This is a genomic window from Sphingobium salicis subsp. salicis (genome assembly GCF_049472635.1).
GTDB lineage: Bacteria > Pseudomonadota > Alphaproteobacteria > Sphingomonadales > Sphingomonadaceae > Sphingobium > Sphingobium yanoikuyae_A.
Genome location: NZ_JAYRCS010000001.1, coordinates 1 through 55,634 on the forward strand (window position 1 = coordinate 1; position 55,634 = coordinate 55,634).

At 65.3% G+C, this 55,634-nt stretch carries 56 protein-coding genes, 1 other RNA gene and 1 pseudogene (1 of these 58 running past the window's edge); 35 read left to right on the forward strand and 23 right to left on the reverse strand.

The window, feature by feature from the left end; genetic code table 11:
* Together dnaA and VHN57_RS00010 are read left to right on the forward strand one after the other, a co-directional pair.
* On the forward strand, positions 1–1,419 hold a 1,419-nt coding region (gene dnaA, locus VHN57_RS00005; protein ID WP_004210320.1), incomplete at its 5' end, for a chromosomal replication initiator protein DnaA.
* 68 nt (positions 1,420–1,487) lie between these two features.
* Positions 1,488–2,093, forward strand: a complete 606-nt coding sequence (locus VHN57_RS00010) for a peptidylprolyl isomerase (protein ID WP_278987041.1) — start codon at positions 1,488–1,490, stop codon at positions 2,091–2,093.
* Between the two features lie 10 nt (positions 2,094–2,103).
* Here VHN57_RS00010 and VHN57_RS00015 read toward each other — a convergent pair whose 3' ends face one another.
* The 4 genes from VHN57_RS00015 to VHN57_RS00030 all read right to left on the reverse strand — a co-directional run bounded on the left by VHN57_RS00015 (position 2,104) and on the right by VHN57_RS00030 (position 6,362).
* The gene (locus tag VHN57_RS00015) at positions 2,104–3,798 is read right to left on the reverse strand and encodes a putative bifunctional diguanylate cyclase/phosphodiesterase (protein ID WP_423282250.1); all 1,695 of its coding nucleotides are present in this window, start codon (positions 3,796–3,798) and stop codon (positions 2,104–2,106) included.
* 102 nt (positions 3,799–3,900) lie between these two features.
* Entirely contained in the window at positions 3,901–4,434 is a 534-nt protein-coding gene (locus tag VHN57_RS00020) for a Smr/MutS family protein (protein WP_048936409.1), read from the reverse strand.
* 9 nt (positions 4,435–4,443) lie between these two features.
* Complete coding sequence (gene mltA, locus VHN57_RS00025; RefSeq protein WP_037506193.1) at positions 4,444–5,709, reverse strand: murein transglycosylase A; 1,266 nt, start codon at positions 5,707–5,709, stop codon at positions 4,444–4,446.
* Positions 5,706–6,362 (reverse strand): Tim44/TimA family putative adaptor protein, encoded by a 657-nt coding sequence (locus tag VHN57_RS00030; RefSeq protein WP_278987276.1) that lies wholly within the window; start codon positions 6,360–6,362, stop codon positions 5,706–5,708. Before VHN57_RS00030 ends, mltA begins: the two co-directional genes overlap by 4 nt.
* 221 nt (positions 6,363–6,583) lie before the next feature.
* On the opposite strand from VHN57_RS00030, the gene secB reads away from it, so the two are divergent.
* The 5 genes from secB (at position 6,584) to VHN57_RS00055 (ending at position 12,009) form a co-directional block, all read left to right on the forward strand.
* Positions 6,584–7,087 carry a protein-export chaperone SecB gene (secB, locus tag VHN57_RS00035; RefSeq protein ID WP_048936411.1) on the forward strand — a complete coding sequence of 168 codons (504 nt, stop codon included), beginning with the start codon at positions 6,584–6,586 and terminating at the stop codon, positions 7,085–7,087.
* Positions 7,088–7,156: 69 nt separating this feature from the next.
* On the forward strand, positions 7,157–8,731 hold the full coding sequence (gene murJ, locus VHN57_RS00040; RefSeq protein ID WP_278987274.1) for a murein biosynthesis integral membrane protein MurJ: 1,575 nt from the start codon (positions 7,157–7,159) through the stop codon (positions 8,729–8,731).
* Positions 8,732–8,751: 20 nt separating this feature from the next.
* Complete coding sequence (trpS, locus tag VHN57_RS00045) at positions 8,752–9,756, forward strand: tryptophan--tRNA ligase (RefSeq protein ID WP_097382177.1); 1,005 nt, start codon at positions 8,752–8,754, stop codon at positions 9,754–9,756.
* 210 nt (positions 9,757–9,966) lie between these two features.
* Positions 9,967–10,614: a DUF4136 domain-containing protein gene (locus tag VHN57_RS00050; protein ID WP_004210337.1), complete on the forward strand. Its 648-nt coding sequence runs from the start codon at positions 9,967–9,969 to the stop codon at positions 10,612–10,614.
* 138 nt (positions 10,615–10,752) lie between these two features.
* Positions 10,753–12,009, forward strand: a complete 1,257-nt coding sequence (locus VHN57_RS00055) for a dicarboxylate/amino acid:cation symporter (RefSeq protein WP_423282254.1) — start codon at positions 10,753–10,755, stop codon at positions 12,007–12,009.
* A gap of 493 nt (positions 12,010–12,502) precedes the next feature.
* On the opposite strand, the gene dapE is transcribed toward VHN57_RS00055, so the two are convergent.
* Positions 12,503–13,645: a succinyl-diaminopimelate desuccinylase gene (dapE, locus tag VHN57_RS00060; RefSeq protein ID WP_278986816.1), complete on the reverse strand. Its 1,143-nt coding sequence runs from the start codon at positions 13,643–13,645 to the stop codon at positions 12,503–12,505.
* Between the two features lie 53 nt (positions 13,646–13,698).
* Here dapE and VHN57_RS00065 point away from each other — a divergent pair, with 53 nt between their 5' ends.
* Positions 13,699–14,145: a cupin domain-containing protein gene (locus tag VHN57_RS00065; protein WP_278986814.1), complete on the forward strand. Its 447-nt coding sequence runs from the start codon at positions 13,699–13,701 to the stop codon at positions 14,143–14,145.
* Complete coding sequence (locus tag VHN57_RS00070) at positions 14,142–15,179, forward strand: S66 peptidase family protein (RefSeq protein WP_206434111.1); 1,038 nt, start codon at positions 14,142–14,144, stop codon at positions 15,177–15,179. The genes VHN57_RS00065 and VHN57_RS00070 overlap by 4 nt, the downstream gene beginning before the upstream one ends.
* 58 nt (positions 15,180–15,237) lie before the next feature.
* On the opposite strand, the gene VHN57_RS00075 is transcribed toward VHN57_RS00070, so the two are convergent.
* The gene (locus VHN57_RS00075; RefSeq protein ID WP_125985626.1) at positions 15,238–16,539 is read right to left on the reverse strand and encodes a dipeptidase; all 1,302 of its coding nucleotides are present in this window, start codon (positions 16,537–16,539) and stop codon (positions 15,238–15,240) included.
* 81 nt (positions 16,540–16,620) lie between these two features.
* Here VHN57_RS00075 and aat point away from each other — a divergent pair, with 81 nt between their 5' ends.
* Entirely contained in the window at positions 16,621–17,373 is a 753-nt protein-coding gene (gene aat, locus VHN57_RS00080) for a leucyl/phenylalanyl-tRNA--protein transferase (RefSeq protein ID WP_125985625.1), read from the forward strand.
* Positions 17,374–17,408: 35 nt separating this feature from the next.
* On the opposite strand, the pseudogene VHN57_RS00085 reads toward aat, so the two are convergent.
* The 4 genes and pseudogenes from VHN57_RS00085 to VHN57_RS00100 form a co-directional block, all read right to left on the reverse strand.
* A pseudogene (locus tag VHN57_RS00085) lies at positions 17,409–17,843 on the reverse strand (DUF2155 domain-containing protein); the annotation flags it as partial.
* Positions 17,822–18,220, reverse strand: coding sequence for an NADH:ubiquinone oxidoreductase subunit NDUFA12 (locus tag VHN57_RS00090; protein ID WP_004210347.1), 399 nt, complete (start codon positions 18,218–18,220; stop codon positions 17,822–17,824). The pseudogene VHN57_RS00085 and the gene VHN57_RS00090, both read right to left, overlap by 22 nt.
* Before the next feature lie 50 nt (positions 18,221–18,270).
* Positions 18,271–18,828 carry a DUF192 domain-containing protein gene (locus VHN57_RS00095; protein WP_125985624.1) on the reverse strand — a complete coding sequence of 186 codons (558 nt, stop codon included), beginning with the start codon at positions 18,826–18,828 and terminating at the stop codon, positions 18,271–18,273.
* A 48-nt stretch (positions 18,829–18,876) separates the two neighbouring features.
* A complete protein-coding gene (locus VHN57_RS00100; RefSeq protein ID WP_278986809.1) occupies positions 18,877–19,401 on the reverse strand; it encodes a regulatory protein RecX in 525 nt (174 codons plus the stop codon).
* Between the two features lie 163 nt (positions 19,402–19,564).
* Here VHN57_RS00100 and VHN57_RS00105 point away from each other — a divergent pair, with 163 nt between their 5' ends.
* Both VHN57_RS00105 and VHN57_RS00110 read left to right on the forward strand, forming a co-directional pair.
* The gene (locus VHN57_RS00105) at positions 19,565–21,325 is read left to right on the forward strand and encodes a fatty acyl-AMP ligase (protein ID WP_278986808.1); all 1,761 of its coding nucleotides are present in this window, start codon (positions 19,565–19,567) and stop codon (positions 21,323–21,325) included.
* A 108-nt stretch (positions 21,326–21,433) separates the two neighbouring features.
* Entirely contained in the window at positions 21,434–23,737 is a 2,304-nt protein-coding gene (locus tag VHN57_RS00110; protein WP_423282260.1) for a putative bifunctional diguanylate cyclase/phosphodiesterase, read from the forward strand.
* A gap of 9 nt (positions 23,738–23,746) precedes the next feature.
* Here the strand turns inward: VHN57_RS00110 and VHN57_RS00115 are convergent, their stop codons facing one another.
* From VHN57_RS00115 to aroQ, 5 genes are all read right to left on the reverse strand, one after another.
* On the reverse strand, positions 23,747–24,496 hold the full coding sequence (locus VHN57_RS00115; protein ID WP_069335956.1) for a ParA family protein: 750 nt from the start codon (positions 24,494–24,496) through the stop codon (positions 23,747–23,749).
* A gap of 84 nt (positions 24,497–24,580) precedes the next feature.
* Complete coding sequence (locus VHN57_RS00120; RefSeq protein WP_037506175.1) at positions 24,581–24,925, reverse strand: arsenate reductase family protein; 345 nt, start codon at positions 24,923–24,925, stop codon at positions 24,581–24,583.
* Positions 24,922–26,274: an acetyl-CoA carboxylase biotin carboxylase subunit gene (gene accC, locus VHN57_RS00125; protein ID WP_004210354.1), complete on the reverse strand. Its 1,353-nt coding sequence runs from the start codon at positions 26,272–26,274 to the stop codon at positions 24,922–24,924. The genes VHN57_RS00120 and accC overlap by 4 nt, the downstream gene beginning before the upstream one ends.
* A 12-nt stretch (positions 26,275–26,286) precedes the next feature.
* Positions 26,287–26,775, reverse strand: a complete 489-nt coding sequence (gene accB / locus VHN57_RS00130) for an acetyl-CoA carboxylase biotin carboxyl carrier protein (protein WP_004210355.1) — start codon at positions 26,773–26,775, stop codon at positions 26,287–26,289.
* 83 nt (positions 26,776–26,858) lie between these two features.
* Positions 26,859–27,299: a type II 3-dehydroquinate dehydratase gene (gene aroQ, locus VHN57_RS00135; RefSeq protein WP_125985618.1), complete on the reverse strand. Its 441-nt coding sequence runs from the start codon at positions 27,297–27,299 to the stop codon at positions 26,859–26,861.
* A gap of 131 nt (positions 27,300–27,430) precedes the next feature.
* On the opposite strand from aroQ, the gene thiS reads away from it, so the two are divergent.
* Positions 27,431–28,432 carry a sulfur carrier protein ThiS gene (gene thiS, locus VHN57_RS00140; protein WP_423282264.1) on the forward strand — a complete coding sequence of 334 codons (1,002 nt, stop codon included), beginning with the start codon at positions 27,431–27,433 and terminating at the stop codon, positions 28,430–28,432.
* Between the two features lie 365 nt (positions 28,433–28,797).
* Here thiS and VHN57_RS00145 read toward each other — a convergent pair whose 3' ends face one another.
* Entirely contained in the window at positions 28,798–29,688 is an 891-nt protein-coding gene (locus VHN57_RS00145) for a LysR family transcriptional regulator (protein WP_278987316.1), read from the reverse strand.
* 88 nt (positions 29,689–29,776) lie between these two features.
* Here VHN57_RS00145 and VHN57_RS00150 point away from each other — a divergent pair, with 88 nt between their 5' ends.
* The 9 genes from VHN57_RS00150 (at position 29,777) to VHN57_RS00190 (ending at position 38,235) form a co-directional block, all read left to right on the forward strand.
* Positions 29,777–30,487 carry a CoA transferase subunit A gene (locus VHN57_RS00150; RefSeq protein ID WP_048936425.1) on the forward strand — a complete coding sequence of 237 codons (711 nt, stop codon included), beginning with the start codon at positions 29,777–29,779 and terminating at the stop codon, positions 30,485–30,487.
* Positions 30,487–31,383, forward strand: coding sequence for an HAD family acid phosphatase (locus VHN57_RS00155; RefSeq protein ID WP_278987313.1), 897 nt, complete (start codon positions 30,487–30,489; stop codon positions 31,381–31,383). The genes VHN57_RS00150 and VHN57_RS00155 overlap by 1 nt, the downstream gene beginning before the upstream one ends.
* 2 nt (positions 31,384–31,385) lie before the next feature.
* Positions 31,386–32,021, forward strand: a complete 636-nt coding sequence (locus VHN57_RS00160; protein ID WP_026108971.1) for a CoA transferase subunit B — start codon at positions 31,386–31,388, stop codon at positions 32,019–32,021.
* 9 nt (positions 32,022–32,030) lie between these two features.
* On the forward strand, positions 32,031–32,471 hold the full coding sequence (locus tag VHN57_RS00165; protein ID WP_278987311.1) for an HIT family protein: 441 nt from the start codon (positions 32,031–32,033) through the stop codon (positions 32,469–32,471).
* A 1-nt stretch (position 32,472) separates the two neighbouring features.
* Positions 32,473–33,768: a glycosyltransferase family 4 protein gene (locus VHN57_RS00170; protein ID WP_423282268.1), complete on the forward strand. Its 1,296-nt coding sequence runs from the start codon at positions 32,473–32,475 to the stop codon at positions 33,766–33,768.
* 93 nt (positions 33,769–33,861) lie between these two features.
* The gene (locus VHN57_RS00175; protein ID WP_278987795.1) at positions 33,862–35,547 is read left to right on the forward strand and encodes a capsular polysaccharide export protein, LipB/KpsS family; all 1,686 of its coding nucleotides are present in this window, start codon (positions 33,862–33,864) and stop codon (positions 35,545–35,547) included.
* Positions 35,540–36,826 carry a capsule biosynthesis protein gene (locus tag VHN57_RS00180; RefSeq protein ID WP_278987791.1) on the forward strand — a complete coding sequence of 429 codons (1,287 nt, stop codon included), beginning with the start codon at positions 35,540–35,542 and terminating at the stop codon, positions 36,824–36,826. The genes VHN57_RS00175 and VHN57_RS00180 overlap by 8 nt, the downstream gene beginning before the upstream one ends.
* Positions 36,827–36,896: 70 nt before the next feature.
* Complete coding sequence (gene modB / locus VHN57_RS00185) at positions 36,897–37,598, forward strand: molybdate ABC transporter permease subunit (protein ID WP_278987789.1); 702 nt, start codon at positions 36,897–36,899, stop codon at positions 37,596–37,598.
* Positions 37,588–38,235: an ATP-binding cassette domain-containing protein gene (locus VHN57_RS00190; RefSeq protein ID WP_099233297.1), complete on the forward strand. Its 648-nt coding sequence runs from the start codon at positions 37,588–37,590 to the stop codon at positions 38,233–38,235. The genes modB and VHN57_RS00190 overlap by 11 nt, the downstream gene beginning before the upstream one ends.
* Before the next feature lie 39 nt (positions 38,236–38,274).
* Here VHN57_RS00190 and modA read toward each other — a convergent pair whose 3' ends face one another.
* Positions 38,275–39,060 (reverse strand): molybdate ABC transporter substrate-binding protein, encoded by a 786-nt coding sequence (modA, locus tag VHN57_RS00195; RefSeq protein ID WP_423282271.1) that lies wholly within the window; start codon positions 39,058–39,060, stop codon positions 38,275–38,277.
* Between the two features lie 143 nt (positions 39,061–39,203).
* Between modA and VHN57_RS00200 the strand changes: the two genes are divergently transcribed.
* Together VHN57_RS00200 and VHN57_RS00205 are read left to right on the forward strand one after the other, a co-directional pair.
* Positions 39,204–40,841 carry a molybdopterin oxidoreductase family protein gene (locus VHN57_RS00200; RefSeq protein ID WP_423282273.1) on the forward strand — a complete coding sequence of 546 codons (1,638 nt, stop codon included), beginning with the start codon at positions 39,204–39,206 and terminating at the stop codon, positions 40,839–40,841.
* Positions 40,842–41,302: 461 nt separating this feature from the next.
* A complete protein-coding gene (locus tag VHN57_RS00205) occupies positions 41,303–42,106 on the forward strand; it encodes a hypothetical protein (RefSeq protein ID WP_125997181.1) in 804 nt (267 codons plus the stop codon).
* Between the two features lie 138 nt (positions 42,107–42,244).
* Here the strand turns inward: VHN57_RS00205 and VHN57_RS00210 are convergent, their stop codons facing one another.
* Together VHN57_RS00210 and VHN57_RS00215 are read right to left on the reverse strand one after the other, a co-directional pair.
* Entirely contained in the window at positions 42,245–43,414 is a 1,170-nt protein-coding gene (locus VHN57_RS00210; protein WP_278984828.1) for a glycosyltransferase, read from the reverse strand.
* Between the two features lie 57 nt (positions 43,415–43,471).
* Positions 43,472–44,035, reverse strand: coding sequence for a helix-turn-helix domain-containing protein (locus VHN57_RS00215; RefSeq protein ID WP_004210404.1), 564 nt, complete (start codon positions 44,033–44,035; stop codon positions 43,472–43,474).
* A 100-nt stretch (positions 44,036–44,135) separates the two neighbouring features.
* On the opposite strand from VHN57_RS00215, the gene VHN57_RS00220 reads away from it, so the two are divergent.
* On the forward strand, positions 44,136–44,594 hold the full coding sequence (locus VHN57_RS00220; protein ID WP_278984826.1) for a DUF6456 domain-containing protein: 459 nt from the start codon (positions 44,136–44,138) through the stop codon (positions 44,592–44,594).
* Positions 44,595–44,706: 112 nt separating this feature from the next.
* On the opposite strand, the gene VHN57_RS00225 is transcribed toward VHN57_RS00220, so the two are convergent.
* Genes VHN57_RS00225 through VHN57_RS00240 form a run of 4 tightly spaced genes read right to left on the reverse strand, consistent with a single transcriptional unit; the run spans position 44,707 to position 47,336 of the window.
* Positions 44,707–45,249: an NUDIX hydrolase gene (locus VHN57_RS00225; protein ID WP_278984824.1), complete on the reverse strand. Its 543-nt coding sequence runs from the start codon at positions 45,247–45,249 to the stop codon at positions 44,707–44,709.
* Positions 45,246–45,872 (reverse strand): TPM domain-containing protein, encoded by a 627-nt coding sequence (locus tag VHN57_RS00230; RefSeq protein WP_048938408.1) that lies wholly within the window; start codon positions 45,870–45,872, stop codon positions 45,246–45,248. Before VHN57_RS00230 ends, VHN57_RS00225 begins: the two co-directional genes overlap by 4 nt.
* Positions 45,873–45,922: 50 nt before the next feature.
* A complete protein-coding gene (locus VHN57_RS00235; RefSeq protein WP_029547562.1) occupies positions 45,923–46,723 on the reverse strand; it encodes a TPM domain-containing protein in 801 nt (266 codons plus the stop codon).
* Positions 46,724–46,733: 10 nt separating this feature from the next.
* Positions 46,734–47,336 (reverse strand): LemA family protein, encoded by a 603-nt coding sequence (locus VHN57_RS00240; protein WP_278984820.1) that lies wholly within the window; start codon positions 47,334–47,336, stop codon positions 46,734–46,736.
* A gap of 101 nt (positions 47,337–47,437) precedes the next feature.
* Between VHN57_RS00240 and mscL the strand changes: the two genes are divergently transcribed.
* The 10 genes from mscL to VHN57_RS00290 all read left to right on the forward strand — a co-directional run.
* Complete coding sequence (gene mscL, locus VHN57_RS00245; protein ID WP_004210412.1) at positions 47,438–47,872, forward strand: large conductance mechanosensitive channel protein MscL; 435 nt, start codon at positions 47,438–47,440, stop codon at positions 47,870–47,872.
* A 144-nt stretch (positions 47,873–48,016) separates the two neighbouring features.
* The gene (locus VHN57_RS00250) at positions 48,017–48,289 is read left to right on the forward strand and encodes a hypothetical protein (protein WP_004210413.1); all 273 of its coding nucleotides are present in this window, start codon (positions 48,017–48,019) and stop codon (positions 48,287–48,289) included.
* 136 nt (positions 48,290–48,425) lie between these two features.
* On the forward strand, positions 48,426–50,795 hold the full coding sequence (locus tag VHN57_RS00255) for a chemotaxis protein CheA (protein WP_278984817.1): 2,370 nt from the start codon (positions 48,426–48,428) through the stop codon (positions 50,793–50,795).
* Between the two features lie 11 nt (positions 50,796–50,806).
* Positions 50,807–51,244 carry a chemotaxis protein CheW gene (locus VHN57_RS00260; protein WP_278984815.1) on the forward strand — a complete coding sequence of 146 codons (438 nt, stop codon included), beginning with the start codon at positions 50,807–50,809 and terminating at the stop codon, positions 51,242–51,244.
* A gap of 84 nt (positions 51,245–51,328) precedes the next feature.
* Positions 51,329–51,694, forward strand: coding sequence for a response regulator (locus tag VHN57_RS00265; protein ID WP_004210416.1), 366 nt, complete (start codon positions 51,329–51,331; stop codon positions 51,692–51,694).
* Between the two features lie 64 nt (positions 51,695–51,758).
* Positions 51,759–52,853 carry a chemotaxis protein CheB gene (locus VHN57_RS00270; protein ID WP_278984813.1) on the forward strand — a complete coding sequence of 365 codons (1,095 nt, stop codon included), beginning with the start codon at positions 51,759–51,761 and terminating at the stop codon, positions 52,851–52,853.
* Positions 52,853–53,722, forward strand: a complete 870-nt coding sequence (locus VHN57_RS00275; RefSeq protein ID WP_278984811.1) for a CheR family methyltransferase — start codon at positions 52,853–52,855, stop codon at positions 53,720–53,722. Before VHN57_RS00270 ends, VHN57_RS00275 begins: the two co-directional genes overlap by 1 nt.
* Before the next feature lie 137 nt (positions 53,723–53,859).
* Positions 53,860–54,558 carry an N-acetylmuramoyl-L-alanine amidase gene (locus tag VHN57_RS00280; protein WP_004210419.1) on the forward strand — a complete coding sequence of 233 codons (699 nt, stop codon included), beginning with the start codon at positions 53,860–53,862 and terminating at the stop codon, positions 54,556–54,558.
* Positions 54,559–54,587: 29 nt separating this feature from the next.
* Positions 54,588–54,973, forward strand: an RNA gene (rnpB, locus tag VHN57_RS00285) — RNase P RNA component class A.
* A 97-nt stretch (positions 54,974–55,070) separates the two neighbouring features.
* Positions 55,071–55,634: the 5' end (the start) of a hypothetical protein gene (locus tag VHN57_RS00290; protein WP_423282280.1), read on the forward strand. 1,389 nt of this gene lie beyond the right edge of the window; 564 of the gene's 1,953 nt are visible here — the first part of the coding sequence; its start codon is at positions 55,071–55,073; the stop codon falls past the right edge of the window.

Here is a 55,634-nt window from a genome sequence, read left to right on the forward strand (position 1 = left end):
ATGAAGGATAATGCGGCGGTGCTTGGAATTCAGGACGGAGAGGCAGCGGCAGATATGGCCCGCCTGGAATCCGCCTGGACGACCATCCGCACCGGTCTGCGCCGCGACATCGGCGCGCGCATGTTCGACCAATGGTTGAAGCCTGCGCGCCTGGGTGACTATTGCCCCGATTCGCAGACGCTGGATCTCCATTTTGCGTCGGATTTCAGCGCGAATTTTGTTTCCGGCCAGTTTGGCGATCGCCTGCGCATGGCCTGGCGCTGCTCGGGCGCTGGCGTGCGTGAAGTGCGCCTGCGCCGTGCGCCCGATTCGTCGGGCCCGCGCCTGCTGGAGGTGAAGCGCGACGTGGCCGCAGCCGTGACGGCGCCGGCGATCGTTGCCGCTGCGCCGACCGTCGCCTGCAACTTCCAGCCGCGCCACGCCTTCGACCAGTTCGTTCCGGGTGAAACCAACCAGCTCGCCTATTCGGCGGCGCTGGCGATGGCGGGCGAGGCGGAGCCCCGCTTCACGCCGCTCTTCATCCATGGCGGCACCGGCCAGGGCAAGACGCACCTGCTGCACTCGATCGCGCGGGCCTTCTCGGCCCATTCGCCGAGCGCACCGGTGCTCTACATGTCGGCCGAACGCTTCATGGTCGAGTTCGTCAATGCGATGCGCTCGAACGAGACGATGGCGTTCAAGGCCCGCCTGCGTGCCGCGCGCCTGCTGCTGATCGACGATATCCAGTTCATCGCCGGCAAGGGCTCGACCCAAGAAGAATTCCTCCACACGATCAACGACCTGATCGATACCGGTGCCCGCATCGTCGTGACCGCCGACCGTGCGCCGCAGATGCTGGACGGCATTGACCCGCGAATCCTGTCGCGTCTGGCAGGCGGCCTGGTGGCCGATATCCGTCCGGCCGGTCTCGACCTGCGCCTTGCGATTCTGGAGGCGCGCCGCGCCCATGCCGGCGATCCGCCGGTGCCTGATGCGGTGATCGACTTCCTTGCCCGTTCGATCCGTTCGAACGTGCGCGAACTGGAAGGCGCCTTCAACAAGCTGGTGGCCTATGGCCAGCTGACCGGTCGCTCGATCGATCTGGAATTTGCCCAGACCATGCTCGCCGATGCAGTGCGCGCCAATGTGCGTCGCCTGACCATCGACGAGATCCAGAAGGCCTGCGCTGCGCATTTCAAGATCGACCTGTCGGAAATGAAGTCGAAGCGCCGTGCGCGCGCCGTCGCGCGTCCGCGTCAGGTGGCGATGTATATCTCGAAGAAGATGACGCCGCGCTCGCTGCCGGAAATCGGCCGTACCTTTGGCGGTCGCGATCATAGCACGGTGATTCACGCGGTGCGCACGATCGAGAAGCTGCGCGAAAGCCATCCGGACATGGACGCCGACGTCCGCGCCCTGATGCGCCAGCTGGAAGGCTGATAGCAGTCCCAACCATGGGCTGACTCCATGGGCTGACAGGGCAGGGTGGTTGGACTAGGCTTGATGCCATGATCCGCACCCTGGCCCTGTTCCTCCTTGCCGCGCTGGCCTCCGGTCCGCTGCTGGCCCAGTCTCCAACGCCCGTTGCGTCGAGCGATGTGCGGGTGGCGCTCGATACGAGTGCCGGGCGCATCGTGGTGGCGCTGCATCCCGACAAGGCACCGGTCACGGCCGGCAATTTCCTGCGCTATGTCGATCAGAAGCGGTTCGACGGCACCGTCTTCTACCGCGCCGTCGGCGGCCCGGACTACGGCTTCATCCAGGGCGGGACACAGAATGACCCCAAGCGCGTCCTGCCGCCGATCAAACATGAGCCCACGAGCCAGACGGGCCTCACCCATGATGATGGTGCGCTGTCCATGGCTCGCTATGCGCCGGGCAGCGCAACCGGGGATTTCTTCATCGTGCTGGGCAAGATGCCGGCGATGGACGCGCATCCCGAATCGGTCGGCGACAATCAGGGCTTTGCCGTTTTCGCGCATGTGGTCGAGGGGCTGGATATCGTGAAGGCCATCCAGGCCGGTCCGAAATCACCCACCGCCGGCAATGGCGTGATGAAGGGGCAGATGCTGGAGCCGACGGTCAAGATCCTGTCTGCCCGGCGCCTGCCCTGAATCGTCCGGCTTAGAGGCTGCGTCGTTCCGTCGGTTCGACGGCGGGCGCGGTGGCATATCGATCCAGATATTGCGCCTCGCCCATCGGCCGGGCGAGGTGATAGCCCTGAAATAGGGTGCAGCCGATGACACGCAGCATGTCCATCTGTGCCTGCGTCTCGACCCCTTCGATCACCACTTCCATGCCAAGGCCCTGAATCAGCCCGACGACCGCGCTGCAGATCGTCCGCGCCTCTGCGGAGGTCGCGATGTCGCGCACCAGGCTGCGGTCTATCTTCACCCGGTCGACCGGCAATTCGCGCAGCCGGGCCAGGTTGGAATAGCCGGTGCCGAAATCGTCGATGGCGATTCGTACGCCATCCTGTCGCAGCGCGCTGAGCTGTCCCAGCACGCGTTCGTCCATGTCCATTGCCAGCGATTCGGTAATCTCCAGCTCCAGCATGGGCGGCGGGGTCTGGTGCGTCGCCATGGCGTGGCGCAGGCGCAGGAAGAAATCGGCCTGCGCCAGTTCGCGGGTCGAAATGTTGATCGCGATTCGCTGATGCACGCCCGATCGTGCCCAGCGCGCAGCGGTCTCGCATACCCGGCTCATGACCCAGTCGCCCAGCGCGACGATCATGCCGCTTTCCTCCGCAACCGGCACGAAGGCGCCGGGCATGATCAGCGCGCGTTCGGGATGGACCCAGCGCACGAGCGCCTCGGCCGTGACCGCCTGCGCCACCCCGCCATGGCTCATCTCGATCTGTGGCTGAAATTCCAGCAGGAATTCGTCGCGCTCCAGCCCCAACAACAGGTCGCGTTCCAGTTCGGCCCGGTCCGCCGCCTCCAGTGCCAGTTCGGCGGTGAACATCTCGGCGCGGCCCCGGCCTTCATGCTTGGCATGATACATGGCGATGTCGGCCGATCGCAGCAGCGCGGACAGGCTGTCGCCATGTTCGGGATAGCAGGCGATGCCGATCGATGCGCCCAGATCGACATGCTGGCTGCCCAGTTCGAATCGCTCGCCCAGCGCGAACTGGATGGCACGCGCGATGCGTGAGGCCGCATCGCGATTGGGCAGGGTGGGGAAGAACATGGTGAACTCGTCGCCGGCCAGGCGGCCGATCACGGCGTCGCCCAGGCCTGCGCTGACCTGCGCCATCACCACTTCGCGCAGGCGGCCCGCCACCCGCGCCAGCAACTGGTCGCCGGCCGCATGGCCCAGCGTATCGTTGACCGCCTTGAATCCGTCCAGGTCGATGAAGAACAAGGCTGCCGGTCCCGCACCGCCACGCTCGACGAGCAGGCGTTCGACCTGCCGACAGAAGCTGGTGCGGTTGGCAAGGCCGGTCACCTGGTCGAACAGCGCCAATGTCTGGACATGGTCCAGATTGGTGCGGACCTGGCTGAACAGGCTTTCCATCGCCACCGACAGGTCAGGCAATTCCAATCCGATCTCGGCGGGTACATGGGAATGAAGATCGCCATGGGCGGCGGCCAGCAGCCGCTCCGTCGCGGTATCGATGGCGCTTGCGGTGGCAGCGATGCTGCGCTGGGCCGACGCCCAACTCATCGTGCCGCACAGGATCGCAATGATCAGCGATCGGCCGACATCGACCAGATCGTCGGCCGCGCCATGGCCCAATAGCAGTGACAGGATGAAGACGAGCGCGCCGGCCGCACAGGCAAAGGCAGCAGCGCGGCTTTTCACTGTCACGCCCTGCATGTGCCTCCCTGCCTGCTCAAAGCCCCCGATAATCGGTGCTGCTGGATCAGGCGGATATGAAGGACAGTGGTTAAGAAAAGGTCAGTGGCTGCGCAAATTGCGTCATTTTTTGCGGCGCAGGATCAGGTAGATGGCGCCGTCGCCGCCATGGCGGGGATGGGCGATGCGCACGCTGGCGATGCGATCGGCATAGGGGCTGGTCTCCAGCCAGTGGCCGATCTCGCCCCGGATCGCACCGCGTCGGCTCGAATCCCCGTGGCTGCTGGCTTTTGGCGGCTTGCCGGTCACGACCAGCAGCACCCGGACATCACGGGCAATCGCTGCCGCCAGCGCCTGATTAAGCCTGACATGGGCGCCGGCCAGATTATGGCCGTGCAGGTCGATCGACATATCGGGGGCGATGTTGCCGCTACGGATTCGCTTTTCCCAGCCAGTGTCGAGTACGGCCGCTGGCGTGCGGGCGGGGGTGATCGGCACCGCCTTGGCAGGCTGCGGCGTTAACCTTGTTTCCGGGATCGGCACCGGGGCGACAACGGGCAAGGGCGGACGGATCAGCCCCGGCCGCAGCGGCCGGACCGAGCGCGTCAATGCGCCCCAGAGCGCCTGCTCTTCAGAAGATAGGGTCCGGCGTCGCATGGCGCGCGATCACGGGCGCGCCAGCCGTGCGGCGGACCCGATCGGCAGCAATATCAGCGCGCTGCCCCGAGCGGACATGCCGCCGGCAATGCCGCGCGCGCGGTCGCCCGCCCCCCAGAAACTGTCGAACCGGTTGGCGCCCTTGATCGCACCGCCGGTATCCTGGGCGATCCAGATGCCATTGGGTTCGGCCCTATCAAGCGACAGCAGGACGGGGGCGCCCAGCGGAATATATTTGGGGTCGGCCGCCACCGTCGCCTCGGCCGTCACCGGTACGCCCAGCGCGCCGATCGGTCCCGCGCCGGTCAATTCACGGAAGAAGACGAAGCTTTTATTTTCGTTCATGATCGCCGCGCCCTCGGCGGGGTGGGCGCGTAGATATTGCATGATGTCCTGCATCGACCCGGCCTGGATCAGGCCGCGATCCTTCATCAGCTTGCCGATGCCGGTATAGTCGCGCCCATTCTGCCCATCATAGCCGATGCGCATCACCCCGCCGTCGGGCAGGGTCAGCCGGCCGCTGCCCTGGACCTGCAGGAAGAAGAATTCGACCGGGTCGGCGGCCCAGGCCAGCTCCAGCCCGCGCCCGGCGAGCGATCCGTCGACGATCTGCGATCGCTCGTCGAACGGCACGAAATTGCTGCCCTGCACCTTGCCGCGGATGGTGCGGCCCTTCAGGCTGTCGCTGAACAGGCCGAGGTTGACGTCGATCAGTTCCGCCGGGCGCCGATAGATCGGCACCTGATAGCCGGGCTGGCGGGTGCGCGATCCGGAGATTTCCGGTTCATAATAGCCGGTGACGAAGGCCTTGCCCTCGCCCACCTGCACCGCCTCGAAATAGCGGGAGAAAAACTCGGCGGCGGTGGCTTCGGGCCAGCTCGACGCCGCGCTGCATGCGCTGTTCCAGTCCGATCCGCGCGTCAGGCCGCTCTGGTCGGTGCGCTTCATCAGCGTCGGACAGGAAATGCGGAAGGCCTGCAGGGCGGCGCGGGCGCGCTCACCGGACGGGATCAGGCTGGCAATGTCGGGGCCGGGCGTGACGCCCAGGCCGGCGGCATTGGCTTGATCCGTCGACAGGTCGCCCGGCGATACGGTCGGCAATTTCGGCGGCAGAGTGGGGCGGGGCGTGGCCGGAACCGGCCGGGTCGCGCCTTCGCCGCTACCGCTTGGCCGGCTTGGCGCAGGGCCGCCAGCCGATGGCGGAATGACGCCGCCCGCGCAGGCGGATAGCATCAGCGCTGCAAGCAGCGCTCCCCCCGAATGACGCAGGCTCACGCTGCCTCGTCGGTTTCGCTGAGCTTCCAGTTGGGATCCGCGCTGCGGATGTCGCGGGTGAAGGTCCAGATATCGTTGGTGCCAACCGCGTCGGTCAGCGACCCGGCAATGACATTGCCGTCCTTGTCGCGGGTGACGGCGGCAATGTCGGCCTCGAACCGCAGCGAGACTTCGGCGATACGGCCATTGACGCTGGCATCGACGATCTGTGCCTTCTCGATCCGTACCAGGCGGTTGTCGAGCACATGGCCTTCCGCTTCGCGCGCCGCGATCGCTTCCTCGAAGGAACCGAGAACATCGGCATCGCACAGCCAGGCCAGTTCGTCGCGATCACCGCGCCAGAAGGCTTCCAGCACCATCTTGTAGGCGCTCTTGGCGCCCTCGACGAATTGCGGCACGTCGAAGCTGCGATCGGCGCTGATCAGCGCGCGCACGCCGGGTTCGCCTGTCGGGGTGATGAGCCCTTCGGCCAGACGAACCGAATCGCCCGTCGCTTCCGGCATCGGGCGGGGCTGCAAGCCGCCCACCTTGGCGCGTTCCTCCGCCGGACGCAGCGCAGGCTCCTGCTCATGGCCCGTCCGCTTTCCAAGAACGGAATAGAGCCGCAGTGCCAGGAAGCCGGCAATCATGGCGAGGATGACGATCACGTACACGGAGGCAAATACCCTTTGTTCGGGATGATGTTCCATCAACATAGGCATGTTTGCACGATACTTCAAATATCGGCTTGCTCTGTAATGCGCAGCAATTGGCCGACGCTGCTTCCTGTCGGGCGGCATTGCCCTGATCTTTCGCCACTGCTAAGCGCGCGGATCGATATCGCGGGCCGTTCCGGCCCTGCGAGCAACGAACGATCAGCAAGGATTTGAGGACAATGGCCGACGAAGCCGACACCATCCAGACCAATGTGACCGGCAATGGCGCCGACACCGCGCCGCAGATTGCGCTGATCAGCCAATATGTGAAGGATCTGTCGTTCGAAAATCCGAACGCCCCGGCCGTTTACCAGTGGCAGGACCAGCCGCAGATCGACGTCCAGTTCAACATCGGCGCCGATCGCGTCGGTGACGAAGTGCTGGAAATCGCGCTGAAGATCGAAGTGAAGGCCGTCGCGCCGCAGGGCACCGCCTTTGCCGTCGAACTGGTCTATGCCGCGCTGTTCGGCATGCGCAACGTGCCCGAGGACCAGATCCAGCCCTTCATGCTGGCCGAAGCGCCGCGCCTCGTCTTCCCCTTTGCCCGCCGCGTGCTGGCCGACGCGATCCGCGACGGCGGCTTCCCGCCGCTGCTGCTCGATCCGATCGATTTCGGTGCGCTCTACCTGCAGCAGGCCGAACAGATGCAGGTAACCACGGGCGAACCCGCCGGCCACGCCTGATTGCATCATGCTACTGATTCCCGTTCGGGCTGAGCCTGTCGAAGCCCGAACGGCATGGAGGGCCGCCGCATGAAATTGGTGAAGGCCCTTGGCTCGGTCGGCGGGCTGACGCTCGCCAGCCGGGTGCTGGCGCTGGTGCGCGATTCGCTCGCGGCCCGTTATGTCGGGGCCGGCTTCGCGTCGGACGCCTTCAACGGCGTCGCCTTCCGCCTGCCCAATATGTTCCGCGCTCTCTTTGCCGAGGGCGCCTTCTCCGCCGCCTTCATCCCTCTGTTCAACAAGAAGGCGGCCGGGCCGGGCGGCATGGCGGATGGCTATCATTTCGCCGAGCGGGCGCTGGCCGTGCTGCTGCCGGTCCTCATTCTCTTCACGATCGTCCTGTTGGCGGCGGCCTGGCCGATCACCTGGGCGCTGTCGGGCGGCTTCTCGCGCCAGAATCCGACGCCGGATCAGTTCGCCTTCGCCGTCACCTTGTCGCGCATCACCATTCCCTATCTGGCGTTGATCAGCCTGGCTTCTTTGCTGGGCGGTATATTGAATTCGCTCGACAAATTCTGGGTCAATGCGGCCGCGCCGATCCTGCTCAACGTCGCGATGATCGCGGGTCTGTGGTTCTTCCACGGCGCCGATGAATATGAGACCGCTCGGGTACAGGCGATGTCGGTCACGGTCGGCGGCGCGTTGCAACTCCTCTGGCTGATCTGGGCCTGCAAGCGGGCCGGCGTCTCGATGAAATTGAAGCGTCCGCGCCTCGACGCAGACGTGCGCGAGCTGCTGCGCCTGATCGTGCCGGCCGCTGCCGGCGCCGGCGCATCGCAGATCAACCTCTTGATCTCCACGGCGCTGTCGGGGTGGCTGCTCGCCTCGGGCTCGATCACCTATATCTATTATGCCGACCGGTTGAATCAGTTGCCGCTCGGCCTGATCGGCATCGGTCTGGGCACCATTCTCCTGCCCACCATTTCGCGCATGCTCTCGAAGGGCGAGGATCAGGCGGCGATGGAGACGCAGAACCGGGGCATCGAACTCGCCCTGTTCCTGACCCTGCCGGCGACCGTCGCCTTCATCACCGTGGCCGAACCGATCGTGCGCGGCCTGTTCCAATATGGCCGCTTCAGCGCCGAGGATGCGATGCGCTGCGGCTGGGCACTGTCCGCCTTCTCGATCGGCCTGCCCAGCTATGTGCTCGTGAAGGTGCTGACGCCGGGCTATTATGCGCGCGGCGATACGAAGACGCCGGTGCGCTATGCGATGCTGTCGATCGCCATCAATATCGTCGGCAATCTCGCGATGATTCCCACGCTTGGCCATATCGGCCCGCCGCTCGCCACCGCGCTCTCCTCCACCGTCAATGTCGCGATGCTCTATCGCACCTTGGTCGTGCGTGGGCATTTTACGGCAGACCCGCAACTGCGCCGCCGTATCCCGCGCCTCGCCGTGGCGGCGGTGGTGATGGGGCTGGCGCTCTGGGCCGGCGAGGATCTGCTCGACCCGATGCTCTCGGGCCCGATGGTCAGCCGCTATATCGGGCTTGCCCTGCTTGTCGGCGCGGGCGTCGCGCTGTACGGGCTGGCATGCTTCGTCACTGGCGCCTATCGCCTATCCGACCTCAAGGCGCTGATGCGGCGGCGAGGCACCCCGTAACCAACAGAATGGATTAGAGTATGCGCGTCCTTTCCGGCATCCAGCCCACCGGCAATCTGCACCTTGGCAACTACCTTGGCGCGATCCGCAACTGGGTGAAGATGCAGGACGAGATGGATGAAGGCAGCCAGTGCTTCTTCTTCCTCGCCGACATGCACTCGATCACCGTGCATGAAGGGCGCGAACAGCGCATCCGCAACGTGCGCGACATGGCCGCCGCTTTGGTCGCCTCGGGCATCGATCCCGATCGCTCGGTCCTCTTCAACCAGGCGCGCGTGCCGGCCCATGCCGAACTCGCCTGGCTCTTGAATGGCACCGCGCGCATCGGCTGGCTCAACCGCATGACCCAGTTCAAGGACAAGGCGGGCAAGGACCGCGAGGGCGCGTCGGTCGGCCTGTTCGTCTATCCGGTGCTGCAGGCGGCCGACATCCTGCTCTATCAGGCGACCCATGTCCCCGTGGGCGAGGACCAGAAGCAGCATCTCGAGCTGTCGCGCGACATCGCCACCAAGTTCAACACCGATTTCGGCGCTGACGTCTTCACCCTGCCGGCGCCGATCATCCCGAAGGAATCGGCGCGCATCATGTCGCTGCGCGATGGCACGGCGAAAATGTCGAAGTCCGATCCTTCGGATCTGAGCCGCATCAACCTTACCGACGAGGATGATGCGATCATGACCAAGGTGAAGAAGGCCAAGACCGATCCCGAGCCGCTGCCCGAAACGGCGGAGGGTCTGGCCGGTCGTCCGGAAGCGACCAACCTGATCGGCATCTACGCCACCCTGTCGAACAGCACGCCTGACGCGGTCTGTGCCCAGTTCGCGGGCAAGGGCTTTGGCGCGTTCAAGCCGGCGCTGGGCGAGTTGCTGGTCGAAACGCTGCGGCCGATGCGCGAGCGTTTCGTGGAACTGCGCACCGACGATGCCGCGCTCGACGCGATCCTCGACAAGGGCGCGGCCAAGGCGGCGGCGGCAGCCGAACCGACCCTGCGCGCGGCCTATGACGCCATGGGCCTGATGCGCTGAGTGATGCCCTGATGCCACAGGGGGCGGGGAAAGAATCCATTCCCTGTGGCAGGCATACGGAATGGGCGCCACCGCTCCGTCCCTTCATTGACCGGACATGGCTTGCGTCCAATCGACGGGTTGGTGCGTTCAAACGATGTTCAGTTGCGTTTTGCTAGAGCAGGGCGCAAGAAGACTAACAGGCATCCGCCTGATTCAGGACGCGAAAAAATGAAAGCTTTCAGCAAGATCGGCCTTTTCGCAGCGCCCGCGCTGGCGTTGGTGGCCCTGTCCGGCTGCGCCACGTCGTTCAAGGCGGACGTCGCCCGTTTCCAGCAGCTCCCCGCACCCGCAGGGCAGAGCTACACGATCGTCGCCGACGATCCCAAGCTCGCCGGTGGGCTCGAATTTTCCCATTATGCCCAGATGGTCGGGCAACGCCTGACCCAGACCGGCTATGTCGCCGCCGGCGATCCGGCCAAGGCCGACCTCATCGTGCGTGTCGCCTATGATGTCGACAATGGCCGGGAGCGTGTGCGCTCGACCGGTGGTTTCGGACCGAGCCCCTATTTCGGCGGCGGCTGGGGCTATGGCCGCTGGGGTCGCCCCTGGGGCTATGGCTTCTATGATCCCTGGCTGTTCGGCGGTGCCGGCTTCAACGACGTGTCGAGCTACACCGTCTACACCAGCGATCTCAGCATGAAGATCGATCGTGCGGCCGATAATCTGCGCCTGTTCGAGGGCAAGGCCAGCGCCCAGTCACTGTCCAACAAGCTGACCTATCTGGTGCCCAATCTGATCGACGCGATGTTCACCAATTTCCCCGGCCAGAATGGCGAGGATGTGAAGATCACCCTGCCGCCCGAAAAGAAGGGCTGAGCAGTCAAGATACGGTCGGCTCCCAGTCAGACCAAATTGGCCCGGCGATCCCTGCGATCGCCGGGCTTTCTTTTTGACTGCAAGCTTTTAGGCTGATCGGCAGGGGAGCGATGCCGTCACGCATCAGGGGGAATGCACATGTCGTTGACGGTCAGGATCATGATAGCGCTGGTCGCGGGGCTGGTGTGCGGCATTGCCCTGTCGGAATATGGTGGTGCGCTGGATGCGCGTATCGTCGATATCGCCCAGCCGGTCGGCAAGGCCTGGCTCAACGGGCTCCAGATGCCGCTTATCCCGTTGATCTTCGCGCTGCTCGTCACCGGCGTTGCATCCGCCGCCAGCACTGCGCGGACCAGCGGCACGGCGACCCGAACGCTGATCCTGTTTGCGCTGCTGCTCACTGCCTCGGCGGCTGTCGCGGCACTGCTGGGGCCGTTGCTGCTGCAACTCTGGCCAGTGCCGGCTGGCGCTGTGGGGGCGCTCACCGGGGCGGGGCCGGCCAGCGAGGTGCCCGGCGTCCGCCCCTCCGCCGAATGGTTGCTGGGTTTCATTCCGGCCAACCCGATCCGCAGTGCGGCCGAGGGACAGGTGGTCGCCGTCGTCCTCTTCGCCCTCGTCTTCGGCTTTGCCGTGACGCGGGTGGCGGAGGAGCGGCGCGCCGCGCTGACGGGCTTCCTCGCCGCGCTGGTCGATACGTTGCTGATCGTCGTTGGCTGGGTGTTGTGGCTCGCGCCGATCGGGGTGTTCGCCCTGGCACTGGTCGCCGGCAGCCGCTCTGGCCTCGCCACCGCCGGGGCGCTGCTCCACTATATCGCCTTCATCGTCCTCATTTGCCTGGCCGTGACGGCGCTGGTCTACCCGCTGGTGATCCTGCTGGGCCGGATCGCGCCGGGTCGCTTCGCTCGTGCGGCCTTGCCGGCCCAACTCATCGCCTTTTCGACCCAAAGCTCGATCGCCTCGCTGCCGGCGATGATCGCGGCAAGCGACGGCCCGCTGGCGGTGCGGGAAAGCACGCGTTCGATCGTGCTGCCGCTCGCCATCTCGCTGTTCCGCATCACCAGTCCGCCCGCCAATCTGGGCGTCGCCCTCTATGTGGCGGCGATGAACGGCGTGGCGCTCGGCCCGGTGCAGATCATGCTGGGCGTCGCGGTCGCCGCGATCGTCAGCCTGGCGGCGGTGGGCCTACCCAGCCAGATCACCTTCTTCACCACCACCGGTCCCATTTGCCTCGCCATGGGCGTCCCGGTCGAGGCGCTACCGCTGCTGCTGGCCGTCGAAACCGTGCCGGACATTTTTCGCACCGTCGGCAATGTCACCGCCGACATGGGCGTAACCCGCATCATAGATAGATCCGGCGCGATACGGACTGAAAGAGATATAGCGGAAAATGTTTGAGAAGATTTATACAATTATTCGGTATATTTATTTATGACTATTGTGTGAGATATTATTGTTGTCAAAGATGCCGCGTCGTCAGCGATGCAGGCGTACGATGAGGTATAAGCCCGCTTTCATGGACTAAGGCCAACTGGCGGGCTGTCATGTAACCGCATTACCGTTCTTTAACTGGTGTCTCTTCGTGGATCGCTCCAAACGGTGCGCCACGGAGAAATTTGATGAATCAGAAAGTCTGCTGGCCCGATACTAGCTGGTCTTATGTTGATGAATTCGGGGTCTGGTGCCCGTCCTGCTCCACGCAGATCGCAAAGGTCGAGGAACTTACGGCCGATTGGCGTGAGCCTGCGAAATGCGCATGCGGATATCCCGAAGAGGAATGATCGCGGAGCAGAGGGCAACTGCTCCCCTGTTCAAGATGTGATCATGCTCACCCGTCATGCCGGGCTTGGGCGCCCGCTCTGGACGAATTGCTTCCAGGCAGGCGGTTAATCTAGCCCCGCAGCGCCCGTTCCGTGATCAGCGTGTAGATGCGGGTCAGGTCGTGCAGGTCGGCGACCGCGACGGCCTCGTCCAGCTTGTGCATCGTCGCATTGTTGAGGCCGAATTCGGCGACCGGGCAGAGGCGCGAGAGGAAGCGCGCGTCCGACGTGCCGCCGGTGGTCGACAATTCGGTGTCGAGGCCCGTCACGTCGCGGATCGCATCGCTGATCAGGGTGGAGAGCGTGCCCGGCTGGGTCAGGAACGGCTCGCCGCTGATCTTGGCCTCCACGCTGCCGCCTTCGCTCGCCGCGATCGCGCTGATCCGCTCGATCAGCGACGCGCCGCTATGCTGGTCATTGAAACGGATCGAGATGCGCGCGGTCGCCGCCGCCGGAATGACATTATGCGCCGGGTTGCCGACTTCCAGGTCGGTGATCTCGATATTGCTGGGCTGGAACCAGTCGGTGCCGGTATCCAGCACTTCCGCATCGATCTTGGCCAGGATGCGGACCAGCGCCGGGATCGGATTGTCGGCCAGGTGGGGATAGGCGACATGCCCCTGCGTGCCCGCCACCTTGATCCACATGTTGACCGATCCGCGCCGGCCGATCTTCACCACGTCGCCCAGCCGTGCCGAGGAGGTGGGTTCGCCGACCAGGCACATGTCGGGGTGCAGCCCATGGGCGACCATCCGGTCCATCAGCGCCAGCGTGCCATAGGTGGCCGGCCCTTCCTCGTCGCCGGTGATGATCAGGCTGATCGTGCCGGGCAGGCCGTCGGGCAGTTCGTGCAGCGCCGCGACGAAGGCGGCGATCGCGCCCTTCATGTCGACCGCGCCGCGGCCGTAGAGCAGGTCGCCGCGCACCACCGGGGTGAAGGGATCGCTGGCCCAGCCATGGCCGGGCGGGACGACATCGAGATGGCCGGCAAAGGCGAAATGCGGTCCGGCACCGGTGGTGCGCCAGGCGAGCAGATTTTCGACCGGGCCGTCGGGCGCGACGCCGCTGACGAAACGGTCTACGGTGAAGCCCAGCGGGACCAGCATCGCTTCCAACTCGGCGAACACATCGCCGACGGCCGGGGTGACGGAGGGGCAGGCGAGCAGGCGCTCGGCCAGGGCCAGGGCGTCGTGATTGGTGCTGGTCTTGGTCATGGGGCAGCGTTAGCGAAAGCCGTCTTTCTTGACCAGCGCAGAGGAGAGGGGCCATGCCGAAGATCGATCTCGCCGCCATTCCCCAGAGCAATGCCACCGGCTATCCGGGCGATCATGCGCTGACGGTCGCCGGTCGCTACTATCGCCGGCTCGGGATCGCGACGGGGCTCGCCGATTTCGGTGTCAGCCATGTCGTGCTGAAACCCGGCGCAGCCTCATCGCAACGCCACTGGCATGAGGGCGAGGACGAATTTGTCGTCATGCTGTCGGGCGAGGCGGTGCTGGTCGAGGAGGGCGGGCGTACGCCGATGGCACCGGGCGACATGGCGGCCTTTCCCAAGGGTGTGGCGGATGGCCATCATCTGCTTAACGAAAGCGATGAGGACTGCGTCTTCCTTGCCTTTGGCCGTCCGTCTGTCAGTGATTGCCATTATCCCGATATCGATCTGCACCTGTCCGGTGGGGTCTATCGCCACAAGGATGGGAGCGTTTTTGCATGATGGATCGTCGTGGGTTGCTGGCCGGAATAAGTGGTGCTGTGGTCGCGGCGGGCGTGCCCTCGGTTTCGGCAGCGGCGCCCGCCGGGCTGATCCGGCCGCCGCGCTTGCGCGAAGGGGATGTGGTCGGCCTGGTCGAGCCGGCGGGCTTCACCGATGACGCCTTCGACCTGGACCTGGTCATGGATACGATCCGGGCGATGGGGCTGAAGCCCAAGGCCGCGCCGCATCTGGTCGAGCGCTATGGCTATCTGGCGGGCAAGGATGCCGACCGCGCCGCCGACGTCAACGCCATGTATGCCGATCCGGAGGTGAAGGCGGTGTTCGCGGTGCGCGGCGGCTGGGGCTGCGCGCGCATGCTGCCCTATCTCGACTTCAAGACGATTCGCGCCAATCCCAAGCTGTTGACCGGCTTTTCCGACATCACGGCGCTGCACCTGGCCTTTGCGGCCCGCGCCGGCTTCACCACCATCCACGGCCCCAATGCCGCCAGCGGCTGGGGCAAGCTCAGCTGGGACAGCTTCCGTGCGGTGGCGTTCGACGGGGCGACGCCGACCTATGTCAATCCGGTGGGGGCGGAGGATCGGCTGGTGCCGCGCAGCGGCCGCATCCGCACCTTTGGTGGCGGAAAGGCGAGCGGCCGGCTGCTGGGCGGCAATCTCACGGTGCTGACGGCGCTGATGGGCACGCCCTGGCTGCCCGATTTCACCGGCGCGATCCTGTTCGTGGAGGAAACGAACGAGGCGGAATATCGCATCGACCGGATGCTGACCCAATTGTCGCTGGCGGGCATATTGCCAAAGCTTGCCGGATTCGTCTTCGGCCAATGCACCAGCTGCACGGCCACCGGCGTGTCCTATGGCGGCTTCACTTTGTCGGAAGTGCTGCAGCAGCATCTGGCGCCGCTCGGCATCCCCGCTTTCCAGGGCGCGCTGTTCGGCCATGTCGCCAACCAGTTCAGCCTGCCGGTCGGCGCCCGCGCCGAAATCGACGCGGACGCGGGCACGATCCGGTTGCTGGAGCCGGCGGTCAGTTAGAGCCTGATCGTTTGAGGTGGAAGCGCTTCGCGCTTCCAGCGATGGCGTGAATCAGGCTCTACTCTTTTGCTGCAGCTTTGGCATCGTCCAATGAGGCGACGGTGCCATTGCCGATCGGCTCGCCTTTCATCCCGTCGGCAACCTTCTCGGCCGCCGCCATGACACGCAGCACATTCTCGCCGGCCAGCTTGGCGATGTCGGCATCGCTCCAGCCGCGGCGCATCAGTTCGGCCAGCAGCGCGGGATAGGTGGCGACGCTGCCCAGCCCTTGGGGCAGCGATCCCACGCCGTCGAAATCGCTGCCGATGCCAACATGGTCGACGCCCGCGACCTTGGCGATATGGTCGATATGGTCGGCCACCATCGACAGGGTGACGACCGGTTCGGGATTGGCCTTTTCCCATTCCGCCAGCGCCTTCTTCGCGCCCTCGGGATCACCGATATAAAGGCCGCCAAAGGGCGGGGCGTTATAGCGGGCCATTTCCGCGCTGCGCGCCGCGCTCCAGACCCGGCGGGCCTCCGACACATATTGCGGCGCGAAATTGACCATGACCACGCCGCCATTGGCCGCGACCTGCTGCAGGATCGCGTCGGACACGTTGCGCGGTGTGTTGCACAGCGCCCGCGCGCTGGAATGGGAGAAGATGACTGGTGCCTTGCTGATCTTCAGTGCGTCCAGCATCACGCCTTCGCTGACATGGGCGAGGTCGACCAGCATGCCCAGGCGGTTGAGTTCATGCACCACCGCCTCGCCGAACGGGGTGAGGCCGTCATGCTGCGGATTGTCGGTGGCGCTGTCGGCCCAGGCGATGGTCCGGCTGTGGGTCAGCGTCAGATAGCCGGCGCCAAGGTCATGATAGGCGCGCAGCACGGCCAGGCTGCCGTCGATCTGGCCGCCGCCTTCGACCCCGATCATCGACGCGATCCGTCCGGCCTTGTGCGCGGCACGGACCTCGGCAGCGGTGGTGGCGAGGGTGAAGTCCTGCGGGTAGCGGCGGGCGAGGCTGTGGACCAGTTCGATCTGCTCGACCGTGTCCTTCACCTGCTGCAGTTCGGGCAGGTCGGCCGACACCCAGACGGACCAGAATTGCCCGCCCATCTGCCCGGCACGCAGGCGGGTGATGTCGGTATGATATTGGCTGGGATCGAGCCGGTCGAGCGGCATGGTCCAGCGGGCGTCCCCGGCCTTGCCGGCCATCGCTTCGGGCCAGTCATTATGGCCGTCGATCAGCGGGGTGGCCTTCAGCACCTTGGCGATTCGCGCGGCATAGGGATCGGATGCGGGCGCGGCCGAGGCGGCGAAGGGGAGGGCGACGGTGGCGAGGAGCAGCGGCAGGGCTGCGAGGCGGAGGGATATCATGGCGCGGGAGACTAGGGGGGCGACGGATCAAGTCAATCGCGGCTGGCGGGCGGGTACGACATTGGCTAGACCCTTGAATCGATGACGATCGATCCGCTGTTGCTGCTGCAGGCCTATGCCATCGGCGTGTTCCCGATGTCCGATGACCGGCAGGCCGACGATGTCTATTGGGTCGAGCCCAAAAGGCGGGCGATCCTGCCGCTCCATGGCCTTCACCTGTCACGTTCGCTGTCAAAGACGATCCGGCAGGACAGGTTTCGCGTCACCGCCAACCGCGCCTTTGCCGGCATCGTCGCCCTATGTGCGCAAGCCGCGCCCGATCGTCCGTCGACCTGGATCAATGGCCCGATCGAGCGCGCCTATCGCCATCTCCACGAACTGGGTTTTGCCCATTCGATCGAATGCTGGGACGGGGATGAACTGGTCGGCGGCCTCTATGGCGTGGCGCTGGGTGGTGCCTTTTTCGGCGAGTCCATGGTGTCGCGTCGCACCGACGCGTCAAAGGTGGCGCTGGCCTGGCTGGTGGCGCGGATGCGCTTTGGCGGCTTCAGCCTGCTCGACTGCCAGTTCATGACCGATCATCTGCGCAGCATGGGCGCGCAGGAAATCAGCCAGCGCGACTATCTTCAGTTGTTGGGCGTTGCCGTCGGCGACGTGCCGCTGGGAACGGGCGACGCGGTGCTGTCGGCCGGTTCGGGCGCGGCGGCCGAACTGGCGTTTGCGCCGCTGGCCGGCGATGCGGCGGCAGGCACCTTGCCCTTGTCGCCCAGCTTGACCGTGGCAGGACCGCTTTCGGGCCATTCCATCGTGCAGCTCTTGACCCAGACGTCATAGACCGGGTGCTGGACGACATTGCGGTCGGGCCGTTCGCGGAACAGCCAGCCGGAAAAATTGCGGCGCCACTTGCCGTCGGAACTGCTGCGCACGTCCAACTGCACGAAGGCGCCGGTTTCCTGCACATTTTCCCAGGGGGCCGTGGTCTCGCACGCCTGCAGGCGGACGATGGCGTCGCCGACGCGCAGCGCCTCGCCGGGCTTCATCGTCAGGTCGCGGGTCAGGCCGTTGCGCTTGTTGAGCAGGCCTATGACGGCGGTGCGCTCGGCCATCGGCGTACCGGACAGGCTGGCCTCGTCCGCGTTGCGGATAGGCTGGCCCTCGATCTTCATCGGGCCGCTCTGATTCGCTTCTGGCGCATCATTGCGACCGCAGGCCGCCAGCAGCGCGCACCCCAGAAGCGGCGCGCCAAGCAGGATCGGCGGGAATCCCCCCGCCGGACGCCGAATCATGCCGCGTCGGGGCTCCATGCCTCGTAATCGCCGGTCGCCTTCTGGCGCTGGCCGCCCTTTTCGAGCGCGCCCGAGGGACGATAGGCGTTGGCGGTGCCGGTCGCGTTGGGGGTGAATTCCTTTTCCCAGATGCGCGGCGGCGGCAGGAAGCTCTCGGGCGTGCCCTCGATCGAGTGGTGCAGCCAGCCATGCCATTCGGCCGGCACGCGGCTCGAATCATTGGCGCCGTTATACATCACCCAGCGGCGCGTCAGGCCGTTCGGATCGACGCCGCCTTCATAATAGACATTGCCCTGATGGTCCTCGCCCACTTTCGTGCCCTTGCGAGCCGTAAAGAGCCAGGTGCCGAAGGTGGCGCCATTCCACCAGGTGAAGATGTTTGCCAGGATACCCATGGCCGATGCGCTTAGCCGTTGGGATTGACGTGGGCAAGGACGATATGGCCCTAACGGGCGGTTGTCGGGCAGAAATTGAGGTCGATCGCGCTCTTGCCGTCGGTTGTTGCGCATTTGCCCCAGGATAGGCGGTCGCCTTCCTTGATGCCCAGTTCCGCGGCGCGGCCGCCGCGCAGTTCCAGCACCGCCACCACCGGCACGCCGGCGGACACCGGCTCGCGCGAATAGGGGGCGACATTGGCGCCGATGAAGGCGATCGTGCCGTCGGTATGAATGAACAGCATGTCGAGCGGGATGATCGTGTTCTTCATCCAGAAGCTGGCGGTGCGCGGCGGCTCCATCGGGAACAGCATGCCCTTGTCGGCATCCAGCGCCTTGCGGAACATCAGCCCCTGTTCCTGCTCCGCCTCGGTCCGGGCGACTTCCACGTCGAAGCGATGCACCCCCTTCGCCGTGTGGATGACGAGGGGGAGCAGCGCGCCCTGCGGCGCGGCGGCCTGGACATTGCCGCTGTCATTTGCGGCGTCGGCGCCGGCATCGGGCTTGGCAGAGCAGGCCAGGAGCAGCGCGGGCAGGGCGGCGGCGAAAAGCAGTCGGGTAAGGATCATGCGATCCTGCCTAGCGGGTTTCGGGGAAGTGCGGGAGAGAATTAACCCTCAATCCTCCGCTTCGGGGAAGTCACCGGGGGCTGCATCGACCCAGCGCCGGGCCAGGGCATAGTCATGGCCGGCGCGCAGGAAGGCGGCGATCGCCTTTTCCCGTCCCTTGGGATCGGGCGCCTGCATCGCATAGGGGCCGATCCGCTTGCGTCGGGCGAATCGGTCGGCTGCCGCCCAGCGATCGGCCTGCGCCTGGGCATCGGCGGCGCCACGATCGGCTTCCTCTATGCCGGCGGCGCGCAGCGTTTCGGTGACGCGGCGGGCGCCGTAGCCGCGTCGGCCGAGCGCCGCACTCTTCATCAGGGCAAAGCCGCTGTCGTCGACATAGCCAAGTTCTGCAAAGCGGGCGACCAGCGCTTCGGGATCGGCCGGCGCTTCCCCGCCCCATCCGCGCTCGCGCAATTTGCGCGCAAGATAGGCGAGCAGCTTGCCGCGGCTGGTCGCGAACCGGCCGACATAGCGCAGCGCCAATTCGCGCAAGGCGTCTTCGTCCAGGGGGGGGGGCGGGCGTTGGCTGGTCATGACCGGTCGTGCATTGTGCGCCATCATGCGCTAAGCGCCATCTTTATGCCACAGTCGGGCCGGAATTTTACCGCGCCTTATGGTCTAGAAGCACAGGCTGGATTGAAACTATCCGGTGCAAGTCGACGTCAAAACTGATAGCGGCCGCCGGAATATGACAGATATGACATTGGGTGACACCAATATGACGGGTTCGCAGATTATGATGGCACCTACGCCGACCAACGATGTTCTTCCGCGCCGCTTCTCCGATTTCGAGACGTTGGGCGAAGCGTTGGACTATGCGGCGCAGGGCAAGCGCGGTCTCAATTTCCATGATGCGCGCGGCAATCTGGCGCGGCCCTATCCGTTCAGCGAACTGCGCGAGGACGCGATGGCCTGTGCCCATCGCCTGATCGCTCATGGCGTGAAGCCCGAGGACCGCGTCGCCCTGGTCGCCGAAACCGGCGCCGACTTCGCCATGCTGTTCTTCGGCATCGTCTATGCCGGCGCCTGGCCGGTGCCGCTGCCGCTGCCGACCAGCTTCGGCGGCAAGGAAAGCTATATCGACCAGCTCAATGTCCAGTTGTCGAGCTGTGACCCGATGCTGTTCCTCTTCCCCAAGGAACTGGAGGACATGGCGGGCGAATCCGGTCGCCAGAAGTCGGTCGAGAGCATCGCCTTCGAGGATTTCATCGCCCGCGACGCGGTCCCCTGCGACCTGCCGCAGGCCAAGGGCGAGGAAATCGCCTATCTGCAATATTCGAGCGGTTCGACCCGCTTCCCCCATGGCGTTGCCGTGACACACCATGCACTGCTGTCCAACCTGTCGGCGCACAGCCATGGCATGGAAGTGCAGGAAAGCGATCGCTGCATCAGCTGGCTGCCCTGGTATCATGACATGGGCCTGGTCGGCTGCTTCCTGTCGGTCGTCGCCAATCAGGTGTCGACCGACTATATGAAGACCGAGGATTTCGCCCGCCGTCCGTTGGCCTGGCTGGACCTGATCAGCCGCAATGACGGCACCTCGATCAGTTACTCGCCGACCTTCGGCTACGACATCTGCGCGCGTCGCATGTCGAGCCAGACCAAGGCGGCCGACCGTTTCGACCTGTCGCGCTGGCGCCTGGCCGGCAACGGCGCCGACATGATTCGCCCCGACGTGATGCAGAGCTTCGTCGATGCGTTTGGCGATGCCGGCTTCAGCCCCAAGGCGTTCCTGCCGAGCTATGGCCTGGCCGAAGCGACCCTGGCGGTCACCATCATGCCGCCGGGCGAAGGCATCATCGTCGAACTGGTCGAGGAAACCGACCTGTCGGGCGGTGCCGCGCCGGAAGGCCGTCCGCAGCGTTTCCGCTCGATCGTCAATTGCGGCAAGCCCGCCAAGGACATGATCGTCGAGATCCGCGACGAGGATGGCGGCCTGATGAACGAGCGCCAGATCGGCAAGGTCTGGACCACCGGCCCCTCGCTGATGGTCGGCTATTTCCGCGATCCCGAAGCGACCGAGGCCTGCATGGCGGATGGCTGGCTGGACACGGGCGACATGGGCTATCTGTCCGATGGCTATCTCTACATTGTCGGCCGCGCCAAGGACATGATCATCATCAACGGCAAGAATCACTGGCCCCAGGATATCGAATGGGCCGTGGAACAGCTGCCGGGCTTCAAGCAGGGCGACATTGCCGCCTTCGCGATCACCACGCCGGGCGGCGAGGAAGCGCCGGCAGTGCTGGTCCATTGCCGCACCTCCGACAATGAGGAGCGTTCGCGTCTGCGCGACCAGATTCGCGAGCGGGTTCGCGCCATCACCGGCATGAACTGCGTCGTCGAACTGGTGCCGCCGCGCACCCTGCCGCGCACCAGTTCCGGCAAGCTCAGCCGGTCCAAGGCACGCAACCTCTATCTGACCGGCGAGATCCGTCCTTACGATATCGCTGCCTGATCGGGCGACGCATACCGATTGATAACCATTGCCTGCTAGGCCGGGCATGTGGGTATCGAGCAAGGGCAATCCGAAACCGACCGACAGGGACGGGGCTCGCTAAGGGCGATGATGGGGCTCGCACGCCTCGTCGATGAAGCCGATATGCGCGTCCTGACTGCCCAGTTGCAGTCGGCAGACAGCGTCGCGCTGCTGCGTCTGGCGATGAACGTGTTCGGCCTGCTGTTCCTCTGGCGCGTGTTCGGCAGCCATGTTTCGGCGACCGTCATGATTGGCTGGAGCGTCGCGCTGATCGGCGCCGTCGCCATCAGTGCCCTGTTGATCCATCGCCGGAAGATCGGCGCCGGCGGCGTGCCGCAGGCGCGCGACCTGCGCCGTCATGCCCTGACCGGCCTGCTGCACGGCCTGGTCTGGGCGGCCTGCATGACGCTTTTTTCGAGGGGAGAGGGGGCCGAGCATCTGGTGGCGCTCTGGACCCTCATCAGCTGCATCATGGTGTGCGGCGCAATCAGCTATGCGGCGACGCCGTTGGCCGCGATCGCTTTCCTGGTGCCCTGCATCGTCGGTCTGTCGGCGATGTTCGATGGCGAAACCCTGTTGCCGCTGCGGGCGCTCGCCACCAGCTATGCACTGTCGCTGCTGGTCGGCTGCCTCATCTATGCCCGCACCTTCGCGCGCCAGCACAGCACCACGGTCCAGTTGGCCGAGCAGACCGAAGTCGTCAGCCTGTTGCTGCGCGAATATGAGCAGGGCGCATCCGACTGGCTGTGGCAGACCGATGCGCTGCGCCGGATCAGCGGCGTATCCCAGCGTTTCGCCGAAAGCGTCGGCATGACGCCGCAGGCGCTGGAAGGGGCGCCGCTGGTCCAGGTTCTGGCTGGCACCGGATGGGAAAGCGGCCGCTTCGCCTCCAGCCTGCATAGCCTGGCGGATCATCTCAAGCGGCGGGAGAGCTTCAGCAATCTGGCGTTGCCCGTCGATGTGCAGGGGCGCACGCGCTGGCTCGAACTGTCGGCCTCGCCCCGCTATGATGACAATGGCAATTTCCAGGGCTTTCGCGGTGTCGGGTCGGACATCACCGTCCAGCGGGAATCGGCCGACAAGATCGCCCAGCTGGCGCGGTTCGACACGCTCACCGGCCTGCCCAACCGCGCCCATCTGCGCGATGCGCTGGACCAGGCGATGGCCGACACCGGCAATCGCCGGCCCGGCTGCGCGTTCCTGATGCTCGATCTCGACCGGTTCAAGGCGATCAATGACAGTCTGGGCCATCAGGTCGGCGACCAGCTGCTCAGCCAGGTGGCGCAGCGCCTGCGTCATGTCTGTGGCGGTGCCGGTTTTTGCGGGCGCATCGGTGGCGACGAATTTGGCGTGGTGATCGCGCGCATCGACGACGACCGGGCGGTGGCGCGCCTGTCGATCGCGATCATCGACGCGCTGTCGGCCCCCTATCAGATCGATCAGCATGTGCTGCATGTCGGGGCGTCGGTCGGCTCGGCCGTCTCGCCGATCGACGGGCATCAGTCCGAATCGATCATCCGCAGCGCCGATCTGGCGCTCTATCGCGCCAAGGATGAAGGGGGCGGTGTCCATTGCCCCTATGAGCCGCAGCTGCATGCCAAGGCCGAAGAACGGCAGCGGCTGGAGCAGGCGCTGCGCGAGGCGCTGGAGAAGGATCAGCTCCATCTGCTCTATCAGCCGGTCGTGGATGCGACGTCCGGCGTGATCACGGGGTTCGAGGCGCTGGCGCGCTGGACTCATCCCGAACTGGGGCCGATCCCGCCGTCGAAATTCGTGCCGGTGGCCGAGGAGGCTCGGTTGATCGGGCCGATTGGCGAATGGGTGCTGCGCACCGCCTGCCGCGAGGCGATGCGCTGGCCCGCGCATATAAGGGTCGCCGTCAACGTATCGGCGGAACAGCTGCACCAGTCCAACTTCATCTCCGCGGTGATCAATGCGCTGGCGCAGAGCGGGCTCGATGCGCGGCGGCTGGAGCTGGAGGTCACCGAAAGCGTGTTCATGCATGAGGATGACGGCGCGCTGCGCGTACTGGATCAGTTGCAGGCGATGGGCATACAATTGTCGCTCGACGATTTCGGCACCGGCTATTCCTCGCTCGGCTATCTCAGCCGCACCCGTTTCAACACGATCAAGATCGACCGCAGCTTCGTCGTCGGCGCGGCGCATAACACACCGGAAAATCTGGCGATCATCCGGGCGGTGGTGACGCTGGCGGAAAGCCTGGGCATGTCGACCACGGCGGAAGGGGTGGAAACCGCGACCGAACTGGACATGGTGCGCCGGCTGGGCTGCAAGAAGGTGCAGGGCTATTATTATGGCCGGCCGATGCTGCCGCAGGATGCGGCGCGCCTGTTCCCCGATCCGCCGGCGCAGGCCTGCGCCGTAGGCTGAGGCAGGGCCTCAGCCCTGCTGAACCTGCCGTTCGACCATCGTCCATAGCGCGCCGAAGGCCTGGGCCGGGGGCGAGGCAGGGGCGAAGGCGCCCAGCGGCTTGCGACGGACCGTCATCTGCTCGATCGTGCTGGCCATCGGGATCGCGCCCCAGCCGGGCTGTTCGTCCAGTGCCTTGCGATGCAGGCTGCGGCGGCGGTCGACCATCGAATAGACTGGCAGGATCGGCGCATGATTGCCGCCGCGCTGCACCAGATAGCGTGCCACCTCGCCCATCGCGCGCTGCGACAGGGGGGAGGGGATGACGGGGATGACGATCAGGTCCGCGGCGCGCAGCACCTGCTCGCTGGTTTCGGTGAGGCCCGGCGGGCAATCGAGGATGATGCGGTCATAATCCTTGCCCAGGCTCTCGATCAGCTTGGCCAGCCGCTTCTTCTTGTCCATCTCGCGGAATAGATGGTCGAGGCTGCGCAGCGAGGTGTCGGCGGCGATCAGGTCCAGACCCGGCACGGTGGTGGGTTGGATCAGCTTGCGGACTTCGACATCCTTGCTGAAAATGGCCTGGGCCGCATCGCGGCTTTCAAGATCGGTGGAGAGGAGCCAGCTCGACGCGGCCTGCGGGTCGAGATCCCAGAGCAGGGTGCGCCGTTTCGATATGCTCGCCGACGCCCAGGCGAGGTTGACCGAAAAGGTGGTTTTGCCAACGCCCCCCTTGAGGCTGTAGACGGCGATGGTCGCCAATGCCGGTTCCTTTGCCATGGGAGAGGAAGCTACGGCTTCCCCCCGTCAAAGCAAGGGCTCAAATCAGCCGCTTGTTACATGGGCGTGACAAGCGGCTGATATTCAGAGGATTTCCAGAACCTTGTCCTGGGGACGGCAGAAGCGCACGCCTTTCTCGGTTTCGACGAAGGGGCGGTTCACATAGGCCGGATTGGCCGCCATCTCGTCCAGGATCGCATCCGCCGTCATGTCCGGCAGGCCGCGTTCCTCGGCATCGGTGCCCATCTTGCGGATCGCTTCGGCCGGGGTCATCCCGGCGTCGGCGAACAACTGGACCAGCTTGTCGCGGGTGAAGGGGGTCTTGAGATATTCAACCACCTCCACCTCGACGCCGGGCGTTTCCTCAAGGATCGCCAGCGTCTTGCGCGAGGTGCCGCATTTGGGATTGTGCCAGATCGTGGCCTTCACTGGCCATCCTCACGGGCAAGCCACTCTTCGAGCCACTTGATCGTATAGTCACCGTTGAGGAATTCGGGATCCTTCAGCAGCGCCTGATGCAGCGGGATGGTCGTCTTCATCCCCTCGATCACATATTCCTCCAGCGCGCGGCGCAGACGCATGATCGCGCCCTCACGGGTGCGGCCATAGACGATCAGCTTGCCGATCATGGAGTCGTAGTAAGGCGGCACCTTATAGCCCTGATACAGGCCGCTATCGACGCGGACATGCATGCCGCCCGGAACATGATAGCTGGTGACGGTGCCCGGCGAAGGCGCGAAGGTCTTGGGATCTTCCGCGTTGATGCGGCATTCGATCGCATGGCCGGTGAAGCGGATATCTTCCTGGTTCACCGACAGGGGCTTGCCTTCGGCAACGCGGATCTGTTCGCGCACCAGGTCGAGGCCGGTGATCATCTCGGTCACCGGATGTTCCACCTGCAGGCGGGTGTTCATCTCGATGAAGTAGAATTCACCATTTTCCCACAGGAACTCGATGGTGCCTGCGCCGCGATAGCCCATGTCGGCCATCGCCTTGGCACAGATGCCGCCGATCCGTTCACGCTCGGCCTGCGACAGGACGGGCGAGGGTGCTTCTTCCAGCACCTTCTGGTGACGGCGCTGCAGCGAGCAATCGCGTTCGCCAAGATGGATGGCGTTGCCATTGCCGTCGCCGAACACCTGGATTTCGATGTGGCGCGGATTGCCGAGATATTTCTCGATATAGACGGTGGCGTCGCCGAACGCGGCCTTCGCTTCCGAACCGGCCTGCTGCATCAGCGTTTCGAGCTGGTCGGGCGAGGTGCAGACCTTCATGCCGCGACCGCCGCCGCCGGACGCGGCCTTGATGATCACCGGATAGCCGGCAGCATCGGCAATCGCGCGCGCTTCCTCGACATCGCTGACCGCGCCGTCCGAACCCGGCACCAGCGGTAGGCCGAGTGCGCCAGCGGTACGCTTCGCCTCGATCTTGTCGCCCATGGTGCGGATATGTTCGGGCTTGGGACCGACAAAGGCGAGGCCATGAGCCTCGACGATCTCGGCAAACTTGGCGTTTTCGCTGAGGAAGCCATAGCCCGGATGGATTGCGTCGGCGCCGCTGATCTCCGCCGCCGAGATGATCGCGGCGATGTTGAGATAGCTGTCCTTGGCGGCGGGCGGCCCGATGCAGATCGCCTCGTCGGCGAGGCGCACATGCATGGCGTCGGCGTCGGCGGTCGAATGGACCGCCACCGTCTTGATGCCCATTTCATGGCAGGCGCGGTGGATGCGCAGCGCGATTTCGCCCCGGTTGGCGATCAGCAGTTTTTCGATGGCCATGGGATCGCGGCCTTATTCGATGACGATCAGCGGCTGGTCATATTCGACCGGCTGGCCGTTATCGACCAGCACGGCCTTGACGGTGCCGGCGACGGGCGCGGTGATCGCGTTCATCACCTTCATGGCCTCGACGATCAGCACGGTTTCACCGGCCTTCACCTGCGCACCGACGCGCGCGAAGGGCGCGGCGCCCGGCTCGGCCGACAGATAGGCGGTGCCGACGATCGGCGACTTCACCACATTGCCGGCGGGCAGGGCAGGCTCGGCCGCCGCGGCGGGGGCAGCGGCCGGTGCCGCAGCCGGGGCAGCGACGGGTGCCGCTACGGCAGCGGGCGCTGCGAAGATGGGGGCGCCGCCACCGATCTTGCGCGCCACGCGAATCTTGCGGTCGCCGTCCTCGACCTCGATCTCGGTCAGGTTGGTGTCGTCCAGCAAAGCGGCCAGTTCGCGCACCAGGGTGACGTCCACCTGCATCGCGCCCTTGTCATGCTTGTCGTTCATGCTTGACCCTTGTCGTCTTTCAAAATGCGTTCTGGCGGCCAGCGCCTATGCTCATTTGCGCCAAAGCGCAACTTTTGTGCGTTCTACAGTTCCAGGGCTGCTTCGAGCGCCAACATGTAGGACATGGCGCCAAAGCCCGCGATCGTGCCCTTGGCGGCCATGCCGACATAGGATTTGTGGCGGAAGGCTTCGCGCGCGTGCGGGTTGGACAGGTGGATCTCGATCACCGGCACGGTGATGCCCTTGATCGCATCATGCAGCGCGATCGACGTGTGCGTATAGGCGCCTGGATTCATGATGATGGCATGGGCGCCCTCGCGATGCGCCTCCTGCACCCAGTCGACCAGATGGCCTTCATGATTGGACTGGCGGAAATCGATCTCGACATGGGCGCGGTGGGCGGCGTCCTCCATCCGCTCGGCAATGTCGTCCAGCGTGTCATAGCCATAGATTTCCGGTTCGCGGGTGCCGAGCATGTTAAGGTTCGGGCCGTTCAGAACATAGATTTTGCGTGTGTCCGCCATGGCGATCCCCCATTCGGTCGAGACTTGTCTGTTGCGGGCGCGGCGTCGCCGCCCCTATATGCGCGCTGATCTTTAGCCCTTCGTGTCGCGCCAAGTCGAGACACGTTTCCAGCCACGAACGGGATAATGTAGTGAGCATCGACGGCACCATCTCCATCCATATCAATGGCGAGCATCGCCGCATCCGCGACGGCCTGAGCCTGGCCGAGCTGGCGAGCGAGTTGGGCTTCGCGCCGGAGAAGGTGGCGGTGGAGCGCAATCTGGAAGTGGTGCCGCGTTCGACCCTGGCCGATGTGAAGGTCGAGGACGGCGACGAGCTGGAGATCGTCCATTTTGTGGGCGGCGGCGACGTTTCTCCGGTGGACGACGATAGCTGGACGGTGGCGGGCAAGACCTTCCGCTCGCGCCTGATCGTGGGCACCGGCAAATACAAGAATTTCGAGCAGAATGCCGCCGCGCTGGTCGCGTCGGGCGCGGAGATCGTCACCGTGGCGGTGCGTCGCGTCAACGTCTCCGATCCGAACGCGCCGATGCTGACCGACTATATCGACCCGAAGAAGGTCACCTATCTGCCCAACACGGCGGGCTGCTTCACCGGCGAGGAGGCGATCCGCACCCTGCGCTTGGCGCGCGAGGCGGGCGGCTGGGAACTGGTGAAGCTGGAAGTGCTGGGCGAAGCGCGGACGCTCTACCCGGATATGGTCGAAACGCTGCGCGCGACCGAGGTGCTGGCCAAGGAAGGCTTCAAGCCGATGGTCTATTGCGTTGACGATCCGATCGCGGCCAAGCGGCTGGAGGATGTCGGGGCGGTCGCGATCATGCCGCTGGGCGCGCCGATCGGGTCGGGCCTGGGCATCCAGAACAAGGTGACGATCCGCCTGATCGTGGAGGGCACCAAGCTGCCGGTGCTGGTCGATGCGGGCGTGGGCACCGCATCGGAAGCGGCGCAGGCGATGGAGCTGGGCTGCACCGGCGTGCTGATGAACACAGCCATTGCCGAGGCGAAGGACCCGGTGCTGATGGCGGCGGCGATGAAGGCGGGCGTCGAGGCCGGCCGCATGGCCTATCGCGCCGGCCGTATGGGCAAGCGCATGTATGCCGACCCGTCGAGCCCGCTCGCTGGCCTGATCTGATTCCAGGACGTCGCGGCGGAAGATTCGACGCGACAGTCGAAGTTCACAGTGTCGTGGGGGTGATTCCGGGCCAATGCGCCAGGAACGCGCCCGCGACGCAACAGCGAAGCGACAGTCGCGCGACAATCGGGTCACGATGACGCGCGTTCGGCGCGACAGTGGCGCGACATTGGGGCGACAGTGAAGCGACGCCTGGACTGCAGGCGGGCGGTTGAATGCGTACGGATAGCCCATCCCCAAAGGTAGATCAGAAGACCCGCGTGTAGGACAGGGTGATGGCGGGCGTTTAGCGCTGCGCTATTGGGGCTGTGCCCCTCCACCACTCGCTGCGCGAGCGGTCCCCCTCCCCGTGCCGGGGAGGAATACTAAACCTCATCCTCACCCCGCAATTCCAGCCGGCTGGCCCGGTCGAAGATCGTGAGCACCAGCGGGTCGGCTTCGGCGGCGCGGACGGCGACGTGGAAATCGACCGGGGGCATGAGCGGGGCGCCGGGCACCGGGACAAGGCGCCCTTCGGCCAGTTGCTGGCGGGCCATTGGCCGGGGAAAGATGCCGATGCCGCCGCCTTCCAGCACGATGTCGATCATGGTGCGGACATTGTTGCAGAGGTTGAGCGGGCAATCGGCCAGGTCCGACGCGGCGATCGCGTCCTTCATGATGCGATAAAGCGGCGACAGGTTGGTGAGCGACCAGATCGGCGGGCGCACGTCTGCCATCGTCGCGACGGTTGCGGGACTGGCGAGCCAGAGCAGGTCGACGCTGCCGATCGGCGCGGTGCGCAGCATCGGATGGGCGATGCGGCCGGCGGCGAAGGCGAGGTCGGCATGGCCCGAGGCGAGCTGCTGGATGAGGTCGGCGGTGAGCGCGATGTCGACCTCCAGGCTGACATGGGGCAGGTCGCGGCCAAGCTGGGCAACGAAGCCGGGCAGGCAACTGGCTGCCGCAATCTCGCCCGCGCCGATGCGGATGATGCCGGTCGCACCGGATATGTCGCTGCAGCCCATCAGCACGCCCTGGAAGCGCGCCCAGAGCGGTTCGCTCTCGCGCACCAGTTCGCGCCCGGCGGGGGTGAGGGCCATCGTCCGCCCCTCGCGCCGGAAGAGCGCGGTGCCCAGATGGCTTTCCAGTTCGCGCACCCGCGCGGAAATGGCCGGCTGGGTGGTGTTGAGGCGCGCCGCCGCCGCCGCGAATGTGCCCAGCCGCGCAATCCAGAGCAGGGTTTCAAGATGGTAGAAGGCGATGCGATTGATAGACATTGTTTAGGTTTAACCGAAAAAACAAATCATTGGTATTGATCGGTCGGCCTGCCTAGTCTGCGCCGAAATTTCAAAAGGATGGATGCCGATGGCCAAGAAGCTCTACCCCGATGCCGCCGCTGCGCTGGAGGGGCTGCTGTTCGACGGCATGCATCTGTGCGCGGGCGGATTTGGCCTGTGCGGCATCCCCGAACGGCTGATCGACGCGATCCGCGATTCGGGGGTCAAGGACCTTACCATCGCCAGCAACAATGCCGGCATCGACGGCGAGGGGCTCGGCAAGCTGCTGCGCACGCGCCAGGTCAAGAAGATGATCTCTTCCTATGTCGGCGAGAACAAGGAGTTCGAGCGGCAATATCTGGCCGGCGAGCTGGAGGTGGAATTCTGCCCCCAGGGGACGCTGGCCGAGCGCTGCCGCGCGGGCGGGGCGGGCATTCCCGGCTTCTACACCAAGACCGGCGTCGGCACGGCCGTGGCCGAGGGCAAGGAAGTGAAGAATTTCGACGGCCAGGATTATATATTGGAACGCGGCATCTTTGCCGATGTCGCGATCATCAAGGGCTGGAAGGCGGATGAGAGCGGCAACCTGATCTTCCGCAAGACCGCGCGCAATTTCAACGCGCCGATGGCGACGGCGGCGAAGATCTGCATCGCCGAGGTGGAGGAAGTGGTGCCCGTGGGCAGCCTCGACCCCGATGCGATCCATCTGCCCGGCATCTACGTCAAGCGGATGATCGTCGGCGCGCCCTATGACAAGAAGATAGAGTTCCGCACCGTGCGCCAGAGGGACGCGGCCTGATGGCGACGATGATGCGGCTTGCGCCGGCACTGTTGCTGGCGCCGCTGGCAGCCTGTGCGACCACCACCGCGACGACAAGTGCGACTGGCCCGGCGCCAGTGACGCCGACCGGACCGGCGGTGCCGCCGGCGGGCATGCAATATCTTTATGGATCGGGCGAGGCGGCGGCTCTGTCGCGCCAGGCCTGGACCGCGCTGGTCGCCCATGCTGCCGCCGTCGTGAAGGCACGGCCGGCCGATTCTGTCGTGCTGGCCGAAGGCGCGAGCCTGGATGCGCCCAAATATGTGCCGTGCGGCAACCGGCCGTTCGCCGCCGTGTTCGACGTCGACGAGACGGTGATGCTGAACACCGGCTTCGAATATCATGATGCGAAGACCGGCAAGGGCTATGACGCCGCCGACTGGGATGCGTGGGAAAAGACCGGCGAAGGCGCGGTCGGCCCGGTGCCGGGCGCGGACAGCGGCCTCAACGCGCTGCGGGCGATGGGCGTGACCGTCATCTTCAACACCAACCGCTCGGCCGCCAATGCCGATGCGACCGCGCGCGCGATCAAGGCGGCAGGGTTGGGCGAGGCGGTGCATGGCCAGACGCTGTATCTGGCCGGCGACGACGCGATGGGATCGCGCAAGGATGGCCGGCGCTGGACGATTTCGCGCAGCTATTGCGTGATTGCGCTGGGCGGCGATCAGCTTGGCGATTTCACCGACCTGTTCAATGTCGGGCAGAGCGTGCCGGCGCGGCGCGCCGCGACGCAAGGCCCGGGAATCGCGAAACTCTGGGGCGCAGGCTGGTTCGTCCTGCCCAACCCGGTTTATGGCAGCGGCCTCAAGGGCGGCTTCGACGATGTTTTTCCTGCCGACAAGAGGTGGGCGCCGCCCGCCCAAGGGGAGAAGTGATAATGGCCTGGACCCGTGACGAGATGGCCGCGCGTGCGGCGAAGGAGCTGGAGGACGGCTTCTATGTGAATCTGGGCATCGGCATCCCGACGCTGGTGGCGAACCATATTCCCGATGGCGTCGAGGTGACGCTACAGTCGGAAAATGGCATGCTGGGCATCGGCCCCTTTCCCTATGAGGGGGATGAGGATGCGGACCTGATCAATGCCGGCAAGCAGACGATCAGCGAGCTGCCGCAATCGGCCTATTTCAGCTCGTCCGACAGTTTCGCGATGATCCGCGGCGGGCATATCGACCTGACCGTCCTTGGCGCAATGGAAGTGGCCGAGAATGGCGACATCGCCAACTGGATGATTCCTGGCAAGATGATCAAGGGCATGGGCGGCGCGATGGACCTGGTCGCCGGCGTCAAGAAGATCATCGTGGTGATGGAGCATACGTCCAAAAATGGCGATCCCAAGTTCATCCCGGCCTGCACCCTGCCACTGACCGGCAAGAATGTGGTCGACATGATCGTTACGGACCTGTGCGTGTTCCAGCGTCCCGACCATGACAGCCCGTTCAAGCTTGTCGAGCTGGCACCGGGCGTGACCGCCGAGGAAGTCGCTGCTAAGACGACCGCCCATTATCTCAGCTAAGGGCGTTTCATGAGCCTCGACGGCACCTATGACGAAGCCAATATCTTTGCCCTGATCCTGCAGGGCAAGATCCCGTCGACCAAGCTGTACGAGGACGAGAAGACCTTCGCCTTCCTCGACATCATGCCGCAGACGCGGGGCCATGCGCTGGTCATTTCCAAATGGTCCAAGGCGCGCAACCTGCTGGAGATGGAGGATGAGGCGCTGGGTGAGGTGATGGCGACCACCAAGAAGGTCGCCACCGCCATCCGCAAGGCGCTGAACCCGGACGGCATCCAGATCGCCCAGTTCAATGGCGCGCCGGCGGGCCAGACGATCTTCCACCTGCACGTCCATATCCTGCCGCGCTGGGAAGGCGACCCCAAGGGCTTCGCCGCCCATGGCGTGGGTGCGCAGGCGGACAAGGATGCGCTGGCGGCGCTGGCCGAAGAGATTCGCGCGCAGTTCTGACGTGGCACTCAAACCCTTCAAGGCGCCGGGCGCGCGGCTGGCGCTGCGGTCCAAGCCGGCCAACAGCTATCTGACCGGGGACCGGGGCGGGGCCGAGGTGATTCTCGACGTGTCGCGGCTGCTCTCGCGTGCCTTTCACCCGACGCCGACCGGCATCGACCGGGTCGAATATGTCTATGCCCGCGAATTGCTGGCGCGGATGCCGGACCGGCTGGCCTTCGCCGCCGTTCACCCCGCCGGCGGCTATTATGGGCGCCTGAACCATGCCGCGGTGCGCCAGTTCCTGGCCTTCACCGCGGCGAAATGGCGCAATGTGGATTCGCCCGACGAGCGCAAGGAGCGGGCGGCGGTGATCCGCCACATGTTCGCGACGCGCCCGCGCCCGGTGCCCAAGGCCAAGGGGCCGCGCATCTATCTGCAGGCGTCGCCCCATCATCTGGACGATGCGGCGCAGGTGGGGGCGATCCTGCGGGCGGAGGGCGCGAAATTCGTCACGCTGGTGCATGACGTCATTCCGCTGAGCCATCCCGAGTTCGCCCGGCCGCAGGGCGCGGACGAGCATCGTCGCCGGCTGCGCAGCATCGACCTTTATGCAACCGGCATCATCGGCAACAGCCAGGCGACGCTGGACGCGCTGGAACCGCATCTGTCGAACGGCCTGGCCGATCGCCAGACATGCGTCGCCCATTTCGGGGCCGATCCGCCCGATGTGTTTGGCGGTTCCGGCACGACGCTCCCTGAGCGGCCCTATTTCGTCTATCTGTCGACCATCGAGCCGCGGAAGAATCATCTGCTGCTGCTCAATATCTGGCGGCGAATGGTGGACGAACTGGGTGATGCGGCGCCGATGCTGGTGCTGATCGGCCGGCGCGGCTGGGAAAACGAGAATGTCATCGACATGCTGGAGCGGGGCGAGGCGCTGCGCGGCCATGTGGTCGAGGCGGGCGAGCTGCCCGACAACCAGATGCAGGATCTGGTCGCGGGCGCGCGGGCGATGCTGATGCCGTCCTTTGCCGAAGGGTTCGGCATGCCGGTGGTCGAGGCGCTATGTGCCGGCGTCCCGGTGATCTGCAGCGACATTTCGGCCCATCGTGAAGTCGGCGGGGACGCGCCCGATTATATCGATCCGCTCGATGGCATCGGCTGGATGCGGATGATTCACGCCTATGCCGCAGCGAATTCGCCACAGCGGGCGGCGCAGCTTGCACGGATCGGCGGATGGCATGCGCCGACCTGGCGTGACTATTTCGACATAGTGGCGCAGCTATTGGAAGATGTGACAGCGACTGTTCCTTGACCTAGAATTTTCAGGCGATCATGGAATGGGTTGAATGCAATTCCCCTCCTTGGCGCTGGCCGGCTTGGAGGGCGTCGTCGGGGGTATATGGACATGGCGGAAATGGCCGACGCGGGAGTCGGAGCCTGCCGTCGCGCAGACCGTGTTCCGTTCCTGCGGTCGCCGCCTTTCCCCGGCATCGATCCCGCCGTTGCGGCCATCAGTCAGGATGACCAGGGCGGCTTCTCGGCGCCCATATCCGACGGGTTACTAGATGCGTTGCGGCGGGCACGGGTGGGCGGTGATTTCTGGGGGCATCGGCCAAAAGGTCTGCTGCTGGTCGCGCGCGAAGGCGTGCGCATCGATCCCTCCATCTGCGTCGGTCTTGTTGCCGGGCAGATTGGCATCATGCCCGCTGATGTCAGCGCGAAGCGTGGGGCAGCGCCAGCAATCGGGCATTGGCTGCCTTCGGTCTGCGATCCCTGGGCATTGCTGGCCGACGCGCGGACCGTCCATGCCGAGGTGGACGATGACCTGGCCATCGTTGCCGGCTTGTTGGGCATTGCAGTCTTCGGGCCGGATGGTGCGGCGTTCTCTGCAGAGCAGTTGAAGGAAGCGGCCCGTTATCGGCTGGCCAGCGCCCGCTATCGCGATTGCTTCAGTGGCGAGATGGTCGATGCCGCCCATGCAATTGCGCAACTGGCCGATTGGCGACGGCATGTGGACGGCAACAGAGGGATTGCGGCGGCAAGCGGCATGGCATTCTGGAAGCGGGAAGCGATGCGTCATTTCCTGTGGGATGGAGTCCGCACACCGCCCTTCCTGCCACCCGCACGCGGCTTGGCGCGGGCACGGCGGGAAGCGGGCGCGCTGGCGATCTGGCCATCGCGCGTGCCCGTGACCATTACAGCGGATGCGGCTGCCGTTGGCGTTACCCTGGCTCGGGTAGAGGATGGGTTTCTGCGCTCACGGGGGCTGGGCGCGGCGCTGCATCCGCCCGGATCGGTGGTGATCGATCGATGCGGCATCTATTATAATGCGCGCGCCGCAAGCGATCTGGAAGGCTTGCTCGCCACGCATGAATTTTCGTTGGACCTGATCGAACGCGCCCGGCAGTTGCGCGCGCGGGTCTGTGATGCAGGTGTCACCAAATATGGTGCCGAGGCGGGCCAGATGATCGACCTGCCGCCCGGCCGGCGCACGGTGCTGGCGGTGGGGCAGGTCGATGACGACATGTCGGTGCAACTGGGTGGGGCCGGGGTCGATGGCAATCTCGACTTTCTGGCGCGGGTGCGGCGCGCAGAACCGGACGCCTGGATCATCTATCGCCCGCATCCCGATGTGCAGGCCGGGCATCGCAAGGGGCATTTGAGCGACGCTATCGTGCTGGAACATGCCGACGCGATCGACAGCGGCGCGCCCCTGATGGAACTGGTGCAGGCGGTGGACGAAGTGCATGTCCTGTCATCGCTGACAGGCTTTGAGGCGTTGATGCGCGGCTGTTCCGTTACGGTGCATGGCATGCCTTTCTACGCTGGTTGGGGGCTGACTCGCGACCTTGCCAAATCCTCTCCGCGACGGGGGCGACAACTCGACGTGGATCGACTTGTCGCGGCCGCACTCATTCTCTATCCTCGCTACATCGATCCCGTGACGCGCTTGCCTTGTGGTCCCGAACTGATGGTGGACCGCCTAGCGAGTGGATCGACGCCGCCGATGACATGGCTCATCCGGCTGCGCGCGCTACAGGGGAAGCTACGAAGATTTATGACATTGTCCGCTGAGTTCCTTCATGGCTGAACCAACGTCGAAAACATTCTTGTTCCTGCAGGGGCCGCATGGTCCCTATTTCTCGATGCTTGCGGATGCGTTGCGCAAGCGCGGGCATTCTGCTCTGCGGATCAACATCAATGGTGGCGACAAGGTCGATTGGCCAGGAGATGCCACCGATTACCGTGGAACATTTCGTAACTGGCCGCTCTTCTTTGACGATTTTATCGTCAATCATGGCGTTACGGACCTGATTCTCTATGGTGATTGCCGTCCCTACCATACCTCGGCACATGGCATGGCACGGCTGCGCAACTTGCATGTTCATGTCGTGGAGGAAGGGTATATTCGCCCCGATTTCCTGACCTTGCAGGACGATGGCGTGAACGGCAATTCGACTCTGCCGTTGGACCCGCAATGGTATCTAGACCAGGTCCGGGGCTTGCCGGACTATATCGATAATCTGCCGCCCGTGCCCTCGACCTTCAATGCCCGTGTGCGCAACACGATGCGCAATGGTCTGGCCGCGGCATTCATGCGGCCCTATTTCCCATTCTACCGAACCCACCGGCCGCATAGTTTCCTGATGGAATCGGTCGCTTGGTGTCGCAAGCTGGTCATGCGTCGCGGTGACGGGCGCCGGTCTTTGAAGGCGTGGGATACGGTCAAGGATAAGCCCTATTTCGCGCTCCCGTTGCAACTCAACTCCGACTATCAGATTCGCGTTCATTCGCCCTTCGGCAACATGCGCGCTGCGCTGCGTTTCGCTATCAAGAGCTTTGCGCAGCATGCGCCTGATCATGTCTCTCTTGTGGTGAAACGCCATCCGCTCGACCCCGGTCTTGTCGCCTGGGACCGACTGACTCGCCGGCTGGCCGCGCATTATGGCGTAAAGGACCGTGTCGTCTATCTGGCCGATTGGGACATTGCCGAAGTGGTGGGCAAGTCGTTGGGCGTGGTGACGGTGAACAGCACTGTAGGCACGCTGGCGCTCAATGCCGGCAAGCCTGTCGTGGTTCTGGGGCACGCAGTCTACAAGGTGCCAGGAGTGGTGCATCAGTCGAGCCTTGATGATTTCTGGTCGGCGCCGCGCCAGCCGGACATGACGCTCTATTCAGCGTTTCGGCGAGTTCTGGTCGATCGCTGCCTCATTCGCGGAGGGCTTCTGAGCGAGGAGGGGCTGCAGATGCTCGTCAGCAACGCGGTTGATCGACTGTTGCGGGCGCCTGCGCAGATTATCCGGCCAGACAGAGGCCGGGCACCACGATGGACAATGCAAAAGGGCACGGCGTTACGTGGAGTACGCTAAAGGACAATTTTGGTGACCATCGCCATTGATCGGCGAATGCGCAATCTTGCCGAAGTGAATCGGTGACTACATGCTATTGTCATCGATCAGTGCTGAAGAATGCGCGATCATCGGGCTTTCGCTCCGGGTCAGTCTGACAGCGGTCTTCGCGATGCTGCCGATAGCTTTTGCCTTGGCATGGTTGCTCGCGCGCTATCGTTTTCCTGGCAAACTGATGCTTGATGCACTGGTGCATTTGCCGTTGGTGGTGCCACCGGTAGTCACCGGCTGGCTACTGCTGCTTCTGTTTGGTCGGCAGGGTGTCTTTGGTTATTGGCTGGAAAGCTGGTTTGGCATCAGTCTGTTGTTTCGCTGGACGGGCGCAACGCTCGCGGCAGCAATCATGGCGATGCCGCTGATGGTGCGCGCTATCCGGCTGTCGATTGAGACAATCGATCGACGATTGGAGGCTGTCGCCCAGACGCTCGGAGCCGGCCGTATCCGGGTCTTCTGCACCATCTCATTGCCACTCGCGGTTCCGGGCATATTGGCTGGCATGATCCTGGGTTTTGCTCGATCGATCGGGGAATTTGGCGCCACCATTACCTTTGTGTCCGATATACCAGGGGAGACCCGAACACTGCCGATCGCCATCTATTCCGCACTGCAACTGCCGGACAGCGAAAATGCGGTATTGCGGCTGGCGCTGATTTCGATTGCGCTGTCGCTCGGCGCGTTGATGGCATCCGAATGGCTCGCGAGACGCATGGGCAGGGGCGACCATGTCCTTTGACATCCATGTCCGTCGCCGACTGGGGGCCAATCATCTGGCCATAGACATCGCCAGTTCCAGTGCGATCGTCGGCCTCTTTGGTCCATCTGGCGCAGGCAAGAGCAGCCTGCTCAACATGGTGGCCGGTCTATTACGTCCCGATGAAGGTCGTGTCGCGATTGCCGGGGGCACGTTGTTTGACAGCGCCGTCGGCGTAGACCTGCCCATCGCGCAGAGGCATTGCGGCTATATTTTTCAGGATTTGCGCCTCTTTCCGCACATGAGCGTGCGCGGGAACCTTATTTATGGCCGAAGGCATAGTGGGGGCAGCGCGCTTGATATGCCAGCTATCGTCGACATGTTAGGCATCGGCGATCTGCTTGAGCGCCGGCCACATTCTCTCTCCGGGGGGGAGGCGCAGCGCGTGGCGATTGGGCGTGCCTTGCTAGCCAATCCTCATTTTTTGTTGATGGATGAGCCATTGACGGGCCTGGACCAGGGCCTGAAGGACCAGATACTGGAGCTTATACGCAAGTTGCACGCGGCCACATCGATCCCGATTCTTTATGTCAGTCACGATCGTGCAGAATTGGAGGCGCTGGGAGCCGACCTTGTCTCGATCCGTCCGTCGAAAACCGGAGATGGTGCGGGGCTTTGAGATGATGGCGTGCGCGATCCGTAGAAAAACAATCGGCGATCAGGGCGCGCTGAAGCCGTAATGGCCAAGGATCGCCCGGCCCTGCGCCGACAGCAGGAAACGGCGGAAGCCGTCTGCATCGCGGTGGCGACTGGCAGTCAGCCGCGCCACCGGATAGCGGATCGACGGATGGCTGTTGGCGGGAAAAGTCCCGACCGTCTGCACCGATTTCGAGGCACGGGCGTCGGTTGCGTAGACGATGCCGAACGGGGTGGCGCCGCGCTCGACCAGGGCGAGGGCGGCGCGCACGCTGTCGCCGCGCGCGATCTTGTCCGCGACCGAGGGCCAGACATTGAGCGCGGTGAGCGCCGCCTTGCCATATTTGCCCGCCGGCACGGCGTCGGGATCGGCCATGGCGAGGCGGCCGCCGTTCAGCGCTGCGGCGAGCGGGATGTTGCGGCCGATGCGCAGCCGCACCGGCTTGCCGGCCGGGGCGACCAGCACCAGCCGGTTGCCGGCCATGTCAGCGCGGCTGCCGCGCGCGACGAAGCCGGCCTTCTGGATATCGTCCATCCAATCTTCGTCGGCGGAGGCGAACAGGTCGGCAGGGGCGCCGGCCTTGATCTGCCGGGCCAGCGCCGAGGAGGCGGCGAAGGACAGGACCGGGCGGGCATGGCCCTGCCGCGCCCAGGCGTCGGCGGCGGCATTCATCGATTCCTGCAGGCTGGCGGCGGCAAGCACCAGTGGCCCGCGCCTGTCCTGCGCGGCGGCCCAGGATGGCGACAGCAAAAGCGACAGCAGCGCGAGCGCGCGCAGCAGGAGCGGAATCGGAGAGAAGAAGCGCATGACCGCCTTGTGCGCCCAGCGCCGGGGCCATGCAATTGTCGGCACATGCTTTTGTCGCCGCGCCCGATCCGCTAAGCAGGCGCTGGTGACGCCGATCCTTCCCCCCTTCGTCCGTTCCGGCCGGACCCGCGCAGCCCTTTGACATGGCAGTGATACGCACGCTTTGCGGCCGGTGCGGCGTCGGCTGTGGCCTGCGCGCCATCACCGGCGAGGATCGCGACCTGATGGTCGAGGGCGACCGGATGCATCCGGCCAATGCCGGGCGGCTGTGCGGGCGCGGGCTGGAGATCGCGGAAGAGGTCGGGCTGGAAGGGCGATTGCTCCAGCCGATGATCGACGGTCGGCCGCAACGCTGGGAGAAGGCGATCGCACAGGTCGCGCGGCGCTTGTCGGCGGTGATCGCCCAGCATGGCCCGGACAGCGTGGCGCTGCATGTCGGCGGCGGCCTGCTGACCGAGGATTATTATGTCGCCAACAAGCTGATGAAGGGCTTCATCGGTTCGGCCCATGTCGATGCGGGCTGGGCGGCGAATGACGGCGCGGCGCTGGCGCAGCGTGCGGCCTATGGCGAGGATGTGATGCCCGCCGCCTATGAGGATATCGAGCGGGCCGAACTGATCCTGATGATCGGCGCGGATCTGGCGCAGGATCATCCGGTGCTGAGCGCGCGGATCGCGGCTGCGCGGGCCGAGCAGGGCGTCGAACTGCTGTTGCTGGCGGCGCCGGGCGAGGGGACGAGCGTCGAGGCCGACCTGCGCATCGAAGTGCCGCGCGACCGCATGGCGTCCTGGATCGCCGGGCTGCTGCGCCATTGTCATGACACGGGCGTGACCGATGGCGACTATCTGGCGCGCAATGTCAGCGTGCCCGATGATTTCTGGGCGCAACTGCGGACCCGCCATGATCTGTGGTCGGTGGCGCGCAGTTGCGGCCTGTCGCCGGTGGAGCTGCGTGCGCTCTATGACCGGATCGCCGCCGTGCCGCGGATCGTGACGCTGTTTGGCGGCGCGGACGAGGGGCTGGCGCGGGCGGTGATCGATTTCCATCTGGCGACGGGGCGGATCGGCAGGCCGGGGGCGGCGCCCTTTGCCATGACGGCCGCGGCCAATGGCATGGGCGGGCGCGAGGTCGGCTGCAATGCGAGCGGCCTCGCGGCGCATCGCGGCTTCACGGCGGAAGCGATGGCCGCAATAGCCCGTTTCTGGTCGGCCGAGGCGATGGCGACCGGGCCGGGGCTGGACGGCGCGGAACTGGCCGACGCGGTGCGGGACGGGCGCATCCGGGCGCTGTGGAGCATCGGCGGCGATGGCATTGATCCGGCCTGGCTCCGCGCGGCGCTGGACGCGGTGCCGCTGGGGATCCGCTCCACGCCCTGGGCCGATCCCGAGCGGGACGGGCGCGGCATCGTGCTGCCATCGGCGAGCTGGGTCGAGAAGGACGGCACGCTGACCGGGGCGGACCGGCTGATCAGCCGTCAGCGCCGGCTGTTCCCGCTGCCCGGCGAAGCGAAGCCCGACTGGTGGATCGTCACCCAGGTCGCGCGCGCCATGGGCTGGCAGGCGGCCTTCCATTATGAATGGGCGGCGGAAATCTATCGCGAGCATGTGCGCCTGACCGCCTATGGCAATGACGGTGCGCGGCTGCTTAACCTGCGCCGCCATGCGCCGATTTCTAACCCCGCCTATGAGGAACTGACCCCGTGGCGCTGGGGCGAGCTGCCGTTCGACGAGGGGCGGTTCCCGACGCCGGACGGCAAGGCCCGCCTGCTGCCCCTGTCCTAGGCGGTAGATCGCCGGGCGATGGGGCGCCGACGCGACAGTAGAAAGTTCACACCGTTGTGCGGCCTATGGTGGCGCGGCTTTTGGCGGATTTGCGCCAGGTCGGTGCGGGGGGATGGCCGCGCGACGATCAGGCGCCGTTGCCGCGCCTGCGACGCGACAGCGAGGCGACAGGGAAAGGACAGCGACGCGACAGTGTCGCGTGGGCGGCGGCAGTGGAGGCGGGAAAGGGCGCGGCGTTCCATCGAAGCATGTGGAACAGAAAGGGCGAGAGTAGGAAAGCGATGGGGCTGCTACCGACCAAATGCGGCTGTAAAATCCTCCCCTGCAAGGGGAGGGGGACCACGAAGTGGTGGAGGGGTGTCGCCCTATCGAGAGGGAGATAACCCTCCGTCTGGCCTTCGGCCAGCCACCTCGCCTTGCAGGGGAGGATGGTCTGAAAACGACCATTTGTTGCCTTTGTTATGGTGTTTTCCGCTTTCCAATTGCAGACATTTCCAGCAACTTTGAGGAAGCTGGCTTACGGGCATGGGTTGACAGAAAATATGATGGGTCGGTCGCTCCTTTGGCTTGCAGCGAGTATTCCTCCATTGATGCTCGCGGCATGCACTGCTCAGCAGGTGCCGACGAGCAATGAAGAGAATAATGCGCTTTGCCGAATGCTCCCAGGAAAATCTGAAGCGATTAGATCTTCAAAATCAGGTATCCAGTATCTCCCGCCTTCGTTTGGGAAGGTTATGCACATTTGTAAATTCAAGGGTTATCCGGAATGCTTTCCTAAGATCAGTAATTTTGAGAGTGAATGGTATTCCAACCATTGGGAAGCCGCAACGGAGCCATCTCTTTTTGAAATTTCAAACGCCCAAAAGTATGCCGGAGACAGTGTTCTCAGATTCACATGGCTCCCGACGTTTCATCATCCGGTGATTGTCCGTTTCGAAACGTCCGCAGGCACCACTAATTTTATAGCGAAGGAGCTTTCCGGTGCCGGGGGTTATGAACCGGGTAGTATCTCTCGGCAAATCAATCGGAAACTCAGTTCCTTAGAAGCGCACCAAGTGGAGCGCGCGATGGCGAGGGCTAGCCCGTTCAATGAACCGCCCGAAAATTGCGGCGGCGGCACGGATGGTAGTCGATGGATACTCGAACGCGCTCGTAAGGGCAGTTACGAATATGCCGACCGTTGGTCGCCTCAGAAGGGGGCAATGCGCGATTTTGGACTGCTGACCTTAAAACTGACCGGTTGGGAATTTGAGGAAATCTATTAAAGAAATAGCAGGTCGTTTTACTTGCTCGGCTCGCATTCTGAATGCCAGGTAACGGCATCCTATCGCCACGAGCAGACTGTCCGCTCCCCACCCAACTTTGCCACCCCAGCGGAGGGCCGGGGTATATTCTAGACCGGTTCAGCCTCGCGCGATGCCTGTGAGATGATCGAGCAGGGCGTCGCCATTGGCGGTCCAGGTGAAGCGAAGGGCGGCGGCGCGGACGGCGTCGCGTTCGGGCGGGTCGGCCAATATGTCGGCGATCGCTTCGGCTAGGGCTTCGGGTTCGCGATCGACGATCTTGCCGGCTTCGGGGCGGTCGAGCAGTTCGCGGGCGCCGCCGACATCGGTGATGACGATCGGCGTGCCGCAGGCGAGCGATTCCACCCAGGCATTGGCGAGCCCTTCGGATTCGGACGGCAGCGCCATCACGTCGGCGGCGGCATAGAGGCGCGGCAAGCGATCGTGCTGCACCGAGCCGAGGAAGCCGATGCGCCGTTCGACGCCCAGTTCCTGCGCGAGATTTTCGAGCATCCGGCGATATTGGCCCTGGCCGGCGAGCAGCAGGGTGGTGCCGGGTAGCTGTGGCAGGGCGCGGACCAGAATATCCTGCCCCTTGCGCGGGATGAGTGCGCCGACGCAGAGGATCAGCGGCCCTTCGAAGCCGAGCGCGGCCTTGGCCTGATCGCGGTCGGCGATTTCGAAGCGATCAAGGTCGACCCCGGTATAATGGACCCGGATCTTGTCGGCATCGATGCCCATTCGGCCCATGGAGCGCCGCATCGCGGCCGAGACGGCGAGCAGGCCGGCGGCGCCGTCGGCGGCGCGCTTCACCATCTTCTTCGTGCCGCGCTGCGTGCCCCAATGATGAATGTCGGCGCCGCGCGCCTTGACCGAATAGGGGATGCCGAGCGCCTTCGACAGGCGCTGGGCCACCGGGCCGTCGGGGAAGAAGAAGCTGGCGTCGATCACGTCGAACGGGGTCTGGGCGTGCAGCCGCTTGACCAGCGGCAGGATGGCGCGGGTCATGGTGAGGACATTGGTGCGGCCGCCGAATTTCGGGATGATCGGGAAGGTCGGCCGATAGACGGTCAGATCCTTCCACCTTTCCTTGGGCGGCAGGGCGCGCAGCGGGGCATAGCGGCCGGCGCGCGAGAGCGGCCAGGGCGGCATGCCGATCGGGGCGATGACGGTGACGCTGACGTCGGGGCGGCTCGCCAGTTCGCGGGCCTGTCGCTCCACGAAAACGCCGAAATTGGGCCGGCTCATGTCCGGGAAGAGCGTGGAAAGCGTGAGGACGTTGAGTGTCATGGGCCCTCCCTACTGCATGTCGGTTAAGCGAGGCTTAGGCGTGGCGGGGGCGCTTGGCTATAGCCGTCGGACGAGTTGCACCGCCACTGCGCCCCAGGGTGGGTCGGTCAGCACCTGTTGCCGGGCGCCGTGGCCGAGCGGCAATATCTGGAGCCGGTCGCCCTCGCGGCCGATGAGGCGGCCGAACAGGAAGCGGCCGGCGGGGCGGGGGAAGAGGACGTCGCGGTTCAAGGCGCTGGCGAAATCGGCCGGGGCGATGCGGCGGCACCAGATGGCGTCGCCGCTGCGATAGTCGCCGATGCTGGCATTGACCTGGATGCCGATCATGCCGTCGGCGGGCACGGGCGGCGGGAAGGACAGGGCGCGGACCGGCGCGCGCGCGCCCTCCGGCCCGAGCAGGGCGGCGACCGGCACTTCGCTCTGGCCGGGCAGGGCGACCAGTTCCGCGCTGGTGACGCCGAGCGCGTCGGCGATGCGGTTCAGCCATTTGACCGAGACGGTGCGGGTGCCGGTTTCGAGCCGGCCGATGGTCTGGGCGGTGGTGGGCGGCAGGCAGAGCAGGCCCACCTGTTCCAGCGTCAGGCCCTTGGCCTTGCGGACCTCGCGGATGCGGGTGATCATGGCTGTCCTCGGGTTGATAACCTATTTGGTTTTCTCTTTCCTACAGATTATCCGCCGTGGCAAGCCCCTGGCCTACCCCACCCAGTCAGGAGATGCCGCCATGGCCACCCAGTTTGTCGACCAGATGATCGAAGACCCTGCCGGCAAGATGCAGGCGGTGAAGCTGCATCTGGGGGAATCGCCGCTCGGCTGGCTGCATGCACGCGGCCATGTGAGCGACCGGCAGCTGGCGGCGGGGGAGAGGGTGCGGCGCGACTGGGAGCAGGCGGGATTGGGCGCGCGGGTGACGATGCGCTGGGACGGGGCACCGGCGGAGCGGCGACGGGGCGGCGCGGCGGCGATGCCCGATCCGAGCGCCGCGCAGCTGTCGGCGCGCGAGCGGTTCGATGGTGCGGTGCGGGCGGCGGGGCCGGGACTGGCCGACATATTGTGGCGGGTGGTGTGCGCGGGTGAGGGGCTGGGGCCGGCGGAACGGGCGCTGGGCTGGCCCAGTCGCGCGGGCAAGCTGGTGCTGGGACTGGCGCTCGACCGGGTGGCGGACTGGTATCGGGTTGGGTGAGGGGTTGGGTGTGTCGCGCAAGCGGCGGTCTACGTCGATGGGGCAGAAGCTCGCTGCGCTCGCTACCCACCCCAACCCCTCCCTGGAAGGGAGGGGCGAGATATATTGATATTCAGACCATGAATCCTGCGCCGAGCAGCAGGAGCAGCTTCACGTCCATGGCAAAGCCCTGTTCGCGCCAGGCGGCGATCTGGTCCGGCAGGGTGGCGAGGGGGATGCGGTGGACGCGGATATCCTCGCTGTCGACGCCGCCGCCCTCGCCGGTCTTCACCAGATCATGGGCGCGGAACAGGGTGAAGCTTTCCGAGACCATGCCGGGCGAGCTGAAAAATTCGCCGAGCGATTCGAGGCGACCGGGGAGATAGCCGGTCTCTTCCTCCAGTTCGCGGCTGGCGGCGAGGCTGGCGTCCTCGCCGGCGTCATGATCGCCGACGAGGCCCGCGGGCAGTTCGATGCAGCGCTTGCCGAGCGGCACGCGATACTGGTCGACCAGCAGGACATGGCGGCCGTCGACGTCCTCGTCGATCGCCAGGATGACGGCGGCACGGATGCCGCGCGCGCGGCCGACATATTCCCATTTGCCGCGCTTCTTCGCGGTGATGAAGCGCCCGGTCCACATGACTTCCTCGGGCGCATTCCAGTCATTATCGCTCATAATTCGATCAGTCTGTCCGGCAGTTCGTTGATGTCGTCGGCGGCGCGGGGGAAGTGCGGCGCCAGAATCGCGCCGACCCGGCCGATGGCGAGGGCAAGCCCTTCGCCTGGCCGGTCGTCGCGCACCGCGTCGATCAACAACGCCATCGCCTCGCCCCAGGCTTCGGGCGTGACGCGGTCGTTGATCGCCTTGTCGGCGACGATTTCGGCGCGATGCTCGTCGAGCGAGAGATAGATAAGGACGCCGGTGCGGCCGGCGGTGCGGGCCTCTGCGGCGGCGCGGAACAGCAATATGGCGCGGCGGCGCACCCGGCGGGCCTTGGTCGCGCGCGGGGTGAGCGCCATGCGCAGTGGCATGATCGCGAGGAGGTAGCGCACCACCAGGAAGTCGAGGATCAGGTCGCCCAGCAGGATGGTCAGCATCTTCCAGTCGGCGACCTGATGGTCCCAATCGCCCAGCAGCCGGCCGGCCAGGTCGCGCAGATAGTCCGGGAAGAAGGCGAAGAAAGCGAGGGCGACGAACACGGTGCCGATCGCCCAGTGCAGGCCGACATCATGATAGGCGTCGGACCGACGCGCGACGATCGGCACGATCTCGCCCGATGTCTGCTTTTCGGCCTCCATCACGGCGACCGAGACAAGGTCATGATCGCGTTCGCTGAACTGTACCGGCTTCACCAGCTGCCTCCCGCACCGCCGCCGCCGAAGCTGCCGCCACCGCCGGAAAAGCCGCCACCATCGCCGCCGCCCCAGCCACCGCCGCCACTGCCCCAGCCTGAACCGCCGCCGCTGCCCCATCCGCTGTCGGACGGCCCCCAGATGATGACAGGGCCGGCACCGCCGCGATAGCGGCGACCACGACCGCCGCGGCTGGCGAACATCGATATGCCGACGATGACGATCACGATGACCCAGAAGACTAGCATCACGGCGCCGCCGCCACTGTCACCCTTGCGCTGCTCCGCCTCGGCTGCGGCGGCGCGCGCCTTCGCCTCCTCGGGCGGCAGGGTCAGCAGGGTGGCGAGTTCGTTGACGCCCGCGTCGATGCCGCCGGGAAAGTCGCCCGCCTTGAAGCGCGGGATGATGGCGGTGCGATAGATGCGCGAGGCGAGCGCGTCGGTGACGATACCCTCGACACCATAGCCGGTGGCGATCCACACCTTGCGCTCGTTCGGGGCGACCAGCAGGATCGTGCCGTCGTCCTTTTCCTTGCTGCCGATGCCCCAGCTGCGGCCGAGCTGATAGGCGTAGTCGCCAATCTCATAGCCCTGGAGGTCGGGCACGGTGGCGACCACCACCTGCCGGCCGCTCTGCTTGTCGAGCGCGGCGAGCTTGGCGGTCAGCGCCTGCTCCTGCTGCGGCGAGAGCAGATTTGCGGCATCGACCACCTGGCCGGTCAGCTTGGGGAAGGTCTGTGCCTGCGCCGCCGGTATGAAGACCAGCAGCGCAAGGACCAGCAGCAGGCGCCGCATCATCGTTATCGGCTCAGTTGCCGAAGTCGACCTTGGGCGCTTCTTCCGCGCCGGGCGTGGTCGCCTGGAACGGGGCCATGGGCTTGGCGCCATGGATCAGCTTGGCGCCGATCGCGTCGGGGAAGGTGCGGATGCGGGTATTATAGGCCTGGACCGCTTCATTATAATCGCGGATCGACACGGCGATACGGTTTTCCGTGCCTTCCAGCTGCGACTGGAGCTGCAGGAAATTCTCGTTGGTCTTGAGGTCGGGATAGGCCTCGACCGAGGCGAGCAGGCGGCCAAGGCCCTGGCTCAGCTGTGCCTGAGCGGCCTGATATTGCGCGACCTTGGCCGGATCGGACAGGTCGGCGGCGTTGATCTGGATCGAGGTGGCCTTGGCGCGGGCTTCGGTCACGGCGGTCAGCGTCGCCTGCTCCTGCTTGCCGGCGGCCTTGACCGTGGCGACGAGGTTGCCGGTGAGGTTGGCGCGGCGCTGATATTGCGCCTGGACGTCAGCCCATTTGGCCTTGGCATTTTCCTCGGCAGTGGGGACGCTGTTGATGCCGCAGGCGGACAGCGCAAGCGCGCCCATGACCGGCAGCAAAAGGCGGGAGAGGCGACGCGGGAAAAGCATGGAACATCCTCGGCTCTGTTTCGCTGACGGAAATAGGGCGTTGTCGGATGGCGTGCAACGGGCCATGCAGAGTTTATCGAAGGCGAGACAAGAGGTTCATCATGGGGCTGATTTCGGAATTCAAGACGTTCATCAATCGCGGCAATGTCATGGACCTGGCGGTTGGTGTCATCATCGGTGGCGCGTTCGCCACCATCACCAAGTCGCTGACCGATGACCTGATCATGCCGGTGGTCGGCTATCTTTTCGGCGGCGCTGACTTTTCGGGCTACTTCCTGCGCCTGGGCGACCTGCCCGAAGGGTTCAAGGGCAATCCCAACAGCTATGCCGACCTGAAGGCGGCCGGTGTCGCCATGTTCGGCTGGGGCCAGTTCCTGACCGTGCTGGTCAATTTCATCATCCTGGCCTTCATCATCTTCCTGCTGGTGAAGCTGGTGAACAAGGTTCTGGCCAAGCCCGAGGAAGCGCCGGCACCGGCCGTCACGCCGGAGGATATCGTGCTGCTGCGCGAGATTCGCGACTCGCTGAAAAAATAAGCGATTGCGACGAACCGAGGCCCTGATGGGAACCATTGGGGACGCGGCCGGTTGATCGGCGTCAGGGTTCGGGATGGCATGGATCGTCCCGAACCTCGTGTCGAACATGTCTGCCCTAAAGGGGGCGCAACAGGAGAAAACGCTGTGAAAAGCTTCGTCGCAATCCTTGGCCTTGCCAGCATGGTCTCGCTCGCCGCGTGCGATTCCAAGCAGGAAAACAAGGTCGAGAATGCCTACGAGAATCAGGCGGATGCTCTCGACAACCAGGCCGCGAACATGGAAGCGATGGCCGACAACCTGTCGGGCAACGCCGAAAACGCAGCCGAAAATGCGGCCGACGCGCTGGAGAACAAGGCCGACGCCACCCGCGAGGCGGGCGAGGCTGCCGCCGACGCGGTGGAGAAGAAGCAGCACTGATCCGCTGCGGCACCGAGCATCGGGCCAAAGGGGCGTCGCGCTTGCGGCGCCCTTTTTCTTTGCCCGCTCTCGCCTTTAACGGCCCCTTAACCACGGCCGGCCATGGTGCCCTCGCGCGCATCCAAAGGTTGTGGGAATGGACGAGTTACTTCAGGAATTCATATCCGAAACGCAGGAAACGCTGGAGGCTCTGGCGGGCGAGGTCGTCGCCTGGGAGGCCAATCCGGGCGATAGCCAGCGGCTGGACGCCATTTTCCGCTTCTTCCATACGGTGAAGGGGAGCTGCGGCTTCCTCAATCTGCCGCGTTTCGAGAAATTGAGCCATGCGGCCGAGGATGTGCTGTCGGAGATTCGCGCCGGCAACCGCAAGCCCGATCCCGCGACCGTCAGCGCGGTGCTGGCGATCATGGACCGGATCGGCGAACTGGCCGAGGCGGTGGCGCGTGGCGCGGCATTGCCCAACGAGAATGACGAATATCTGATCGGCGCGCTGACGCAGGTGGAGGCGCCGTCCGCCCCAGCCGAGGAAGCGGAGCCCGAAGAGCCCGCGGCCCCGGTCGCGGCGGTGCGCCAGGGCCAGGCGCTGCGCACCATCCGCCTGCCGCTGTCGCTGATCGACCAGCTGATGAACGGCGTGTCGGACATGGTGCTGGCGCGCAACGAATTGTCGCGCAAGCTGCGCGACCGGTCAGCCGATCCCGAACTGGACAGCGCGTTCGAGCGGCTGTCCACCTGTGTCGCGGACATGCGCGACGTGATTTCCAAGACCCGCATGCAGCGGGTCGAGCGCCTGTTCGCGGCGATGCCGCGCATGGTGCGCGACCTGAGCCGCGATCTCGACAAGCGGATCGAGCTGAGCCTGGAAGGCGGCGATGTCGAGATGGACCGCGAGATGGTGGAGATGGTCGTCGACCCGCTCACCCATATCGTGCGCAACAGCATCGACCATGGCATCGAGACGCCCGAGCGGCGACGCGCGGCGGGCAAGCCGGAGGCCGGCCGGTTGCGGCTGGAGGCGCGCCAGTCGGGCAACCAGATCGTGATCGAGATCAGCGATGACGGCGCCGGCATCAACACCGCGCGGCTGATGGAAAAGGCGATCGCCGCCGGGCGGCTGACGCCCGACGCGGCGGCGCGGATGACCGAGCAGGACAAGCTGGACCTGATCTTCCAGCCGGGGCTGACGACGGCCGCCAAGGTGACGGCGGTGTCGGGCCGTGGCGTCGGCATGGACGTGGTGCGCGCCAATATCGAACGGATCGGCGGCGTCATCGCGCTGGACAATCATCCGGGGCAGGGGCTGCGCATCACGCTGCGCGTGCCGCTGACGCTGACCATCATTCCGGGCCTGATCGTGCGCGCCGGGGGGCTGCATTTCGCGATCCCGCGTGCGGCGGTGGTCGAGATACTGCACGACAATAACGAGATGATGCAGATTGCCGATGTCGGCGGCGCCAAGATCGCGACGATCCGATCGCTCCGCCATTCGATGATCGACCTGGAAGATGTGCTTGGCATGGACAAGCCGCAGCAGATCGGACCGCGCGCCGTGATGGTGGTGCGATCGGCGACCGGCGTGCCCTTTGCCATGGGCGTGTCCGCGGTCGAGAATCATGAGGAACTGGTGATCCGTCCCGCATCGCCGCTGGTGATGGCGAGCGGCGTCTATGCCGGCATGACCTTGCCCGACAATGGCAAGCCGATGCTGCTGCTGGATGCGGCGGGCCTGGCCAATGCGGCGCGCCTGCCGAACCTGATCGACGATCGCGCCCATGGGGCGGTGGCGGATGCCGCCGCGCAGGAGGCCGGCGTCGAAATGGTGGCGGCGCTGCGTTTCGAGGAATTGTCGGGCGAACGGCGCCTGCTGCGCCTGTCGCTGATCGAGCGGGTCGAGGATATCGACGCCAGCCTGTTCGGCCGGTCCGGCGGCCAGGCCTTCGTCCGGCTGGACGAGCGGCTGGTGCCGGTGGTGAACGGCCGCCATGCCTTTGCCGAGGACAAGGTCTGCGCGCTGCGCCTGCGCGATGGCAGTCTGGAAGCCTGCTACCCGGTCGCGGCGGTGCTGGACATCGTCCAGATGCCGCTGGTGCCGGACATGGTGGCGATGCACGGCATGCTGAGCGGTGTCGCGGTGGTCGATGGCGAGCATCTGGAGGTCATCAACCCCTTCGCCCTGTTCGCCGCGCTGCCGCAGGAACCGATCGCGCCACACGGCCGGGGTCGTTGCCTGCTGGCCGATGCGGAGGATGGCTGGACCCGCGAGATATTGGCGCCGCTATTGCGTCAGGCCGGGCATGATGTGGTGCTGGGCCTGCCGGGCGACGCCGTCGATGCGCAGGATATCGTGCTCTATTCGGCCGGCGATGTCGGCCAGGTGGCCGAAATCATGGGATGCCGGGTGGTGCATCTGCGCGCCACGCCGCGGGCCACAGGGCCGATGGATGCCAGCATCTACCGCTATGACCAGGACGCGCTGATGGCGGCGCTGTCCGGCGCACGCGGATAAGGGGAAGAGCGATGGAGCAACTCTATCTGTTGGCGACGCTGGCCGGCGCCCGCATCGCGGTCGATGCCAGCGAGGTCGAGGCGGTGGTCAAGCTGACCGAGATATCGCCCGTGCCCGGCATGGGCGTGCATGTCGCGGGCCTTTCCGCGCTGCGGAGCCGGGTGCTGACGATCATCGATGTCGCGGCGCTGATTCATGGGTGCGCGACCCCGGCGGACCAGCGCGACCTGGCGATCATCGCCAATATCAGCGGCCATAGCTATGGCCTGATGGTCGATGGCGTGTCGGATATCTGTCGCGTGCCGGAGGGCGAACTGCCACTGCGCGGACAACTGGATTCGGCCTGGATGCCCTTTGCGCGGGGCGTGGTGGAGCATGAGGGCGTACCCCATCTGCTGGTGTCGCTGGCCGGCTTCATCGAGGCCGGTGCCCAGGCACAGGCGGCCTGATCGCTTGGCCGCGTCGTTTACCATTTCCTCGCCTTTCGCGTTTACGCCTCTCCTCCCGGCACGTAAAAATCAAAGGGACGCTTCATGAAGAACTGCCTGGTCGTCGATGATTCCAAGGTCATCCGCAAAGTGGCACGCCACATATTGGAATCGCTGGACCTGACCGTGACCGAAGCGGTGGACGGGCAGGATGCCCTGACCCAGTGCGAGGCCAGCCTGCCCGATGTGGTGCTGCTCGACTGGAACATGCCGGTGATGAGCGGGATGGAATTCCTGCAGGCGCTGTCGGCCACCAAGATGGAGGCCCGGCCCAAGATCATCTTCTGCACCACGGAAAATGGCATCAGCCATATCAAGGCGGCGGTCGAGGCCGGTGCCGACGAATATGTGATGAAGCCGTTCGACCGCGAGACGCTGGAGAGCAAGCTGGCGATCGTCGGGGTCATCTAGGCCCGGTCCCTCCCTTCGAGGATATCGCCGTCTTTCCCAGCCTCTTCGTTCTGAAAGCCCGTCAATGACCGCCTTCGTGCCGACCATGGTCAGCCTCGACAGCCACACCGCTCCGGCGGTGCGCACGCTGGTGGTTGACGATTCGGTGGTGGTGCGCACGGTGATCGAGCGTATCCTGAACGCCGATCCCGGCTTTACCGTCGTCCACAAGACCAACAGCGCGGAAAATGCGCTGCGCTATCTGGCCGAGCATAGCGTTGACCTGGTGCTGCTCGACATCGAACTGCCGGGGCAGAGCGGCCTGGCCGCGCTCCCCGCCATCCTGCGATCGAACCCGCAGGGCAAGGTGGCGATCCTGTCGGGCCGCTGCGAGGAGGGCAGTGCGGCGGCGATCGAGGCGCTGGCGCTGGGCGCGAGCGATATCCTGTCCAAGCCGGGCAGCGGCAGCTTTGGCGAGCAATTTCCGCAGGCATTGATCGATCGGCTCGGCCGGCTGTTCGGCGGCGAAGCGCCGACGGCACCGGTGCAGCGGGCGACCATGGTTCCGCCCGCTCATGCGCCTAGCGCAGCGGTTGAACCCCTGGCCTGCCTGGGCATCGGGGCGTCGACCGGGGGCATCCATGCGCTCAGCCAGTTGTTCAGCGGCCTGACTGCGCCGCTGGGCGTGCCGATCCTGCTGACCCAGCATCTGCCGGTCAGTTTCACCGTCTATTTCGCGCAGCAGCTGGCGCGCATGACCAGCCTGCGGGTCAAGGTGGCGGAGGCCGGCGACCAGCTGGCGCCCGACACCGTCTATGTCGCGCCGGGCGATGCCAACCTGCTGTTGCGGCGCGGGCTGCATGGCCGGGTGAGCGTGGTGCTGGACCCGGAACGGACGCCGTCGGGCAATCTGCCGGGTGTCGACCCGATGTTCGCCGCCATGGCCGATGTCTATGGCGCGGGCGCGGCGGGGATCGTGCTGACCGGCATGGGCCGCGACGGCACGGCCGGGGCGCGGGATATCGTGGCAGCGGGCGGCTGGATCGTTGCCCAGGATGAAACGAGTAGCGTGGTATGGGGGATGCCGGGATCGGTCGCGGGGGCAGGGCTGACCTGCGCCCTGATGGAACCCCATGCGATCATGGATTTTGTCGCACGACGCGGAAAGATGAAAGACTGATGGCCTTGCCCCCTTCCAGGATGGGATCGGGCGCTGCCCGGATTTTGACGGGTCTGCTGGAAGCGCGGACCGGCCAGGTTCTGTCCGAGGGGCGGGCATGGCGCATGGAGACGGCGCTGAAGCCGGTGCTGCGCGACCATGGCCTGCAGGATATCGACGAACTGGCCGGTAAGCTGCTGCGCAGCCGCAATCCGCGGCTGGACGAGGACGTGGTGAACGCACTGCTGAACAACGAAAGCAGCTTCTTCCGCGATCTGCAGATTTTCGACCTCATCCACCGGCAGATATTGCCGCGTATCCAGGAGGCGCGGGGCGACCGGGTGCTGCGGATCTGGAGCGCGGGCTGTTCGACCGGGCAGGAAGCCTATTCGCTGGCGATCCGATTCTGTAACGAGGCGGCGCGCTGGGCGGGCTGGCGGATCGAGATATTGGCGACCGATATTTCGAGCGCAGCGATCGACCAGGCGCGCAGCGGCATTTTCTCGCAGATGGACGTGCAGCGCGGCCTGCCGATCGGCGACCTGATCAAATGGTTCGAGCCGGCGGGCGATGACTGGCGCGCGAACCCGGAGCTGCGGCGGATGATCGATTTCCGGCAGGATAATCTGTTCGCCGCGCGGGTGCCGACCGGCGCCTATGACCTGCTGCTCTGTCGCAATGTGCTGCTCTATTTCTCGCCCGAACGGCGCCAGAGCGTGTTCGACCTGCTGGCCCGGCACAGCCATGACCGGTCGGTGCTGCTGCTGGGCGCGGGCGAGACGGTGATCGGCCAGAGCGAGGAGTTCGTGCCGCACCCCGAATTTCGCGGCAGCTATGCGCGGCGGAGCCATTCGGCCGATGCCGGCAATTCGGCCCGGCGCGCGGGTTAATCGTCCGGAGACCATTTACCACGCTTGATTGCCGCGCCGGTCTCGGCCATGATTCCGTTCGTGGCTGCATGACGCGGCGCGACGCAGGGCGGAACAGGGCGTGAGACTGGACTTTTCGTGGTGACGGGCCCTTTGCGATGACCGACATCCCCATGATCGAGACGCCGTCGCCCAATTATGACGAGCGCAGCCTGCCGATCACCATGCTGGTGCTCCACTATACCGGCATGCCGGACGCGGCGAGCGCCATCAACTGGCTGGCCAATGCCGAATCCAAGGTGTCGGCCCATTATGTCGTGACCGAGGATGGCCAGATCATCCGCATGGTGGCCGAGGACAAGCGCGCCTGGCATGCCGGCCGGTCGCATTGGCGCGGTATCGACGATGTGAACAGCGCCAGCATCGGCATCGAGATCGTCAATCCCGGCCATGAATGGGGCTATCGGCCTTTTCCCGAGGCGCAGATGGGATCGCTGATCCCGCTGGTTCACGACATCGTCCAGCGCCACCGGATCACGCGCGGCAATATCGTCGGGCACAGCGACATCGCGCCCGCGCGCAAGCAGGATCCGGGCGAACTATTCCCCTGGGGGCAACTGGCGCGGCTGCGGCTGGCGCTGCCCCGACCGACCAAGAATCTGATGGACCCGCACTGGACCGACAGCGGCTTCATGCTGGCGCTCGAACGTTTCGGCTATGACATTGCCGAGCCGGAGCCGGCGGTCGTCGCCTTCCAGCGGCGCTTTCGCCCGGAACTGATTGACGGCGTCATCGATGGCGAATGCCGGGCGATTTTGCTCGCCCTGCTGCTGCCCAAGCCGACAGGGGATGACTGACCCGATTTTTGCGCCTATAGGCGCCTGAGCCAGAGGGCCGGGCGGCCGCGGCGTGGCGGGTAACTTCCACGGCGAGGAAAGTCCGGGCTCCACGAAATGACGGTGCCGGCTAACGGCCGGCTGGAGTGATCCAAGGGACAGTGCAACAGAAAGCAGGTCACTAAGGCTTCGGCCCAGTGAAATTGAAAGGGTGCGGTAAGAGCGCACCGCGTCTGCGGCAACGCAAGACGGCACGGTAAACCCCACCGGGAGCAAGACCGAATAGGGGCGGCGCGCAGCTTGACTGCTAGGTCTGTTTCGACTGAGACCGTCCGGGTTGGTTGCTTGAGGGACGGAGCAATCCGTCCCCTAGAGGAATGGTCGCCTATCCCCCTTTGGGGGTGGACAGAACCCGGCTTACAGGCCCTCTGGCATTTCCCCTGTTGCGAGGTTATCGCAATAACCGGTCCGTGGTCTTGGGGGGATATGGTTTGCGTAACAGATATTTGGCCTTGCTGATGGCGATGGCCGCCATGCCCGCTATCGGGCATGCGATGCAGCAGGCGGCGCCGGCAGCGCCGGCCCCCGCGCCCGCAACCGGCACGATCCAGCAATTGTTCGAGCAATCGACGCAAGCCACCGAGGCGGCGGATTATCCCCGCGCGCTTGAAATCCTCACCGCGCTCGAAGGTCGGGTGGTGCGCAATCCGCGCAGCCTGGCGATCGTGCGCGTACGCAAGGCGATGGTGCTGGCGGAACTGTCGCGCTGGGCCGAGGCGCGCGACCTGCTGAACCAGGCGGCGCCGGCCCTGCCCAGGGATGATGCCAGCCTGTCGACCGACCGCTATCGTGCCGCCTACACGCTGGGCCGCGTGTCGATGGGCGACCTGGACTATGTCGGCGCGCTGGCCCATTTCAGCGCGGCGCTGGCCGAAGCGGAGGGGCCGGCGGCGCGCATCCAGGCGCTGCTGGGGCAGGCGCAGGCCGGCACGTTCGTCGATCCGGCCGAAGCGCTGAAGGCCGCCGAAGCGGCCAATGCCATCGCGGTCGCGGACCCCAAGATGTTCGACAAGGCGTCACTGGCGCATATCGACCTG

Bases quoted from the DNA above. Each gene is read 5' to 3' on its own strand.
- VHN57_RS00010 (WP_278987041.1), top strand. From the start codon at position 1,488: ATGATCCGCACCCTGGCCCTGTTCCTCCTTGCCGCGCTGGCCTCCGGT.
- VHN57_RS00015 (WP_423282250.1), bottom strand. From the start codon at position 3,798: ATGCAGGGCGTGACAGTGAAAAGCCGCGCTGCTGCCTTTGCCTGTGCG.
- VHN57_RS00020 (WP_048936409.1), bottom strand. From the start codon at position 4,434: ATGCGACGCCGGACCCTATCTTCTGAAGAGCAGGCGCTCTGGGGCGCA.
- secB (WP_048936411.1), top strand. From the start codon at position 6,584: ATGGCCGACGAAGCCGACACCATCCAGACCAATGTGACCGGCAATGGC.
- murJ (WP_278987274.1), top strand. From the start codon at position 7,157: ATGAAATTGGTGAAGGCCCTTGGCTCGGTCGGCGGGCTGACGCTCGCC.
- trpS (WP_097382177.1), top strand. From the start codon at position 8,752: ATGCGCGTCCTTTCCGGCATCCAGCCCACCGGCAATCTGCACCTTGGC.
- VHN57_RS00050 (WP_004210337.1), top strand. From the start codon at position 9,967: ATGAAAGCTTTCAGCAAGATCGGCCTTTTCGCAGCGCCCGCGCTGGCG.
- VHN57_RS00055 (WP_423282254.1), top strand. From the start codon at position 10,753: ATGTCGTTGACGGTCAGGATCATGATAGCGCTGGTCGCGGGGCTGGTG.
- dapE (WP_278986816.1), bottom strand. From the start codon at position 13,645: ATGACCAAGACCAGCACCAATCACGACGCCCTGGCCCTGGCCGAGCGC.
- VHN57_RS00065 (WP_278986814.1), top strand. From the start codon at position 13,699: ATGCCGAAGATCGATCTCGCCGCCATTCCCCAGAGCAATGCCACCGGC.
- VHN57_RS00070 (WP_206434111.1), top strand. From the start codon at position 14,142: ATGATGGATCGTCGTGGGTTGCTGGCCGGAATAAGTGGTGCTGTGGTC.
- VHN57_RS00075 (WP_125985626.1), bottom strand. From the start codon at position 16,539: ATGATATCCCTCCGCCTCGCAGCCCTGCCGCTGCTCCTCGCCACCGTC.
- aat (WP_125985625.1), top strand. From the start codon at position 16,621: ATGACGATCGATCCGCTGTTGCTGCTGCAGGCCTATGCCATCGGCGTG.
- VHN57_RS00090 (WP_004210347.1), bottom strand. From the start codon at position 18,220: ATGGGTATCCTGGCAAACATCTTCACCTGGTGGAATGGCGCCACCTTC.
- VHN57_RS00095 (WP_125985624.1), bottom strand. From the start codon at position 18,828: ATGATCCTTACCCGACTGCTTTTCGCCGCCGCCCTGCCCGCGCTGCTC.
- VHN57_RS00100 (WP_278986809.1), bottom strand. From the start codon at position 19,401: ATGACCAGCCAACGCCCGCCCCCCCCCCTGGACGAAGACGCCTTGCGC.
- VHN57_RS00105 (WP_278986808.1), top strand. From the start codon at position 19,565: ATGACATTGGGTGACACCAATATGACGGGTTCGCAGATTATGATGGCA.
- VHN57_RS00110 (WP_423282260.1), top strand. From the start codon at position 21,434: ATGATGGGGCTCGCACGCCTCGTCGATGAAGCCGATATGCGCGTCCTG.
- VHN57_RS00115 (WP_069335956.1), bottom strand. From the start codon at position 24,496: ATGGCAAAGGAACCGGCATTGGCGACCATCGCCGTCTACAGCCTCAAG.
- accC (WP_004210354.1), bottom strand. From the start codon at position 26,274: ATGGCCATCGAAAAACTGCTGATCGCCAACCGGGGCGAAATCGCGCTG.
- accB (WP_004210355.1), bottom strand. From the start codon at position 26,775: ATGAACGACAAGCATGACAAGGGCGCGATGCAGGTGGACGTCACCCTG.
- aroQ (WP_125985618.1), bottom strand. From the start codon at position 27,299: ATGGCGGACACACGCAAAATCTATGTTCTGAACGGCCCGAACCTTAAC.
- VHN57_RS00145 (WP_278987316.1), bottom strand. From the start codon at position 29,688: ATGTCTATCAATCGCATCGCCTTCTACCATCTTGAAACCCTGCTCTGG.
- VHN57_RS00150 (WP_048936425.1), top strand. From the start codon at position 29,777: ATGGCCAAGAAGCTCTACCCCGATGCCGCCGCTGCGCTGGAGGGGCTG.
- VHN57_RS00155 (WP_278987313.1), top strand. From the start codon at position 30,487: ATGGCGACGATGATGCGGCTTGCGCCGGCACTGTTGCTGGCGCCGCTG.
- VHN57_RS00160 (WP_026108971.1), top strand. From the start codon at position 31,386: ATGGCCTGGACCCGTGACGAGATGGCCGCGCGTGCGGCGAAGGAGCTG.
- VHN57_RS00165 (WP_278987311.1), top strand. From the start codon at position 32,031: ATGAGCCTCGACGGCACCTATGACGAAGCCAATATCTTTGCCCTGATC.
- VHN57_RS00175 (WP_278987795.1), top strand. From the start codon at position 33,862: ATGGCGGAAATGGCCGACGCGGGAGTCGGAGCCTGCCGTCGCGCAGAC.
- VHN57_RS00180 (WP_278987791.1), top strand. From the start codon at position 35,540: ATGGCTGAACCAACGTCGAAAACATTCTTGTTCCTGCAGGGGCCGCAT.
- modB (WP_278987789.1), top strand. From the start codon at position 36,897: ATGCTATTGTCATCGATCAGTGCTGAAGAATGCGCGATCATCGGGCTT.
- VHN57_RS00190 (WP_099233297.1), top strand. From the start codon at position 37,588: ATGTCCTTTGACATCCATGTCCGTCGCCGACTGGGGGCCAATCATCTG.
- modA (WP_423282271.1), bottom strand. From the start codon at position 39,060: ATGCGCTTCTTCTCTCCGATTCCGCTCCTGCTGCGCGCGCTCGCGCTG.
- VHN57_RS00200 (WP_423282273.1), top strand. From the start codon at position 39,204: ATGGCAGTGATACGCACGCTTTGCGGCCGGTGCGGCGTCGGCTGTGGC.
- VHN57_RS00205 (WP_125997181.1), top strand. From the start codon at position 41,303: ATGGTGTTTTCCGCTTTCCAATTGCAGACATTTCCAGCAACTTTGAGG.
- VHN57_RS00210 (WP_278984828.1), bottom strand. From the start codon at position 43,414: ATGACACTCAACGTCCTCACGCTTTCCACGCTCTTCCCGGACATGAGC.
- VHN57_RS00215 (WP_004210404.1), bottom strand. From the start codon at position 44,035: ATGATCACCCGCATCCGCGAGGTCCGCAAGGCCAAGGGCCTGACGCTG.
- VHN57_RS00220 (WP_278984826.1), top strand. From the start codon at position 44,136: ATGGCCACCCAGTTTGTCGACCAGATGATCGAAGACCCTGCCGGCAAG.
- VHN57_RS00225 (WP_278984824.1), bottom strand. From the start codon at position 45,249: ATGAGCGATAATGACTGGAATGCGCCCGAGGAAGTCATGTGGACCGGG.
- VHN57_RS00230 (WP_048938408.1), bottom strand. From the start codon at position 45,872: ATGGAGGCCGAAAAGCAGACATCGGGCGAGATCGTGCCGATCGTCGCG.
- VHN57_RS00235 (WP_029547562.1), bottom strand. From the start codon at position 46,723: ATGATGCGGCGCCTGCTGCTGGTCCTTGCGCTGCTGGTCTTCATACCG.
- VHN57_RS00240 (WP_278984820.1), bottom strand. From the start codon at position 47,336: ATGCTTTTCCCGCGTCGCCTCTCCCGCCTTTTGCTGCCGGTCATGGGC.
- mscL (WP_004210412.1), top strand. From the start codon at position 47,438: ATGGGGCTGATTTCGGAATTCAAGACGTTCATCAATCGCGGCAATGTC.
- VHN57_RS00255 (WP_278984817.1), top strand. From the start codon at position 48,426: ATGGACGAGTTACTTCAGGAATTCATATCCGAAACGCAGGAAACGCTG.
- VHN57_RS00260 (WP_278984815.1), top strand. From the start codon at position 50,807: ATGGAGCAACTCTATCTGTTGGCGACGCTGGCCGGCGCCCGCATCGCG.
- VHN57_RS00265 (WP_004210416.1), top strand. From the start codon at position 51,329: ATGAAGAACTGCCTGGTCGTCGATGATTCCAAGGTCATCCGCAAAGTG.
- VHN57_RS00270 (WP_278984813.1), top strand. From the start codon at position 51,759: ATGACCGCCTTCGTGCCGACCATGGTCAGCCTCGACAGCCACACCGCT.
- VHN57_RS00275 (WP_278984811.1), top strand. From the start codon at position 52,853: ATGGCCTTGCCCCCTTCCAGGATGGGATCGGGCGCTGCCCGGATTTTG.
- VHN57_RS00280 (WP_004210419.1), top strand. From the start codon at position 53,860: ATGACCGACATCCCCATGATCGAGACGCCGTCGCCCAATTATGACGAG.